Source organism: Bacillus sp. B.PNR1 (assembly GCF_030386235.1).
Classification (GTDB): Bacteria; Bacillota; Bacilli; order Bacillales; family Bacillaceae; genus Bacillus; species Bacillus stercoris.
Genome location: NZ_JANYMN010000001.1, coordinates 286,762 through 344,432 on the forward strand (window position 1 = coordinate 286,762; position 57,671 = coordinate 344,432).

The 57,671-nt window shown below is 44.0% G+C and carries 60 protein-coding genes, 1 pseudogene and 2 other annotated features (2 of these 63 only partly in view); of the genes and pseudogenes, 51 read left to right on the plus strand and 10 right to left on the minus strand.

The window, feature by feature from the left end:
• From ddcA to yihA, 6 genes are all read left to right on the plus strand, one after another.
• A protein-coding gene (gene ddcA / locus NZD81_RS01510; RefSeq protein ID WP_069150002.1) for a DNA damage checkpoint antagonist DdcA crosses the window boundary here: on the plus strand, positions 1–723 show its 3' portion. 282 nt of this gene lie to the left of the window's left edge; 723 of the gene's 1,005 nt are visible here — the last part of the coding sequence; its start codon lies beyond the left edge, outside the window; its stop codon occupies positions 721–723.
• A 227-nt stretch (positions 724–950) separates the two neighbouring features.
• Positions 951–2,225: a trigger factor gene (gene tig, locus NZD81_RS01515; RefSeq protein WP_014664866.1), complete on the plus strand. Its 1,275-nt coding sequence runs from the start codon at positions 951–953 to the stop codon at positions 2,223–2,225.
• Between the two features lie 272 nt (positions 2,226–2,497).
• Complete coding sequence (clpX, locus tag NZD81_RS01520; protein ID WP_003229613.1) at positions 2,498–3,760, plus strand: ATP-dependent protease ATP-binding subunit ClpX; 1,263 nt, start codon at positions 2,498–2,500, stop codon at positions 3,758–3,760.
• Positions 3,761–3,910: 150 nt separating this feature from the next.
• Entirely contained in the window at positions 3,911–5,569 is a 1,659-nt protein-coding gene (gene lonB / locus NZD81_RS01525) for an ATP-dependent protease LonB (RefSeq protein WP_040082257.1), read from the plus strand.
• Positions 5,570–5,749: 180 nt separating this feature from the next.
• Complete coding sequence (gene lon, locus NZD81_RS01530; protein ID WP_289859226.1) at positions 5,750–8,074, plus strand: endopeptidase La; 2,325 nt, start codon at positions 5,750–5,752, stop codon at positions 8,072–8,074.
• The gene (gene yihA, locus NZD81_RS01535; RefSeq protein WP_014114673.1) at positions 8,071–8,658 is read left to right on the plus strand and encodes a ribosome biogenesis GTP-binding protein YihA/YsxC; all 588 of its coding nucleotides are present in this window, start codon (positions 8,071–8,073) and stop codon (positions 8,656–8,658) included. The genes lon and yihA overlap by 4 nt, the downstream gene beginning before the upstream one ends.
• 21 nt (positions 8,659–8,679) lie before the next feature.
• On the opposite strand, the gene NZD81_RS01540 is transcribed toward yihA, so the two are convergent.
• Entirely contained in the window at positions 8,680–9,177 is a 498-nt protein-coding gene (locus tag NZD81_RS01540; protein WP_015714465.1) for a hypothetical protein, read from the minus strand.
• 229 nt (positions 9,178–9,406) lie between these two features.
• Here NZD81_RS01540 and hemA point away from each other — a divergent pair, with 229 nt between their 5' ends.
• The 8 genes from hemA to cotN all read left to right on the plus strand — a co-directional run bounded on the left by hemA (position 9,407) and on the right by cotN (position 18,555).
• The gene (gene hemA / locus NZD81_RS01545; RefSeq protein WP_014664862.1) at positions 9,407–10,774 is read left to right on the plus strand and encodes a glutamyl-tRNA reductase; all 1,368 of its coding nucleotides are present in this window, start codon (positions 9,407–9,409) and stop codon (positions 10,772–10,774) included.
• Between the two features lie 7 nt (positions 10,775–10,781).
• Positions 10,782–11,612 carry a cytochrome c biogenesis protein gene (locus tag NZD81_RS01550; protein ID WP_003222575.1) on the plus strand — a complete coding sequence of 277 codons (831 nt, stop codon included), beginning with the start codon at positions 10,782–10,784 and terminating at the stop codon, positions 11,610–11,612.
• Positions 11,613–11,644: 32 nt separating this feature from the next.
• Positions 11,645–12,589 (plus strand): hydroxymethylbilane synthase, encoded by a 945-nt coding sequence (gene hemC, locus NZD81_RS01555; RefSeq protein WP_014664861.1) that lies wholly within the window; start codon positions 11,645–11,647, stop codon positions 12,587–12,589.
• Positions 12,579–13,367, plus strand: coding sequence for a uroporphyrinogen-III synthase (gene hemD / locus NZD81_RS01560; RefSeq protein WP_014664860.1), 789 nt, complete (start codon positions 12,579–12,581; stop codon positions 13,365–13,367). Before hemC ends, hemD begins: the two co-directional genes overlap by 11 nt.
• Positions 13,364–14,338: a porphobilinogen synthase gene (gene hemB, locus NZD81_RS01565; protein ID WP_071581540.1), complete on the plus strand. Its 975-nt coding sequence runs from the start codon at positions 13,364–13,366 to the stop codon at positions 14,336–14,338. Before hemD ends, hemB begins: the two co-directional genes overlap by 4 nt.
• 29 nt (positions 14,339–14,367) lie before the next feature.
• Entirely contained in the window at positions 14,368–15,660 is a 1,293-nt protein-coding gene (gene hemL, locus NZD81_RS01570; protein WP_289859231.1) for a glutamate-1-semialdehyde 2,1-aminomutase, read from the plus strand.
• Positions 15,661–15,790: 130 nt separating this feature from the next.
• Positions 15,791–17,497, plus strand: a complete 1,707-nt coding sequence (locus NZD81_RS01575; protein ID WP_282372957.1) for a LysM peptidoglycan-binding domain-containing protein — start codon at positions 15,791–15,793, stop codon at positions 17,495–17,497.
• A gap of 32 nt (positions 17,498–17,529) precedes the next feature.
• Positions 17,530–18,555: a spore coat protein CotN gene (gene cotN, locus NZD81_RS01580; RefSeq protein ID WP_282372956.1), complete on the plus strand. Its 1,026-nt coding sequence runs from the start codon at positions 17,530–17,532 to the stop codon at positions 18,553–18,555.
• Between the two features lie 18 nt (positions 18,556–18,573).
• Here cotN and NZD81_RS01585 read toward each other — a convergent pair whose 3' ends face one another.
• Complete coding sequence (locus NZD81_RS01585; RefSeq protein ID WP_003222590.1) at positions 18,574–18,765, minus strand: hypothetical protein; 192 nt, start codon at positions 18,763–18,765, stop codon at positions 18,574–18,576.
• Positions 18,766–18,930: 165 nt separating this feature from the next.
• Positions 18,931–19,153, plus strand: a binding site (T-box leader).
• Between the two features lie 59 nt (positions 19,154–19,212).
• Here NZD81_RS01585 and valS point away from each other — a divergent pair.
• From valS to rpmA, 16 genes are all read left to right on the plus strand, one after another.
• A complete protein-coding gene (gene valS / locus NZD81_RS01590; protein ID WP_282372955.1) occupies positions 19,213–21,855 on the plus strand; it encodes a valine--tRNA ligase in 2,643 nt (880 codons plus the stop codon).
• Positions 21,856–21,914: 59 nt separating this feature from the next.
• Positions 21,915–23,207 carry a bifunctional folylpolyglutamate synthase/dihydrofolate synthase gene (locus NZD81_RS01595; RefSeq protein ID WP_136654297.1) on the plus strand — a complete coding sequence of 431 codons (1,293 nt, stop codon included), beginning with the start codon at positions 21,915–21,917 and terminating at the stop codon, positions 23,205–23,207.
• A gap of 139 nt (positions 23,208–23,346) precedes the next feature.
• Positions 23,347–24,093, plus strand: a complete 747-nt coding sequence (locus NZD81_RS01600; RefSeq protein ID WP_282372953.1) for a prepilin peptidase — start codon at positions 23,347–23,349, stop codon at positions 24,091–24,093.
• 133 nt (positions 24,094–24,226) lie between these two features.
• Positions 24,227–25,225 carry an SPOR domain-containing protein gene (locus tag NZD81_RS01605; protein ID WP_282372952.1) on the plus strand — a complete coding sequence of 333 codons (999 nt, stop codon included), beginning with the start codon at positions 24,227–24,229 and terminating at the stop codon, positions 25,223–25,225.
• Positions 25,226–25,376: 151 nt separating this feature from the next.
• Complete coding sequence (locus NZD81_RS01610) at positions 25,377–25,946, plus strand: Maf family nucleotide pyrophosphatase (protein ID WP_040082267.1); 570 nt, start codon at positions 25,377–25,379, stop codon at positions 25,944–25,946.
• A gap of 36 nt (positions 25,947–25,982) precedes the next feature.
• Positions 25,983–26,678, plus strand: a complete 696-nt coding sequence (gene radC, locus NZD81_RS01615) for a RadC family protein (protein WP_014664850.1) — start codon at positions 25,983–25,985, stop codon at positions 26,676–26,678.
• Positions 26,679–26,769: 91 nt separating this feature from the next.
• A complete protein-coding gene (gene mreB / locus NZD81_RS01620; protein ID WP_003229650.1) occupies positions 26,770–27,783 on the plus strand; it encodes a cell shape-determining protein MreB in 1,014 nt (337 codons plus the stop codon).
• Positions 27,784–27,813: 30 nt separating this feature from the next.
• Positions 27,814–28,686, plus strand: a complete 873-nt coding sequence (gene mreC, locus NZD81_RS01625; RefSeq protein WP_040082268.1) for a rod shape-determining protein MreC — start codon at positions 27,814–27,816, stop codon at positions 28,684–28,686.
• Positions 28,683–29,201: a rod shape-determining protein MreD gene (mreD, locus tag NZD81_RS01630; protein WP_014664848.1), complete on the plus strand. Its 519-nt coding sequence runs from the start codon at positions 28,683–28,685 to the stop codon at positions 29,199–29,201. Before mreC ends, mreD begins: the two co-directional genes overlap by 4 nt.
• Positions 29,202–29,253: 52 nt before the next feature.
• Entirely contained in the window at positions 29,254–29,934 is a 681-nt protein-coding gene (gene minC / locus NZD81_RS01635) for a septum site-determining protein MinC (RefSeq protein WP_014664847.1), read from the plus strand.
• 1 nt (position 29,935) lies between these two features.
• The gene (minD, locus tag NZD81_RS01640) at positions 29,936–30,742 is read left to right on the plus strand and encodes a septum site-determining protein MinD (RefSeq protein ID WP_014664846.1); all 807 of its coding nucleotides are present in this window, start codon (positions 29,936–29,938) and stop codon (positions 30,740–30,742) included.
• 148 nt (positions 30,743–30,890) lie between these two features.
• Positions 30,891–31,685: a stage IV sporulation protein SpoIVFA gene (spoIVFA, locus tag NZD81_RS01645; protein WP_282372943.1), complete on the plus strand. Its 795-nt coding sequence runs from the start codon at positions 30,891–30,893 to the stop codon at positions 31,683–31,685.
• Positions 31,678–32,544: a stage IV sporulation intramembrane metalloprotease SpoIVFB gene (spoIVFB, locus tag NZD81_RS01650; protein WP_014664844.1), complete on the plus strand. Its 867-nt coding sequence runs from the start codon at positions 31,678–31,680 to the stop codon at positions 32,542–32,544. Before spoIVFA ends, spoIVFB begins: the two co-directional genes overlap by 8 nt.
• Before the next feature lie 57 nt (positions 32,545–32,601).
• Positions 32,602–32,677 (plus strand) — a sequence feature (ribosomal protein L21 leader region).
• 13 nt (positions 32,678–32,690) lie between these two features.
• Positions 32,691–32,999, plus strand: a complete 309-nt coding sequence (gene rplU, locus NZD81_RS01655; RefSeq protein ID WP_010330275.1) for a 50S ribosomal protein L21 — start codon at positions 32,691–32,693, stop codon at positions 32,997–32,999.
• A 2-nt stretch (positions 33,000–33,001) separates the two neighbouring features.
• The gene (locus NZD81_RS01660) at positions 33,002–33,340 is read left to right on the plus strand and encodes a ribosomal-processing cysteine protease Prp (RefSeq protein WP_014477547.1); all 339 of its coding nucleotides are present in this window, start codon (positions 33,002–33,004) and stop codon (positions 33,338–33,340) included.
• A gap of 12 nt (positions 33,341–33,352) precedes the next feature.
• Positions 33,353–33,637 carry a 50S ribosomal protein L27 gene (gene rpmA, locus NZD81_RS01665; RefSeq protein ID WP_003222623.1) on the plus strand — a complete coding sequence of 95 codons (285 nt, stop codon included), beginning with the start codon at positions 33,353–33,355 and terminating at the stop codon, positions 33,635–33,637.
• Between the two features lie 120 nt (positions 33,638–33,757).
• Here rpmA and NZD81_RS01670 read toward each other — a convergent pair.
• Positions 33,758–33,882: pseudogene (locus tag NZD81_RS01670) on the minus strand (hypothetical protein).
• Between the two features lie 77 nt (positions 33,883–33,959).
• Here NZD81_RS01670 and spo0B point away from each other — a divergent pair.
• Genes spo0B through pheA form a run of 4 tightly spaced genes read left to right on the plus strand, consistent with a single transcriptional unit; the run spans position 33,960 to position 37,235 of the window.
• Entirely contained in the window at positions 33,960–34,538 is a 579-nt protein-coding gene (gene spo0B / locus NZD81_RS01675; RefSeq protein WP_136654295.1) for a sporulation initiation phosphotransferase Sop0B, read from the plus strand.
• 32 nt (positions 34,539–34,570) lie between these two features.
• Entirely contained in the window at positions 34,571–35,857 is a 1,287-nt protein-coding gene (obgE, locus tag NZD81_RS01680) for a GTPase ObgE (RefSeq protein WP_014664841.1), read from the plus strand.
• Between the two features lie 60 nt (positions 35,858–35,917).
• Positions 35,918–36,361 (plus strand): transcriptional regulator ThrR, encoded by a 444-nt coding sequence (gene thrR / locus NZD81_RS01685; RefSeq protein ID WP_003222630.1) that lies wholly within the window; start codon positions 35,918–35,920, stop codon positions 36,359–36,361.
• 16 nt (positions 36,362–36,377) lie between these two features.
• Positions 36,378–37,235 carry a prephenate dehydratase gene (pheA, locus tag NZD81_RS01690; protein WP_014664840.1) on the plus strand — a complete coding sequence of 286 codons (858 nt, stop codon included), beginning with the start codon at positions 36,378–36,380 and terminating at the stop codon, positions 37,233–37,235.
• A gap of 23 nt (positions 37,236–37,258) precedes the next feature.
• On the opposite strand, the gene NZD81_RS01695 is transcribed toward pheA, so the two are convergent.
• Both NZD81_RS01695 and NZD81_RS01700 read right to left on the minus strand, forming a co-directional pair.
• The gene (locus NZD81_RS01695) at positions 37,259–37,801 is read right to left on the minus strand and encodes a transcription repressor NadR (protein ID WP_069149991.1); all 543 of its coding nucleotides are present in this window, start codon (positions 37,799–37,801) and stop codon (positions 37,259–37,261) included.
• Positions 37,761–38,948, minus strand: a complete 1,188-nt coding sequence (locus NZD81_RS01700) for an IscS subfamily cysteine desulfurase (protein WP_148343585.1) — start codon at positions 38,946–38,948, stop codon at positions 37,761–37,763. Before NZD81_RS01700 ends, NZD81_RS01695 begins: the two co-directional genes overlap by 41 nt.
• Positions 38,949–39,050: 102 nt before the next feature.
• Here NZD81_RS01700 and nadB point away from each other — a divergent pair, with 102 nt between their 5' ends.
• The 6 genes from nadB (at position 39,051) to NZD81_RS01730 (ending at position 45,408) form a co-directional block, all read left to right on the plus strand.
• Positions 39,051–40,643: an L-aspartate oxidase gene (nadB, locus tag NZD81_RS01705; protein WP_040082275.1), complete on the plus strand. Its 1,593-nt coding sequence runs from the start codon at positions 39,051–39,053 to the stop codon at positions 40,641–40,643.
• Entirely contained in the window at positions 40,597–41,466 is an 870-nt protein-coding gene (gene nadC / locus NZD81_RS01710; RefSeq protein WP_282372929.1) for a carboxylating nicotinate-nucleotide diphosphorylase, read from the plus strand. The genes nadB and nadC overlap by 47 nt, the downstream gene beginning before the upstream one ends.
• A complete protein-coding gene (nadA, locus tag NZD81_RS01715) occupies positions 41,453–42,559 on the plus strand; it encodes a quinolinate synthase NadA (RefSeq protein ID WP_014664835.1) in 1,107 nt (368 codons plus the stop codon). The genes nadC and nadA overlap by 14 nt, the downstream gene beginning before the upstream one ends.
• A 115-nt stretch (positions 42,560–42,674) precedes the next feature.
• Entirely contained in the window at positions 42,675–43,832 is a 1,158-nt protein-coding gene (gene safA / locus NZD81_RS01720) for a spore coat assembly protein SafA (protein WP_289859244.1), read from the plus strand.
• A 147-nt stretch (positions 43,833–43,979) separates the two neighbouring features.
• Positions 43,980–44,579 (plus strand): spore germination protein SgpA, encoded by a 600-nt coding sequence (gene sgpA, locus NZD81_RS01725; protein ID WP_136654292.1) that lies wholly within the window; start codon positions 43,980–43,982, stop codon positions 44,577–44,579.
• Positions 44,580–44,685: 106 nt separating this feature from the next.
• Positions 44,686–45,408 carry a YebC/PmpR family DNA-binding transcriptional regulator gene (locus NZD81_RS01730; protein WP_289859246.1) on the plus strand — a complete coding sequence of 241 codons (723 nt, stop codon included), beginning with the start codon at positions 44,686–44,688 and terminating at the stop codon, positions 45,406–45,408.
• A 41-nt stretch (positions 45,409–45,449) separates the two neighbouring features.
• Here the strand turns inward: NZD81_RS01730 and NZD81_RS01735 are convergent, their stop codons facing one another.
• Both NZD81_RS01735 and NZD81_RS01740 read right to left on the minus strand, forming a co-directional pair.
• Positions 45,450–46,904 (minus strand): alanine/glycine:cation symporter family protein, encoded by a 1,455-nt coding sequence (locus NZD81_RS01735; protein WP_040082282.1) that lies wholly within the window; start codon positions 46,902–46,904, stop codon positions 45,450–45,452.
• Positions 46,905–47,186: 282 nt separating this feature from the next.
• Positions 47,187–47,609 carry a DUF5412 family protein gene (locus tag NZD81_RS01740; RefSeq protein WP_354669330.1) on the minus strand — a complete coding sequence of 141 codons (423 nt, stop codon included), beginning with the start codon at positions 47,607–47,609 and terminating at the stop codon, positions 47,187–47,189.
• Between the two features lie 104 nt (positions 47,610–47,713).
• Here NZD81_RS01740 and NZD81_RS01745 point away from each other — a divergent pair, with 104 nt between their 5' ends.
• Positions 47,714–47,833, plus strand: a complete 120-nt coding sequence (locus NZD81_RS01745; RefSeq protein ID WP_069149983.1) for a hypothetical protein — start codon at positions 47,714–47,716, stop codon at positions 47,831–47,833.
• A 47-nt stretch (positions 47,834–47,880) separates the two neighbouring features.
• Here the strand turns inward: NZD81_RS01745 and NZD81_RS01750 are convergent, their stop codons facing one another.
• Positions 47,881–48,528, minus strand: a complete 648-nt coding sequence (locus NZD81_RS01750; protein ID WP_282372922.1) for a phosphotransferase — start codon at positions 48,526–48,528, stop codon at positions 47,881–47,883.
• Positions 48,529–48,764: 236 nt separating this feature from the next.
• Between NZD81_RS01750 and iolG the strand changes: the two genes are divergently transcribed.
• From iolG to yajC, 9 genes are all read left to right on the plus strand, one after another.
• A complete protein-coding gene (gene iolG / locus NZD81_RS01755; protein WP_014664827.1) occupies positions 48,765–49,790 on the plus strand; it encodes an inositol 2-dehydrogenase in 1,026 nt (341 codons plus the stop codon).
• Between the two features lie 70 nt (positions 49,791–49,860).
• The gene (locus tag NZD81_RS01760) at positions 49,861–51,168 is read left to right on the plus strand and encodes an MFS transporter (protein ID WP_282372918.1); all 1,308 of its coding nucleotides are present in this window, start codon (positions 49,861–49,863) and stop codon (positions 51,166–51,168) included.
• A gap of 47 nt (positions 51,169–51,215) precedes the next feature.
• Complete coding sequence (gene bofC, locus NZD81_RS01765; RefSeq protein ID WP_040082284.1) at positions 51,216–51,728, plus strand: sporulation cell-cell signaling protein BofC; 513 nt, start codon at positions 51,216–51,218, stop codon at positions 51,726–51,728.
• A gap of 138 nt (positions 51,729–51,866) precedes the next feature.
• On the plus strand, positions 51,867–52,472 hold the full coding sequence (ruvA, locus tag NZD81_RS01770) for a Holliday junction branch migration protein RuvA (protein ID WP_014664824.1): 606 nt from the start codon (positions 51,867–51,869) through the stop codon (positions 52,470–52,472).
• Between the two features lie 10 nt (positions 52,473–52,482).
• Positions 52,483–53,487 carry a Holliday junction branch migration DNA helicase RuvB gene (gene ruvB / locus NZD81_RS01775; RefSeq protein WP_014664823.1) on the plus strand — a complete coding sequence of 335 codons (1,005 nt, stop codon included), beginning with the start codon at positions 52,483–52,485 and terminating at the stop codon, positions 53,485–53,487.
• A complete protein-coding gene (locus tag NZD81_RS01780; protein WP_014664822.1) occupies positions 53,480–53,680 on the plus strand; it encodes a DUF2905 domain-containing protein in 201 nt (66 codons plus the stop codon). The genes ruvB and NZD81_RS01780 overlap by 8 nt, the downstream gene beginning before the upstream one ends.
• 29 nt (positions 53,681–53,709) lie before the next feature.
• Entirely contained in the window at positions 53,710–54,738 is a 1,029-nt protein-coding gene (gene queA / locus NZD81_RS01785) for a tRNA preQ1(34) S-adenosylmethionine ribosyltransferase-isomerase QueA (protein WP_069149980.1), read from the plus strand.
• A 26-nt stretch (positions 54,739–54,764) separates the two neighbouring features.
• Positions 54,765–55,910 carry a tRNA guanosine(34) transglycosylase Tgt gene (gene tgt, locus NZD81_RS01790; RefSeq protein ID WP_014664820.1) on the plus strand — a complete coding sequence of 382 codons (1,146 nt, stop codon included), beginning with the start codon at positions 54,765–54,767 and terminating at the stop codon, positions 55,908–55,910.
• A gap of 36 nt (positions 55,911–55,946) precedes the next feature.
• A complete protein-coding gene (gene yajC, locus NZD81_RS01795; protein ID WP_003237527.1) occupies positions 55,947–56,213 on the plus strand; it encodes a preprotein translocase subunit YajC in 267 nt (88 codons plus the stop codon).
• 53 nt (positions 56,214–56,266) lie between these two features.
• Here yajC and NZD81_RS01800 read toward each other — a convergent pair whose 3' ends face one another.
• Positions 56,267–56,656 (minus strand): TIGR04086 family membrane protein, encoded by a 390-nt coding sequence (locus NZD81_RS01800; RefSeq protein WP_032728255.1) that lies wholly within the window; start codon positions 56,654–56,656, stop codon positions 56,267–56,269.
• A gap of 197 nt (positions 56,657–56,853) precedes the next feature.
• Here NZD81_RS01800 and NZD81_RS01805 point away from each other — a divergent pair, with 197 nt between their 5' ends.
• Positions 56,854–57,510, plus strand: a complete 657-nt coding sequence (locus tag NZD81_RS01805; protein WP_282372911.1) for a DUF421 domain-containing protein — start codon at positions 56,854–56,856, stop codon at positions 57,508–57,510.
• Positions 57,511–57,513: 3 nt separating this feature from the next.
• On the opposite strand, the gene spoVB is transcribed toward NZD81_RS01805, so the two are convergent.
• Positions 57,514–57,671 carry the end of a stage V sporulation protein B gene (spoVB, locus tag NZD81_RS01810; protein ID WP_040082292.1) on the minus strand. The gene runs 1,399 nt beyond the window's last position, so 158 of the gene's 1,557 nt are visible here — the last part of the coding sequence; the start codon falls outside the window, past its right edge; the stop codon is at positions 57,514–57,516.

Sequence of the window (57,671 nt, forward strand, 5' to 3'; positions counted from 1 at the left end):
ATCTTAATTCAGCTCAAAAAATACGAAGAAGTCAAAAGCACTATTGAAGCCGTTTTGGAAGAAAATCAGCTGCCGGCAGAAAGCGCCGAGCAATTTTACAAGCTGCTTGATTTCAGCCGGAAAATGACCGATCCGGATCGAGAGGACGAGGCTTGGGACGAAGAATACGAGGATACAATTGACACCGAGAAAGTGCTGGCAAGCCCTGAGGAGCAAATGAATCTCATTCATTCCTTAAAAGACCGTAACGTAGCAAAGTATACAGGGTTGCTCAAAACAATCCTTCAAGACCCCTCAGCCCACCCGATTATCAAAACGATGATTGTTATGCTGTTGGCCGAGCATGAGTACAGTAAACCTGTGCACATTAGTAAATTTGGCGAGTCGTTGACAATTGAACCGTCTGAGATTGTCCCGCCTGATGCCGCTCCGATTCTGCACCGTGTTCTCAGGGTGCTGGATGAGACACTTGGAAATGAAAATCCAACCTTGTATGCGGCCGTAGAAGAATTGTGGAGAAGACATTTATACGTTTTATATCCGTTCCAGCCGAAATTGCTGTCGGCTGATCTTTGGGCGGCTGCCCTGCATAAAGTCGGCTACGAGATGCACGGGATTGAAATTGAAAGAGAAGAACTTCATATGATGTATGAATTTACCGACAGAGAACTCGATGAAGCTTGCACTATGATAAAAGATATTGAAGAAATTTCTTATTTGTAAATCACGCCATATAGTTGAAAGCGCTATGTGTTATGTTATAATATAGTGGTTGTATTTGTGTATAACGGGTTATAAGAAATACGGTTGGACAGGCTTTGCAGTTCATTATTAACATCTATACATAATGATTCTGATCTTTGGCAGCTTTGTTTTTGTTGGACGAAGCCGAATGATTGCTTTAGAATGGAAGACCGACACAACCTGAATAGATTTTTGGAGGGAAACACATGTCTGTAAAATGGGAAAAACAAGAAGGCAACGAAGGCGTTTTAACGGTTGAAGTTGATGCTGAAACGTTTAAAACAGCACTTGATGATGCATTTAAAAAAGTAGTAAAACAAGTTTCAATTCCTGGATTCCGTAAAGGTAAAATTCCTCGCGGATTATTCGAACAGCGCTTTGGCGTAGAAGCTCTTTACCAAGATGCTTTGGATATTCTTCTTCCTGTAGAATACCCTAAAGCGGTTGAAGAAGCTGGAATCGAGCCTGTAGACCGTCCTGAAATCGATGTTGAAAAAATCGAAAAAGGCGAAAGCTTAATCTTCACTGCGAAAGTAACAGTAAAACCTGAAGTGAAGCTTGGCGACTACAAAGGCTTAGGCATTGAAAAAGACGATACAACTGTAACTGACGAAGATGTTCAAAACGAACTAAAAGCGCTTCAAGAGCGTCAAGCTGAGCTTGTTGTAAAAGAAGAAGGCGCTGTTGAAGAAGGAAACACAGTTGTTCTTGATTTCGAAGGATTCGTTGACGGCGAAGCATTCGAAGGCGGAAAAGCTGAAAACTACTCTCTAGAAGTAGGTTCTGGTTCATTCATCCCTGGCTTCGAAGATCAATTAGTCGGCCTTGAAGCAGGTGCTGAGAAGGATGTTGAAGTGACATTCCCTGAAGAGTACCACGCTGAAGATCTTGCAGGCAAACCAGCTGTGTTCAAAGTGAAAATTCACGAAATCAAAGCGAAAGAGCTTCCTGAGCTTGACGATGAATTCGCTAAAGATATCGATGAAGAAGTGGAAACACTCGCTGAATTAACTGAAAAAACTAAGAAACGTTTAGAAGAAGCGAAAGAAAACGAAGCTGACGCTAAATTGCGTGAAGAGCTTGTTCTGAAAGCTTCTGAAAATGCTGAAATCGATGTGCCGCAAGCAATGGTTGACACTGAGCTTGACCGCATGCTGAAAGAATTCGAACAGCGTCTGCAAATGCAAGGCATGAACCTTGAGCTTTACACTCAATTCTCAGGCCAAGATGAAGCTGCGTTAAAAGAGCAAATGAAAGAAGATGCTGAAAAACGCGTAAAATCTAACCTGACTCTTGAGGCGATTGCGAAAGCGGAAAACCTTGAAGTATCAGATGAGGAAGTTGATGCTGAGCTTACAAAAATGTCTGAAGCATACAACATGCCTGTTGAAAATATTAAACAAGCCATCGGTTCTACTGACGCGATGAAAGAAGATTTAAAAGTTCGCAAAGCAATTGATTTTCTTGTAGAAAACCGTTAATATGGTGCATAATAATAGTAATAATAAAACAGGGCGCGAATCATTCGTGCCTTGTTTTGTACAATTATGAGTTATCTCTTTTTCTTGGGGCAAGATAGTTAATGCAGGGCAGTTTTTTGTCATACATATAGAATGTGCAAGTCAGAAACACATTGTTACCGTCTTTTTGGAAAGTATGGTAAAATGCAATACATACTCGTTTCGTTTCAAGAATCATTTTCTTTTGCTCTGCCGGTAAAAGAAAAAGTGAGACAAGATTAAGGGGTGAAAGAATGTTTAAATTTAACGAGGAAAAAGGACAATTGAAATGCTCGTTCTGTGGAAAAACACAAGATCAGGTTCGTAAGCTTGTAGCTGGGCCTGGTGTATATATATGTGACGAATGTATCGAACTCTGCACTGAAATTGTAGAGGAAGAACTCGGAACAGAAGAAGAAGTAGAATTTAAAGACGTACCAAAGCCTCAGGAAATTCGTGAAATCTTGAATGAATATGTCATCGGCCAAGATCAAGCGAAGAAATCACTTGCTGTTGCTGTGTATAACCACTATAAGCGCATTAACTCCAACAGCAAAGTCGATGATGTTGAGCTTTCAAAAAGTAATATTTCATTAATCGGGCCTACAGGAAGCGGTAAAACCCTTCTGGCGCAAACGTTGGCTCGCATTTTAAATGTGCCGTTTGCGATTGCAGACGCTACATCTTTGACTGAAGCTGGATACGTGGGTGAAGATGTAGAGAATATTCTCTTGAAACTCATTCAAGCTGCTGATTATGATGTGGAAAAAGCCGAAAAAGGCATTATCTATATTGATGAAATCGATAAAGTGGCTAGAAAATCTGAAAACCCGTCTATCACACGTGACGTGTCAGGTGAGGGCGTACAGCAGGCATTGCTTAAAATTCTTGAGGGTACAGTGGCGAGCGTGCCGCCTCAAGGAGGACGTAAGCATCCTCATCAAGAATTCATTCAAATTGACACAACAAATATTTTGTTCATCTGCGGCGGAGCTTTCGATGGTATCGAACAAATCATCAAACGCCGTTTAGGCCAAAAAGTGATTGGATTCGGTGCTGACAACAAAGCTGCTGATCTTGAGAAAGAAGATCTTCTTTCAAAAGTGCTTCCTGAAGATTTGCTCCGCTTCGGGTTAATTCCTGAGTTTATCGGACGTCTTCCGGTTATTGCAAGCCTTGAAAAGCTTGACGAAGAAGCTTTGGTTGCGATCTTAACAAAACCGAAAAACGCTCTTGTTAAGCAATTCAAGAAAATGCTTGAGCTTGACAACGTTGAGCTTGAATTTGAAGAAGAAGCGCTTTCTGAAATCGCTAAAAAAGCGATTGAACGCAAGACTGGCGCACGCGGACTCCGTTCTATCATTGAAGGCATCATGCTTGATGTGATGTTTGAGCTGCCTTCTCGTGATGACATTGAAAAATGTGTGATTACCGGGGCAACTGTGACACACGGAGAGCCTCCTCGCCTTTTATTAAAAGACGGCACTGAGGTTAGCCAAGATAAAACATCTGCATAAAGATAAACACAAACCTCCTGAATGAATCATTCAGGAGGTTTTTTGCATGTAAACTCTTCCGGAAAAACGTTTATTCCCGCCTCCTATGGGAGATACTAGCAATCAGAGGAATGAATTGGATACATAAATTGTTTTTCAGGAGGGACCACCATGAGTTGGACAGGGATCGCGTTATTTATTCAGCTGTTTTTTGGGATCATCATTGGTTTGTATTTTTGGAATTTGCTTAAAAATCAAAGGACACAAAAGGTCACGATAGATAAAGAATCAAAGAAGGAAATGGAGCAGCTTCGGAAAATGCGCGCTATCAGCTTGTCCGAGCCATTATCTGAAAAGGTCCGCCCCAAAAGCTTTCAAGATATTGTCGGACAGGAAGACGGTATTAAAGCATTAAAGGCGGCTTTGTGCGGACCGAATCCTCAGCATGTCATTGTCTATGGACCGCCGGGAGTTGGAAAAACGGCTGCTGCGCGGCTTGTGTTGGAAGAAGCAAAAAAACATAAACAATCACCGTTTAAAGAGCAAGCTGTTTTTGTGGAACTCGATGCGACAACAGCCCGTTTTGATGAAAGAGGAATTGCCGATCCGCTCATCGGCTCTGTCCATGACCCGATATACCAAGGGGCCGGAGCAATGGGGCAGGCTGGGATACCGCAGCCGAAGCAGGGAGCTGTCACTCATGCCCATGGCGGTGTGCTGTTTATTGATGAAATAGGGGAGCTGCATCCGATTCAAATGAATAAAATGCTGAAGGTGCTTGAGGACAGAAAAGTCTTTTTAGACAGTGCGTATTACAGTGAGGAAAATACACAAATTCCAAATCACATTCATGATATTTTTCAAAATGGGCTGCCGGCTGATTTTCGCCTGATTGGCGCAACCACAAGAATGCCAAACGAAATTCCGCCAGCTATCAGGTCCCGCTGTTTGGAGGTTTTTTTCCGCGAGCTTGAAAAGGACGAACTGAAAACTGTTGCCAAAACAGCAGCGGATAAAATTGAAAAAAATATCTCTGAAGAAGGCCTCGATCTGCTGACCAGCTATACGAGGAATGGACGGGAAGCTGTCAATATGATTCAAATCGCAGCGGGGATGGCTGTTACGGAGAATCGGAAAGACATTACCATTGAGGATATTGAATGGGTCATCCACTCTAGTCAGCTTACACCGAAGCATGAGCAAAAAATCGGTGTTGAACCGCAGGTCGGCATTGTAAATGGGCTTGCAGTCTATGGTCCTAACAGCGGGTCGCTTCTGGAAATCGAAGTAAGTGTAACCGCGGCTCAAGATAAAGGATCAATTAATATCACAGGAATAGCTGAAGAAGAAAGCATCGGCAGCCAATCAAAATCAATCAGGAGAAAAAGCATGGCGAAGGGTTCGGTTGAAAATGTGTTAACCGTGCTCCGGACAATGGGAATGAAGCCGTCTGATTATGATATTCATATCAATTTCCCTGGAGGGGTTCCGATTGATGGTCCGTCAGCAGGCATCGCGATGGCGGCGGGGATTTTCTCGGCGATACATAAAATTCCTATTGACAATACCGTTGCGATGACAGGCGAAATCAGCTTGAACGGCCTTGTGAAACCTATCGGAGGCGTTATACCGAAAATAAAAGCGGCCAAGCAGTCCGGTGCGAAAAAGGTGATTATCCCACATGAAAATCAGCAGGCGATCTTAAAGCAGATTGACGAAATCGAGATTATTGCAGTGAAGACGTTCCAAGAAGTGCTTGATGAAATTTTAGTGAATCCGCCAACGGAACAAAAACCGTTCCATATTGAAATTAATAAAGAATCCGTTTAAACCCTATTTTTATAATAGGGTTTTTTTCATGAAGGACATCTTTTCCTTTTTCATATCAGAAAGAAAGGGTATACTACGAGGAGACTGCTTTATAGAAAATGGAACCATGCCGTTTATTGTACAAGGATGAAAAAGTTGTATTATAATGGTTCATACTAAAGTCACGGAGGTGTCAGTCACATGGCAGAAGAATTAAAACGCAGCATCCCGCTCCTCCCTTTAAGAGGTTTATTAGTGTACCCGACGATGGTTTTGCATTTAGATGTAGGACGTGACAAGTCGGTTCAGGCTCTTGAACAGGCAATGATGCATGATCATATGATATTTTTAGCCACTCAGCAGGATATTTCGATAGACGAACCTGGTGAAGACGAGATTTTCACTGTCGGCACCTATACAAAAATTAAGCAAATGCTGAAGCTTCCGAACGGTACGATTCGTGTGTTGGTGGAGGGCCTCAAGCGCGCCCAAATCGTTAAATATAATGAACACGAGGAATACACGTCGGTTGACATTCAACTCATTCATGAAGATGATTCAAAAGATACAGAAGACGAAGCGTTGATGCGGACTTTGCTAGACCACTTTGATCAGTACATAAAAATTTCTAAAAAAATCTCGGCCGAAACGTACGCCACGGTTACTGATATCGAAGAGCCGGGGAGAATGGCAGACATCGTTGCTTCTCATCTGCCCCTTAAACTAAAGGATAAGCAGGATATTTTAGAAACGGCAGATGTCAAAGACAGGCTGAACAAGGTCATTGATTTTATTAATAATGAAAAAGAAGTGCTGGAGATTGAGAAAAAAATCGGCCAGCGTGTCAAACGTTCAATGGAACGTACGCAGAAGGAATACTATTTGCGTGAACAGATGAAGGCGATCCAAAAAGAGCTTGGCGATAAAGAAGGCAAAACTGGCGAAGTTCAGACGCTGACTGAAAAAATTGAAGAAGCAGGCATGCCTGATCATGTGAAGGAAACAGCCCTTAAGGAATTGAACCGATATGAAAAAATTCCGTCAAGTTCTGCGGAAAGCTCCGTCATCCGCAGCTATATCGACTGGCTGATTGCTCTCCCGTGGACGGATGAAACAGATGATAAGCTTGATTTGAAAGAAGCAGGACGTCTCTTGGACGAAGAGCATCACGGACTTGAAAAAGTAAAAGAACGTATTTTAGAATATTTGGCTGTCCAGAAGCTGACAAAATCCCTGAAAGGCCCGATCCTCTGTTTGGCAGGACCTCCAGGTGTCGGAAAGACGTCTTTAGCCAAATCAATTGCAAAAAGCTTGGGACGGAAATTCGTCAGAATCTCACTCGGAGGAGTACGGGATGAATCAGAGATCCGCGGACACAGACGAACCTATGTCGGAGCAATGCCGGGACGGATTATTCAGGGGATGAAAAAAGCCGGCAAGCTGAATCCGGTTTTCTTATTAGATGAAATTGACAAAATGTCATCTGATTTTAGAGGAGACCCGTCATCTGCTATGCTTGAAGTGCTTGATCCAGAGCAAAACAGCAGCTTCAGTGATCACTATATTGAAGAAACCTTTGATTTATCAAAAGTGCTGTTTATCGCAACGGCGAACAATTTGGCTACAATTCCAGGGCCGCTCAGAGATAGAATGGAAATTATTAATATCGCAGGCTACACAGAAATAGAAAAACTCGAAATCGTAAAGGATCACTTGCTTCCAAAGCAGATCAAAGAACACGGGCTGAAGAAAAGCAACTTGCAGCTGCGTGATCAGGCGATTCTTGATATTATTCGTTACTATACGAGAGAAGCGGGTGTAAGAAGCCTTGAACGCCAGCTTGCCGCAATTTGCCGAAAAGCTGCAAAAGCCATTGTTGCTGAAGAGCGAAAACGGATTACGGTTACTGAGAAGAACCTCCAAGATTTTATCGGAAAACGCATTTTCAGATATGGGCAAGCTGAAACAGAGGATCAAGTTGGTGTAGTGACAGGGCTTGCCTATACAACCGTTGGCGGAGATACGCTTTCGATTGAAGTATCGCTTTCACCGGGAAAAGGGAAATTAATCCTGACTGGAAAGCTCGGAGATGTAATGAGAGAGTCAGCTCAGGCAGCATTCAGCTATGTGCGATCCAAAACAGAAGAACTTGGCATTGAACCTGACTTTCATGAGAAGTATGATATTCATATACATGTACCAGAGGGTGCGGTGCCTAAAGATGGTCCGTCAGCCGGCATTACGATGGCAACAGCACTTGTTTCTGCTTTAACGGGGCGTGCAGTTTCTCGTGAAGTCGGCATGACTGGGGAAATTACGCTTCGCGGGCGCGTGCTGCCAATCGGCGGACTGAAGGAAAAAGCGCTTGGCGCACATAGAGCGGGATTGAAGACCGTTATTGCGCCTAAAGAGAATGAAAAAGATATAGAGGATATTCCTGAAAGCGTCAGAGAGGGGCTGACATTTATATTGGCATCCCACCTAGACGAAGTTTTGGAACATGCCTTAGTAGGAGAGAAGAAATGAAAGTCACAAAGTCAGAAATCGTGATCAGTGCAGTAAAACCGGAACAGTACCCTGAAGGAGGGCTACCGGAAATTGCATTGGCCGGAAGATCAAACGTAGGAAAATCGTCTTTTATCAATTCATTAATCAATCGCAAAAATCTTGCGAGAACATCGTCAAAGCCTGGAAAAACACAAACGCTTAATTTCTACATTATCAATGATGAACTGCATTTTGTGGATGTGCCGGGGTACGGTTTTGCCAAAGTGTCAAAGTCTGAGCGTGAAGCTTGGGGCAGAATGATTGAAACCTATATCACGACACGCGAGGAATTAAAAGCAGTGGTACAGATCGTTGATTTGCGGCATGCGCCATCCAATGATGATGTACAGATGTATGAATTTTTAAAGTATTACGGCATTCCTGTTATTATTATCGCTACAAAGGCGGATAAGATCCCGAAAGGAAAATGGGACAAACACGCGAAGGTTGTCCGACAAACATTAAATATTGATCCGGAAGACGAGCTGATTCTCTTTTCCTCAGAAACGAAAAAGGGGAAAGACGAAGCTTGGGGAGCGATCAAAAAAATGATAAACCGGTAGAGAATCCTCTACCGGTTTTATTTATCGTATAGATTTTTTCCGTTTTATCAATAATAACAATAAACTGATTCCAATAAAGACAAACGGCCAATACTCCTTCAGAAGTGCTGTTGGAATATGCGCAGACTCAAGCCACGCCATAATTTGTTTGAAAAAGTACAAAAACAGGGAAAAACAAATCATCGACACAGCCTCATATACATATTCTTTTTTTTGAACGGTTGAAACGAGTAGTGAGAAGCCGATCATAAAGAGAAGCATTTCAAAATCATCCGGCCACCATACCCATTTCGGCTTGGCAAAAAAGTGTAAACCGATCCCGAAGAGAAGCAAACCGATAAAGAAATGGGGTGCAACGGCTTCTTTTTTTCCTTGATATACAAAGGCTGCGCCTAACAGCATGAGGAGAACAGGCCATTGATCCTGTCCTGAAAACAGTTCCGCTTGGCCGCTTTCAAGCCAAGCATATACAGAAGCGGCAAGCAGCAGACAAGGGAATAAAATTGATTTTTGTTTCATGCATATCACCTTCTTGTTTTTTAGAGCTGATGTGTAGTAAATTTCTGCTGTTTTTGGTATTGTCAATAGGAATGCTTCTTTTCCTTGAAGCTTTTTCTAATATAGCATAAGAATTTTAAAATCTGTTCACATTTTGTGAAAGAATCTATGTTATAATTATTATAAATAATGAGTTCTATGTTAGAATAATTATAAATTAAGATTGGGCGTTGGGGGTGTAATTAAAGCGATGCATATACTTGTTGTGGGAGTAGATTATAAATCCGCCCCTATTGAGATACGTGAAAAAGTAAGTTTTCAGCCGAATGAGCTGGCAGACGCGATGGTGCAGCTGAAAGAAGAGAAAAGCATTCTGGAAAACATCATTGTCTCCACCTGCAACCGCACTGAAATTTATGCGGTAGTCGACCAGCTCCATACCGGCCGTTATTATATAAAAAAGTTCTTAGCTGATTGGTTTCAATTAAGCAAAGAAGAGCTGTCACCGTTCTTAACGTTTTATGAGAGCGATGCAGCTGTTGAGCATTTATTCCGTGTAGCCTGCGGACTTGACTCTATGGTGATTGGCGAAACGCAGATTCTCGGACAGGTACGCGACAGCTTTAAAACAGCTCAGCAAGAAAAAACGATCGGGACTATTTTTAATGAGCTGTTTAAGCAGGCCGTTACAGTCGGCAAACGGACTCACGCCGAAACAGACATTGGCTCAAATGCGGTGTCTGTAAGCTATGCTGCAGTTGAACTTGCTAAAAAAATCTTCGGAAATCTCTCAAGCAAGCACATATTGATTCTCGGTGCGGGAAAAATGGGCGAGCTTGCTGCGGAAAACCTGCACGGACAAGGAATCGGCAAGGTCACTGTCATTAACCGAACATACTTGAAAGCCAAGGAGCTTGCTGACCGTTTCTCCGGTGAAGCGAGAAGCTTGAATCAGCTTGAAAGCGCGCTTGCGGAGGCTGATATTCTAATCAGTTCAACCGGTGCAAGTGAATTTGTCGTGTCCAAAGAGATGATGGAAAACGCGAATAAGCTTCGCAAGGGACGTCCGCTGTTTATGGTGGACATTGCCGTGCCTAGAGATCTTGATCCGGCGCTGAATGATCTTGAAGGTGTTTTTCTTTATGATATCGACGATCTGGAAGGCATTGTAGAAGCGAACATGAAAGAGCGGAGAGAAACCGCTGAAAAAGTTGAACTGTTAATTGAAGAAACCATTGTCGAATTTAAACAATGGATGAATACACTTGGTGTTGTGCCGGTTATTTCTGCATTGCGCGAAAAGGCGCTTGCCATCCAGTCAGAAACGATGGACAGCATCGAGCGTAAGCTGCCTCATTTAAGCACAAGAGAGAAAAAACTGTTGAACAAACACACCAAAAGTATCATTAACCAAATGCTGCGTGATCCGATTTTAAAGGTGAAAGAGCTTGCAGCAGATGTTGATTCTGAAGAAAAGCTCGCGTTGTTTATGCAGATTTTTGATATTGAAGAAGCTGCGGGACGTCAAATGATGAAAACCCTTGAAAGCAGCCAGAAGGTCCACTCTTTTAAAAAGGCTGAATCAAAAGCGGGCTTTAGCCCACTTGTAAGTGAGTGAAAGCTGAATGATTGATACTGCAATGGCAAGACTTAATGAGGGGACAATCGTCATTTACGCGTTAAGTGTACTCTTTTATTTTATAGATTTTCTTCAACACAACCGGAAGGCTGGAAAAATGGCCTTCTGGTTGCTTTCTATTGTCTGGACTCTGCAAACCGTGTATTTGGCCTATTTTATGTGGGTGACGGGGCGGTTTCCGGTATTAAATGTCACGGAGGCGCTTTATTTTTATGCCTGGGTGCTTGTCACGCTGTCACTTGTACTGACAAAGCTTTTACGTGTTGACTTTATTGTGTTTTTTACAAATGTTATAGGATTTTCTATGATCGCCATTCACACATTTTCACCGACAGAGCAGCAGTCAGCGGCTTTTTCCGGGCAGCTTGTGTCAGAACTTTTGGTGATTCATATTACAATGGCGATTCTTTCATACGGCGCTTTTTCCCTTTCTTTCGTTTTTTCTGTGTTGTACATGTTTCAATATCATCTGCTGAAAAAGAAAAAGTGGGGAAAATGGCTGTTGAGAATAGAAGATTTATCAAAGCTTGATTATATGGCGTATGTTTTAAATGTGATCGGCGTTCCGATGCTGCTGCTGAGTTTGATTCTCGGCGTTATTTGGGCATATGTCTCTCTAGAAACGCTGTATTGGTTTGACGCCAAAGTGCTTGGTTCATTTGTCGTCCTGCTGCTGTACAGCTATTATCTTTATATCAGGCTGATTAAAGAGCTGCAAGGAAAGGTCGCTGCACTGTGGAATACGGCTTGTTTTCTCGTGCTGATGATCAATTATTTCCTGCTTGGAAGCCTGTCGCAATTCCATTGGTTCAGTTAAATGATGTCCCAAGCAGATTCGGGAGGAAAGAAATGATGAGAACGATTAAAGTAGGTTCCAGACGAAGCAAACTCGCTATGACTCAAACAAAATGGGTTATCCAAAAACTGAAAGAAATCAACCCTTCGTTTACTTTTGAAATTAAAGAGATCGTGACAAAGGGTGACCGGATTGTCGATGTCACACTCTCAAAAGTGGGTGGAAAAGGGCTGTTTGTCAAAGAAATTGAACAAGCGCTTTTAAACGAAGAAATTGATATGGCAGTGCACAGCATGAAGGACATGCCTGCTGTTTTGCCTGAAGGCCTTGTGATCGGCTGTATTCCTGAACGGGAAGATCCTCGTGATGCCCTTATTTCAAAGAATCGCGTAAAGCTTTCAGAAATGAAGGAAGGCGCTGTCATTGGCACAAGCAGTTTAAGAAGAAGCGCACAGCTTTTGATTGAGCGGCCTGACCTTACAATTAAATGGATTAGAGGGAATATAGATACGAGACTTCAAAAGCTTGAAACAGAGGATTATGACGCGATTATTTTAGCCGCTGCCGGCCTTTCCAGAATGGGGTGGAAGCAGGATGTCGTAACCGAATTCCTTGAGCCTGAGCGCTGTTTGCCTGCTGTGGGGCAAGGAGCACTGGCGATTGAGTGCCGAGAATCGGATGAAGAGCTGTTGGCGTTGTTTTCTCAGTTTACAGATGAATATACAAAACGGACTGTTTTGGCAGAACGTGCTTTTTTAAATGCGATGGAGGGCGGCTGCCAGGTTCCGATCGCAGGCTACTCTGTGTTAAACGGACAGGATGAAATTGAAATGACAGGGCTTGTCGCTTCTCCTGACGGCAAAATCATTTTTAAAGAAACCGTCACCGGGAACGATCCGGAGGAAGTAGGAAAGCGTTGTGCCGCTCTTATGGCTGACAAAGGAGCAAAAGATTTAATTGATCGTGTAAAACGGGAGCTTGATGAGGATGGAAAATGATTTTCCCCTGAAAGGAAAAACAGTGCTTGTCACCCGGAATAAGGCACAGGCTACATCATTCCGGCACAAAGTGGAGGCGCTCGGCGGAAAAGCGGTTTTGACCTCTTTGATTACGTTTCGCCCCGCTTTGCCGAATGATGTTGCGGAACAGGTGAGAGAGGATCTTGCCGCGCCAGGCTGGCTTGTTTTTACAAGCGTGAATGGGGCAGACTTCTTTTTTTCTTATCTGAAGGAAAATCAGCTTATTCTCCCTGCACATAAAAAAATTGCGGCCGTCGGTGAAAAAACCGCCTGCCGTTTAAAAACGCATAACGTATCGGTTGATGTGATGCCACAGGACTATATTGCTGAACAATTGGCTGCAGCTCTTAAGCAGCATGCTGAACCGGGAGAGCGGATTACCGTGATGAAGGGGAATTTGTCACGTGATGTGATAAAACAAGAGCTTGTTCCGCTCGGTTTTGAAGTGAAGGAATGGGTTCTCTACGAAACGATTCCGGACGAAGAAGGCATCAAGGCACTGAAGAAGGCTGCGGGTCAATATTCCTTTGACTATGTAACATTTACGAGTTCATCAACCGTACATACGTTTATGCATGTCTTGGGAGAAGAATTAAAAAAGTGGAAGGCGAATGAGACTGCCTGTATCACCATCGGACCTTTAACAAGGGACGCCCTTCTGACGTATGGCATTACATCGTATACACCAGATACATTTACAATAGATGGCATGCTTGAGTTAATGTGCAGCATGTCTAGAGAGGAAGAGAGAATATGAGTCAATCATTTAATAGACACCGCCGCCTGCGGACATCAAATGCAATGAGAGAGATGGTAAAGGAAACACGTTTGCATCCATCCGATTTTATCTATCCGATTTTTGTCGTAGAAGGGCTTGAAGGCAAAAAAGCTGTTCCGTCAATGCCTGATGTTTATCATGTATCATTAGATCTATTGAAGGATGAAGTAGCTGAGCTGGTCAAACTGGGAATTCAATCTGTTATCGTGTTCGGCATCCCGGAAGAAAAGGATGATTGCGGAACTCAAGCGTACCATGATCATGGTATCGTTCAAAAAGCCATCACGGAAATTAAAAAACACTTCCCTGAAATGGTGGTTGTCGCTGACACGTGCTTATGCGAATATACAGACCACGGCCATTGCGGACTTGTCAAAGATGGGGTCATCCTCAATGATGAATCGCTTGAGCTTTTAGCACAGACAGCTGTCAGCCAAGCGAAGGCAGGTGCGGATATCATTGCGCCATCAAACATGATGGACGGATTTGTTACAGTGATCAGAGAAGCGCTCGATAAAGAAGGATTCGTCAATATTCCAATCATGTCTTACGCTGTAAAATATTCAAGTGAGTTTTACGGTCCGTTCCGTGACGCAGCAAACAGCACACCGCAATTTGGTGACCGCAAAACATATCAGATGGATCCTGCCAACCGTATGGAGGCACTCCGCGAAGCACAATCAGATGTCGAGGAAGGCGCGGACTTTTTGATTGTCAAACCTTCGCTTTCATATATGGATATCATGCGTGACGTGAAAAATGAGTTTACTTTGCCGCTCGTCGCTTATAATGTAAGCGGAGAGTATTCAATGGTGAAGGCTGCAGCGCAGAACGGCTGGATCAAGGAAAAAGAAATTGTGTTGGAAATTTTGACAAGCATGAAGCGCGCGGGTGCGGACCTGATTATTACGTATCATGCGAAAGACGCAGCGAAATGGCTTGCGGAGTAATTTTATTCAGTTGACAGGAGTTGAGGCAGATGAGAAGCTATGAAAAATCAAAAACGGCTTTTAAAGAAGCGCAAAAACTCATGCCGGGTGGTGTGAACAGTCCCGTTCGCGCATTTAAATCGGTAGACATGGACCCGATTTTTATGGAGCGCGGAAAAGGCTCGAAAATCTTTGATATTGACGGGAATGAATATATTGACTACGTCTTGTCATGGGGGCCTTTAATTTTAGGACATACGAATGACCGCGTTGTTGAAAGCCTTAAAAAAGTGGCTGAATACGGGACAAGCTTCGGTGCTCCGACAGAAGTGGAAAATGAACTGGCAAAGCTCGTTATTGATCGTGTGCCATCTGTAGAAATTGTACGTATGGTCAGCTCCGGAACGGAGGCTACAATGAGCGCCCTCCGTTTGGCAAGGGGCTATACGGGCCGCAACAAGATTCTAAAATTTGAGGGCTGCTACCACGGACACGGCGATTCCCTCTTGATTAAAGCAGGTTCAGGTGTAGCCACTCTCGGTCTGCCTGACAGCCCTGGTGTGCCTGAAGGCATTGCAAAAAATACCATCACCGTTCCGTACAATGATTTAGAAAGTGTAAAGCTTGCTTTCCAGCAATTCGGTGAAGACATTGCGGGAGTCATTGTAGAGCCGGTTGCCGGAAATATGGGCGTTGTTCCGCCGCAAGAAGGCTTCCTGCAGGGTCTGCGTGATATCACTGAGCAATATGGCTCCCTGCTGATTTTTGATGAAGTGATGACAGGCTTCCGGGTCGACTATAACTGCGCTCAAGGCTACTTCGGCGTAACGCCTGACCTGACTTGTTTAGGAAAAGTAATCGGGGGCGGACTTCCTGTTGGCGCTTATGGCGGAAAGGCAGAAATCATGGAGCAGATCGCTCCGAGCGGTCCGATCTATCAAGCGGGTACATTGTCAGGCAACCCGCTTGCGATGACGGCTGGATTAGAGACATTGAAGCAGCTGACACCTGAATCCTACAAGGATTTCATCAAAAAAGGCGACAGGCTGGAAGAAGGAATTTCAAAAGCCGCCGAGGCACATGGCATTCCGCATACCTTTAACCGTGCAGGTTCCATGATTGGTTTCTTCTTTACAAACGAACCTGTCATCAATTATGAAACAGCGAAATCATCAGATTTGAAGCTGTTTGCAAGCTATTATAAAGGGATGGCAAATGAAGGGGTTTTCCTTCCGCCATCACAATTCGAAGGACTGTTTCTCTCAACGGCCCATACTGATGAAGATATTGAAAACACAATTCAGGCAGCTGAGAACGTATTTGCTGAGATCAGCCGCAGATAAGAGTGAAAACCGGCATAAAGGACTCCTTGTGCCGGTTTTTTCGTGCGCTCCCACTCATATTTTCTCCAGTTTATACATACACCTTTAGTGACATCTAATTTTAAGGATTAGATGAAAGGAGGATATGAACTTGCCGCAAAATCAACGATTGCAATTTTCTGTAGAAGAATCGATCTGTTTCCAAAAAGGACAGGAAGTTTCTGAACTGCTTTCAATTTCATTAGATCCTGATATCAGGGTTCAGGAAGTAAATGATTATGTATCAATCAGAGGATCGCTTGAACTTACAGGTGAGTACAACATAGATCAAAACAAACATACCGAAGAGATGTATACAGATAAGCGGTTTGTTGAGCAAGTCAGAAAGAGAGAGGATGGAAGTGCGGAACTGGCTCACTGTTTTCCTGTGGATATTACCATTCCAAAAAATAAAGTGAGCCATTTACAGGATGTCTTTGTTTTTATTGACGCATTTGACTATCAATTAACGGATTCGCGCATTTTAACAATTCAAGCTGATTTAGCGATCGAAGGTCTTTTGGATGATACGCAAGACAAAGAACCGGAGATACCTTTATATGAAGCTTCTGAGGCGTTCAGGGAGGAAGAGCTTTCAGAGCCGCCGGCACATAATGTAGAAGAACCAGGTGCATCATCGGCAGAGAAAGCAGTTCTTCAGGATGAACCGCCAGAACTTTTTGTCTCAAAAGCAGGGCTCCGTGAAGAACTGGAGACAGAAAAAGCAGAATCTGAGCCGCCTGAATCGGTTGCTTCAGAACCAGAGGCCAGAGAAGATGGAAAAGAGGAAGACGAGGCTGAAGAGCCTGCAGTGATGGAAGCAGAGGTTCGTACAGAATCGGAAACAGCAGAATCGGAGCCAGAACCTGCTGCTTCAGAAATAGAGATTCAAGAGATCGGTAAAGCAAAAAAAGAAACGGCAGAGCCGGCAGCTGCAGCAGATGTTCGTGAAAAAGCAGACTCTCCAGCGGAGGATGAGCTTCATGAACACGCTGGCGCAGAAGAATCGCCTGCATTGGAAGCTGAACTTCATTCAGAGACTGTGGTCAAAGAGGAAAAAGCAGAAACATCTATTCATGAATACGCATTGCGTCAAGAGGCTCAAAATGAAGAAGAGCCTCAATCGGATCAGGCTGGTACGGCGCTTTGTCAAGAAGAGCCGGAACCGGATGGAGCTTTGGAGAATGTACCAGAGGCCGCTCTCTCCATAGAAGAAAACAGAGAGAAAAAAACAGCTTCGGCAGTATATGCGGAGAGTGACAAAGCCGATTTACATTTCCATTTCAATCAAAAAACAAGCTCGGAGGAGGCATCCCAAGAAGAATCGCCTGAACCAGCCTATCGTACCTTCCTGCCCGAACAAGAAGAGGAGGATTCTTTTTATTCAGCGCCTAAGCTGCTGGAGGAGGAAGAACAAGAGGAAGAAAGCTTCGAAATTGAAGTGAGAAAAACACCACCGGCTGAAGAGCCTATGGAAGAAACACCTTTTCAATCCTTCCAGCTGCCTGAATCCTCTGAGACTGAAAGGAAGGAAACGAATGCTGTTCCTAGGGTTTCTCCTGCTGCTGAAACGAAGGAACCTCAAACAAAGGAAAGTGATAATTCTCTTTATCTAACGAAACTTTTTACAAGAGAAGAGGATGAGTTTTCGAGAATGAAAATCTGCATTGTGCAGCAGGAAGATACGATCGAACGTTTATGCGAACGGTATGAAATTACATCCCAGCAGCTGATCAGGATGAATTCTTTAGCCTTGGATGATGAATTAAAAGCAGGACAGATTCTCTATATTCCTCAATATAAAAATAGCCATGCATAAACCGTAAGCGATCGGAAAATGTGGTGAATGAAATGGAAGATACCCAATCGGTTCTTCAGGAATACGGACTGACTGCTCAATTTATTGAGCCTGTCAGTCCTCTTGTTTGGAAAGTGTATACAGACTACGGCGTATTCGCCCTGAAAAAGTTGAAAGAGGGTCGCGGCAGGCAATTTACAGATCATATGGTGGCGATTGAGGAAAAAGGTTTTCGTTCTTTTGTTCCTGTATACAGAACAAATAGCGGTGAGTTTTTCTCAGCAGGCAGGCAATACGGAGATACCTACTATTTAATGCCTTGGCTCCAATTTGACCAAGAAGAAGAACGTGATCAGAAACATGCTTATTTATTTAGAGAGACAGCCCGCCTTCACGAAAGAACCATGCAGGAACTAAAGGTTAGGCGTGATGAGATTGAACGGTATTACGGTCAAACGAAAAAAAAGTGGGAACATGATAAGATCTTCTATGAACAGTTTGTGGATAGAGCAGAGAAGGAGTGGTACCTTTCTCCTTTTGAACTTCAGGCCATCACCTATTTTTCAGAAACCATTTCCGCGGTGAACTTTGCGCTAGAGCGGCTGGAGGACTGGTATGAGTCGGCAAAGGAAAAGGACGTTTCAAGGGTTGTAATGAACCACGGCAGCCTGTCTATACACCATTTTCTATATAATGATACCGGGACCGGATATTTTACAAACTTCGAAAGAGCTTCTGTCGGTCCGCCGCAAAACGACCTGCTCGGCTTTTTTACAAAAATGTTCAGAGGCTTTCCGAAAGCTTGTCCGGAATGCGTCGAATGGTTTTATGGATATACGAAATCATTTCCTTTACGTGAAGCGGAAGTCAGTCTATTTCTCAGCTATATGGCTTATCCGCAAGCCATGTACAAGGTGCTGAACGGTTATCAAACCGGGAAAAGACAGCATGAAAAAGAGGAATGTACACAATTATTAAAGGCGTATTGGCAAATGAAAAATATAGAGCCGTTTGTGATGAAAATTCATCAGATTGAACAAGAGAAAAAATTTCAGGCTGAAAACGAGTCCACGTCTTAATGGCGCGGACTTGTTTGTTTATATCCATTCTAAATGAAGGGCGCAAGCTAAAAAGATTAGGATTGCGAGCAGCAAAACATCAAAGGTTGTCGGAAAGAAAATGGTTCTGATTCCTTGAAAAATCGTAATGGGAATAATCACTTGTGCGGATACAAGCCGAATTTGCCTGACCCATGGCGGCAGCGAATAAGAGCTGAAACGTTTCTTCACAGTGCATCCTCCTCTACGCATTTACAAGCATCATATGTAAACTTGGGCAATAGGTGCCTGCCTATCTGTATAGAAAGCGGTGTTTTTGGAAAAGATGATTGACGAATCAAAAACACTTTTACTATAATAAAGAACATAAATAATGTATACAATGAGCTGATAAATACACCTGCTTAGAACGGGAAGAGTACAAAAAAGGCGCATGCAGAGAGAGAAGCCGTTTGCTGAAAGGCTTCTTATGCTGTCTGATTGGAAGGTCGCCCGGGAGCATAATTTCTTGAAGGAAGAGTAGAGAAATTCGGGAAACACCCGTTATCCGTTATAAGTGCATGAACTGATAGAGTTCATGAAAAAAGGTGGTACCGCGAAAGAGTTTTTCGTCCTTTTACAGGGATGAAGAGCTCTTTTTTCGTTCTCAGCCATTTTTAAACATGCTGGAGGGTTATGATGGAAACGAATGAACAAACAATGCCGACGAAATATGATCCGGCAGCGGTCGAAAAAGACCGATATGATTTTTGGCTAAAAGGCAAATTTTTTGAAGCGGGCAGTGACCAGGCAAAAGAGCCATACTCTGTTGTCATCCCGCCGCCAAACGTAACTGGAAGACTACACCTTGGCCACGCATGGGATACAACGCTGCAAGACATTGTAACAAGAATGAAACGCATGCAGGGCTATGATGTGCTGTGGCTGCCTGGCATGGACCACGCCGGCATCGCGACACAGGCTAAAGTGGAGGCGAAACTTCGTGAAGAAGGCAAATCCCGCTACGATTTGGGCCGTGAAAAATTCCTCGAAGAAACGTGGAAGTGGAAGGAAGAGTATGCTGACTTTATTCGCAGCCAGTGGGCGAAATTAGGTCTTGGCCTTGATTATTCCCGGGAACGTTTTACGCTGGATGAGGGCTTAAGCAAAGCGGTACGGGAAGTATTCGTTAAGCTTTATGAAAAAGGCCTGATCTACAGAGGCGAATATATTATTAACTGGGACCCAGCGACAAAGACAGCCCTATCCGACATTGAGGTGATTTACAAGGATGTTCAAGGCGCGTTCTATCATATGAGCTATCCGCTTGCTGATGGGACAGGTTCAATTGAAATTGCGACGACACGTCCTGAAACGATGCTCGGTGATACAGCAGTTGCCGTGCACCCTGAAGACGAACGCTATAAACACCTTATTGGAAAAACGGTGATCCTGCCGATTGTAAATCGTGAAATTCCGATTGTCGGTGATGACTATGTTGATATGGAATTTGGTTCAGGTGCGGTGAAAATTACGCCTGCTCATGATCCGAACGACTTCGAGCTTGGCAACCGCCACAATTTAGAACGCATTCTTGTCATGAATGAAGACGGCACGATGAATGAAAATGCATTGCACTATCAAGGTATGGATCGTTTTGAATGCCGCAAAAAGCTCGTGAAAGATTTACAGGAAGCGGGAGTCCTCTTTAAAATCGAGGATCATATGCATTCTGTCGGCCATAGTGAACGAAGCGGGGCTGTTGTGGAGCCTTATCTTTCTACACAATGGTTCGTGCGCATGCAGCCGCTTGCTGATGCAGCGATTGAACTGCAAAAGAAAGAAGAAAAAGTCAATTTTGTGCCTGACCGTTTTGAAAAAACGTATTTACACTGGATGGAAAACATTCGCGATTGGTGTATCTCCCGTCAGTTGTGGTGGGGCCATCGTATTCCTGCCTGGTATCATAAAGAAACAGGAGAGCTATATGTCGGGCTTGAAGCGCCGGAGGAGAGCGAAAATTGGGAACAGGATACAGACGTGCTGGATACATGGTTCAGTTCTGCGCTATGGCCTTTCTCCACAATGGGCTGGCCTGATGTAACAGCTGAAGACTTTAAACGTTACTATCCGACAGACGTTCTCGTGACAGGGTATGACATCATTTTCTTCTGGGTGTCACGCATGATTTTCCAAGGCATTGAATTTACAAACGAGCGCCCGTTCAAGGATGTTTTAATTCATGGTTTAATCCGTGACGAGCAAGGCCGGAAAATGAGTAAATCTCTTGGCAACGGTGTCGATCCGATGGATGTCATTGACAAGTACGGAGCTGATTCTCTGCGTTATTTCCTTGCGACTGGAAGCTCTCCTGGCCAGGATCTGCGCTTCAGCTATGAAAAAGTGGAATCGACATGGAATTTTGCCAATAAAATTTGGAACGCCTCTCGTTTTGCATTAATGAACATGGATGGCATGACGTACGATGAGCTTGATCTGTCAGGCGAAAAATCAGTCGCTGACAAGTGGATTTTAACGCGATTAAATGAAACGATCGAGCACGTGACCCAGCTTGCTGACCGATATGAATTTGGTGAAGTCGGACGCCATTTATATAACTTTATTTGGGATGATTTCTGTGACTGGTATATTGAAATGGCGAAGCTTCCGCTTTATGGAGAAGACGAAGCGGCTAAGAAAACTACCCGCTCCATCCTTGCTTACGTGCTTGATCAAACGATGCGTCTGCTCCATCCGTTTATGCCATTCTTAACAGAGGAAATTTGGCAGCACCTTCCTCACCAAGGGGAATCGATTACAGTAAGTCAATGGCCTGTTGTCGTGCCGGAGCATACCGATACTGAAGCGGCAGCTGACATGAAGCTTCTTGTTGAGCTGATCCGTTCTGTGCGTAATATCCGCAGTGAAGTCAATACGCCAATGAGCAAGCTGGTTGAACTGTATATTAAAACAAGCACAGACGAAATAGCAGCCCGCCTCGAAGCGAACCGTTCATATGTTGAACGCTTTACGAATCCGAGTGTGCTTAAAATCGGCACGGATATCGAGGCTGTTGATAAAGCGATGACGGCCGTTGTTTCAGGAGCAGAGGTTATTCTTCCGCTTGAAGGCTTAATTAATATTGATGAAGAAATTGCCCGTCTGCAAAAAGAATTCGATAAGCTGACGAAAGAAGTCGAGCGCGTCCAAAAGAAACTTGGAAATGAAGGATTTATGAAAAAAGCGCCTGCACACGTAATTGATGAAGAACGTGAAAAAGAAAAAGATTATGTGGCAAAGCGTGACGCTGTTCAAAAACGAATGGCTGAGCTGAAGGGCTAATGAAAAGCCGAGGCGGTTTCTAGAGAAACCGCCTTGTCTTATAAAAGAGGGGATTATCATTGTTTACTGCATATCAAGAAGCGCGCAGCTGGATTCACGGGCGGCTGAAATTCGGGGTGAAACCCGGGCTTGGCCGAATGGAGCAGCTGATGGCGCGTTTAGGACATCCTGAAAAAAAAATCCGCGCGCTCCACGTCGCAGGAACAAACGGTAAAGGATCAACTGTCGCTTTTATCCGTTCTATGCTGCAGGAAGCCGGATATACGGTAGGAACGTTTACATCGCCTTATATCATTACGTTTAATGAACGGATCAGCGTAAACGGGACACCGATTACAGATGAGGAATGGACAGCACTCGTTAATCAAATGAAACCGCACGTTGAAGCCCTTGATCAAACGGAACACGGGCAGCCGACAGAATTTGAAATTATGACGGCCTGTGCATTTTTATATTTTGCAGAATTTCATAAGGTAGATTTTGTTATTTTTGAAACAGGTTTGGGCGGCAGATTCGATTCTACGAATGTAGTAGAGCCGCTTTTAACTGTGATCACAAGCATCGGACACGATCATATGAATATTTTGGGAAACACCATTGAAGAAATTGCAGGAGAAAAGGCCGGTATTATTAAAGAAGGTATTCCAATCGTTACAGCAGTTACCCAGCCCGAAGCTTTACAGGTCATCCGCCATGAAGCTGAACGGCATGCTGCGCCGTTCCAGTCATTACATGATACCTGTGTTATTTTCAATGAAGAGGCTCTGCCTGCAGGAGAACAGTTTTCATTCAAAACGGGCGAAAAATGTTATGAAGATATTCGGACATCCTTGATTGGCACCCACCAAAGACAAAATGCTGCTTTATCCATTTTGGCTGCGGAGTGGCTCAATAAGGAGAATATTGCCCATATCAGTGATGAAGCGTTAAGAAGCGGGCTTGTGAAGGCTGCTTGGCCTGGACGGTTAGAGCTTGTTCAAGAAAATCCTCCAGTTTACTTAGACGGTGCGCATAACGAAGAAGGTGTTGAAAAGCTGGCGGAAACGATGAAGCAGCGTTTCGCCAATTCACGCATTTCTGTGGTATTTAGCGCGTTAAAGGACAAACCGTATCAGAACATGATTAAAAGACTGGAAACCATAGCTGATGAGATTCATTTTGCTTCTTTTGATTTTCCCCGTGCTTCTCTTGCAAAAGATCTCTATGATGCAAGTGAAATCAGAAATAAAAGCTGGAGTGAAGATCCAGACGATGTGATCAATTTCGTAGAAAGCAAAAAGGATTCACATGAAATTGTGCTGATTACCGGATCTCTTTATTTTATTTCTGACATTCGCAAACGGTTGAAATAAACGCATCAGGCTCCGGCAGAATCGAAAAAAGATTCTGCCGGCTTTTTTATGTGTAAAATTGCATAATCCCGATTGGAGTTCAAGTTTCTCATTTTGCTACAATCTATACCAGAACTCAGTGAGTAAAGGTGTGTTGTCTATGCTATTCATTCTTTTTATCTTCGGGCTTATCCTTGGTTCTTTTTACTATACGGCCGGGCGCCGTATCCCCTTACATCTATCTATTATCGCGCCCCGTTCATCATGCTCGTTTTGCCGGCGGGCTTTGACCCCTGCAGAATTAATTCCCATCCTGTCATTCCTATTTCAAAAAGGTAAATGTAAAAGCTGCGGGCATAGGATTTCTTTTATGTATCCCGCGGCTGAGCTTTTGACAGCGTGTTTATTTGCCGCCGCAGGAATACGCTTTGGCATGTCGCTGGAATTGTTAACCGCTGTCGTGTTTCTCTCTCTTCTCATTATTGTTGCAGTGACAGATCTTCATTATATGCTGATTCCAAATCGAATATTGATTTTTTTCCTTCCCTTTTTGGTCGCTGCGAGATTGATTTCTCCGCTTGATTCCTGGTATGCAGGCCTGTTAGGTGCTGCAGCCGGATTTCTATTTCTGGCTTTAATTGCCGCAATCACTCATGGGGGAGTAGGGGGAGGAGATATTAAATTATTTGCGGTGATTGGCTTTGTGCTTGGTGTGAAAATGCTGGCGGCTGCCTTTTTCTTTTCTGTTTTAATAGGCGCATTGTACGGGTCGGCAGCTGTTCTGACTGGTAGACTCGCCAAAAAGCAGCCGCTTCCCTTTGCCCCCGCAATAGCGGCAGGGAGTATTTTAACCTATTTATACGGGGACTCTATCATTTCGTTTTATATCAAAATGGCATCGGGATGACTGCTGAAAAATTTGACGAACGTTTTTTGGACAAGACGACAAAAGTCTTGTTCTTTTTTTTTTCGCCTGTGCTAAAGTGTGTAGCATGAAAAGCCGACAAGAACGGTCAAGCAAATGAAGGGAGGAAGCGGAATTGAAAAAAAGAAAGAATAAAAAAAACAGTAAAGCCGCAGAAAAAGCCCTCAAGGTGACGATTAATGGAAAAGAAGAGACAGTTTACGAACAAGAGACGCAAGATACAGAGGCGGATAAAAGCATGACATTTTCAAATTGGGAGGAAAAAAGAAAGGCAGAACAAGAGGTTGCGGCATCCCAGGAACATCCTGATGAAGATGAATTTAATTGGGATTCCGAGGAGGACAAGGTGTTTAAAGAGGACCCTAAAGTTGTACCTCCTTATCAAAAGAAAAAATCAAAGTCTTATGCAAAAGGAAAGACCGGGACTGCCAAACCAGTAAAAAGAGTGGCTGCGACGATTGCCTTCGCGGCTGTCATTGGCACTGGGTTAGGGCTATTCGCGTTAAGCATGTCGGGGAATAAAGAAGCGTCAGCACCGGCCTCTTTAGAGGATTCTCTAGGCAGCCAAACGGCAAAAGCCGGAGATGCTTCTGCTGATAAACAAACCTCAGGCACAGAAAAACAAGCGGCACAAACTGAAGGTACATACAAAACATACGCTGTGCAAGCCGGAAAATTTTCAAATGAAAAGGGTGCCGAAACGTTAACAAAACAATTGACCGAAAAAGGTTATTCCGCCGTGTCACTGTCAAAGGATGATGGGTATACGTATGTTATTGCAGGCTTAGCAAGTGAAAAGGATGTCTCACAGCAGTTAGGACAGCTTTTAATCGACAGTGATTTTGAAGCTTGGGGAGGAAAGGAGCTTTCTTTATCAATAGAGTCGGATATGACAGATTCTTTTAAGGAAACAGCGGAGCTTGCGACAAAGGCGATTCTCGGCGAAGACATTGCAAAAGCGAGTGTAGAAAAAATAGAAAAGTCGCTTGGTGAAACAAAAGCGTCAGAAACAGGAGAGAAAAAAGCGATTCTGCAGGCATTAAAGGAGTTAGAGGAGCCAAGTGCTGCAGCCGGATGGAAGGCTCAGCAGCAGCTGTTAGCCGTCGTTAAATAAGAGAAAATGCGTGAGCCTTCGTCCTTTAGTGACAGGCTTTTTTTATTTTGTCATGAAAAAGTTATTTTTCTGAAATTGTGACAAGCCCCGTGATTTGGTAGGATAAACGAGTATCTTTTTTTCTTAAGCAAACCCTGAAAGGATGACGAACATGACAAAACCGCTAATACTTGCATCACAATCTCCGCGCAGGAAAGAACTCCTCGATCTTCTCCAGCTGCCCTACTCCATTATTGTCAGTGAAGTAGAAGAAAAATTAAATCGAAACCTTTCACCAGAAGAAAACGTCCAATGGTTGGCAAAACAAAAAGCTAAGGCTGTTGCTGATCTCCACCCGCATGCAATTGTTATCGGTGCTGATACAATGGTATGCCTTGACAGCGAATGCCTCGGAAAACCGCAGGATCAAGAAGAAGCTGCATCCATGCTGCGGAGGCTTTCAGGCCGAAGTCACTCAGTAATAACCGCGGTCAGCATTCAAGCTGAAAATCACAGCGAGACTTTTTATGATAAGACAGAAGTTGCGTTTTGGCCCCTCAGTGAAGAAGAGATTTGGACGTATATTGAAACAAAAGAGCCGATGGATAAAGCAGGTGCATACGGCATCCAAGGAAGAGGCGCGCTTTTTGTAAAGAAAATAGACGGAGATTATTATTCAGTCATGGGCCTTCCTATATCAAAAACAATGAGAGCTCTACGTCATTTTGATATAAAGGCATGATGATTTTATAAACGGGAAGGGAAAGAAAAGGAGTGCTTGGTCATACACGATCTGCCATTAAAACTCAGAGATTTCCCAACGAAAGAAAAGCCAAGAGAACGGCTCCTGAAAGTCGGAGCCGAGAACTTAGCGAATCATGAACTTTTGGCTATATTATTGCGGACAGGGACTAAACACGAATCTGTTTTGGAGCTGTCAAACCGGCTGCTGCGCTCTTTTGACGGGCTGCGTCTGCTGAAGGAAGCATCGGTTGAAGAGCTGTCAAGCATCCCTGGAATCGGTATGGTAAAAGCGATTCAAATACTGGCAGCAGTTGAACTCGGAAGCCGGATTCATAAATTAGCCAACGAAGAACATTTCGTCATTCGCTCCCCGGAAGACGGCGCTAATCTTGTCATGGAGGATATGCGCTTTTTAACCCAGGAGCATTTTGTCTGTTTATACTTAAATACAAAAAATCAAGTCATCCATAAACGCACCGTATTTATCGGAAGCCTGAATTCATCTATTGTCCACCCGCGAGAGGTGTTTAAAGAAGCGTTTAAACGATCTGCCGCTTCCTTTATCTGTGTTCATAATCATCCATCTGGAGATCCAACGCCGAGCAGGGAAGATATTGAAGTGACAAGACGGCTGTTTGAATGCGGAAACCTGATTGGCATCGAGCTGCTCGACCATTTGGTGATCGGGGACAAAAAATTTGTGAGTTTAAAGGAAAAAGGATATTTGTAACACTTTTTTTTTCGTCGAATTAAGCTATAATAGAGTTTATGAGTTTTTCCCTTTAGGGTATTTTTGCTTTAAGAAAGGAAGATACATACATATGTTTGGAATTGGTGCAAGAGACCTTGGTATAGATCTTGGAACTGCGAATACGCTTGTTTTTGTAAAAGGAAAAGGAATTGTTGTGAGAGAGCCGTCAGTTGTCGCTTTGCAGACGGATACGAAATCGATTGTTGCTGTCGGAAATGATGCGAAAAATATGATTGGACGGACACCGGGCAACGTGGTGGCTCTGCGCCCGATGAAAGACGGCGTTATCGCTGATTATGAAACAACGGCGACGATGATGAAATATTACATCAATCAGGCCATTAAAAATAAAGGCATGTTTGCCAGAAAACCATATGTAATGGTATGTGTTCCATCAGGTATTACAGCTGTTGAAGAACGCGCTGTTATCGATGCGACAAGACAGGCGGGAGCACGTGACGCGTATCCGATTGAAGAGCCATTTGCGGCAGCAATCGGAGCCAATCTGCCAGTTTGGGAACCGACTGGTAGCATGGTTGTTGATATCGGGGGCGGTACGACAGAAGTTGCGATTATTTCCCTCGGAGGCATCGTAACGTCTCAATCAATCCGCGTAGCCGGTGATGAGATGGATGACGCGATTATCAACTACATCAGAAAAACATACAACCTGATGATCGGTGACCGTACGGCTGAAGCGATTAAAATGGAAATCGGATCTGCAGAAGCTCCTGAAGAGTCCGATAACATGGAAATCCGCGGACGCGATCTGCTGACAGGTCTGCCGAAAACAATCGAAATTACAGGAAAAGAGATTTCTAACGCTCTACGCGACACTGTATCTACAATTGTTGAAGCCGTGAAGAGCACACTCGAAAAAACACCGCCTGAGCTTGCAGCAGATATCATGGACAGAGGTATAGTGTTAACTGGCGGCGGAGCGCTTCTTCGCAATTTGGACAAAGTCATTAGCGAAGAAACGAAAATGCCGGTCCTTATCGCCGAAGATCCGCTTGATTGTGTAGCGATCGGAACAGGGAAAGCACTGGAGCACATCCATCTTTTCAAAGGGAAAACTAGATAATCGGGAGTTCAATAGAAGAGGTGTAACACGATGCCGAATAAGCGGTTAATGCTATTACTTCTGTGTATTATCATATTGGTGGCTATGATTGGATTTTCGCTGAAGGGCGGCCGCAATACCACCTGGCCTGAGAAAGTGATCGGCGATACGACGGGAGTATTTCAAAATATTTTTCATACGCCTGCCGAATTTTTTGCAGGAATATTTGAGAACATCAATGATTTAAAAAACACATACAAAGAAAACGAGCGTCTGAGAGAAAAGCTTGACGGACAGACACAATATGAAGCCAAGCTTCAAGAGCTTGAAGAAGAAAACAAATCCTTGCGTGCCGAGCTTGGCCATGTCAAATCGATTAAGGATTACAAGCCGATTTTGGCAACGGTCATCGCCAGAAGCCCTGATAATTGGGCGAAACAGGTCACCATTAACAAGGGGACTCAGCAAAACGTAGCGAAAGATATGGCCGTTACGAACGAAAAAGGCGCATTAATCGGCAAGATCAAAAGTTCCGGACTGAACAATTTCACTTCAACTGTTCAGCTTTTAAGCGATACTGACCGCAATAACAGAGTCGCGACGAAAATTTCCGGAAAAAAAGGCAGCAAAGGCTACGGCTTGATCGAAGGGTATGACAAAGAGAAAAAACGTCTTAAGATGACAATTATTGAGCGTAAGGATAAACAAGACGTGAAAAAAGGCGATCTTATTGAAACATCAGGAACAGGCGGTGTTTTCCCAGAAGGGCTGACAATCGGTGAAGTGACTGATATCGAGTCAGATTCCTATGGATTAACGAAGGTTGCTTATGTAAAACCTGCGGCTGACCTTACCGATTTAAATAATGTGATCGTTGTTAACCGTGACGTGCCGACTGTCGATACAGAGGAGGAAGGATCGTGAAACGTTTCCTTCTCCCTTTCGTTATGATGCTTGTTTTTTCTGCGGAAAGCATTTTTACAGATTTGGTGCATTTTCCTTTCGTTACAGACGACCAAGTGCTCGCTCCGCGTTTTTTGATGCTTGTATTGATATTCATGTCGGCTTTTATCAACCAAAAACACGCGATGATTTACGGATTTATATTTGGTTTTCTATATGACATGAACTATACAAGTCTATTAGGTGTTTACATGTTTGGTTTTGCCGGGCTATGCTATTTGGCTTCAAAAGCGTTTAAAGTGCTGCATACAAACGCATTTGTAGTGATATTGATAGCAGTTCTGGCTGTCTGTCTGCTCGAATTTTACGTATTCGGCATTCAGTCTTTGATTCATAAAGATATTATGACGTTTAACGGATTTGTGCTTGACCGGTTTATACCGACAATTTTATTGAATATTGTAGCAGCTCTTATTCTTGTTCTGCCGTTTAGATTATTTTTTATGAGTCTAAAGAAAGAATTGCGAGATGAGTAAAAAGGATTTTATCTTTTTTTGACGAAATGAGTATGTTGTTGAGGTGAATATTGTGAAGACCAAAAAGCAGCAATATGTAACGATAAAAGGAACAAAGAATGGGTTAACATTGCATCTGGATGATGCGTGTTCTTTTGATGAGCTTCTCGATGGTCTTCAGAATATGCTGTCAATTGAACAATATACCGATGGAAAAGGCCAGAAAATCAGCGTCCATGTTAAGCTGGGAAATCGCTTTTTATATAAGGAGCAAGAGGAACAGCTGACTGAATTGATTGCGTCAAAGAAAGATTTGTTTGTTCATTCTATTGACAGTGAAGTCATTACTAAAAAAGAAGCACAGCGGATAAAAGAGGAAGCCGAAATTATTTCTGTTTCAAAAATTGTCCGTTCAGGCCAGGTGCTGCAGGTAAAAGGCGACTTGCTCCTGATCGGTGATGTGAATCCCGGCGGAACAGTCAGGGCCGGAGGGAACATTTTTGTTCTGGGCTCCCTGAAAGGAATCGCGCACGCCGGTTTTAACGGAAATAATCAAGCGGTCATCGCCGCCTCTGAAATGCTGCCGACACAATTAAGAATCAATCATGTGTTAAATCGCTCCCCAGACCACATTCAAAAAGGGAACGAAATGGAATGTGCTTATTTAGATACAGACGGAAATATGGTCATTGAACGCCTTCAACATTTGGCTCATTTAAGACCTGATCTAACAAGGCTTGAGGGAGGAATGTGAATTGGGTGAGGCTATCGTAATAACTTCGGGAAAAGGCGGAGTAGGTAAAACAACAACATCTGCGAACCTCGGTACCGCCTTAGCCATTTTAGGGAAGCGCGTATGCTTAGTGGATACTGATATAGGACTGCGCAACCTTGATGTTGTAATGGGTCTTGAAAATAGAATTATTTACGATCTTGTAGACGTTGTAGAGGGCAGATGCAAAATGCATCAGGCGCTCGTAAAAGACAAACGTTTTGATGATCTGCTCTATTTAATGCCTGCTGCTCAAACGAGCGATAAGACAGCTGTTGCTCCTGAACAAATTAAAAACATGGTCCAAGAGCTCAAACAGGAATTTGACTATGTCATCATAGACTGTCCTGCGGGAATCGAGCAAGGGTACAAAAATGCCGTTTCCGGAGCTGATAAAGCGATTGTGGTCACTACGCCTGAAATCTCAGCCGTTCGTGATGCTGACCGTATTATAGGGCTGCTGGAGCAAGAAGAAAATGTTGAATCGCCGCGGCTTGTTGTAAACAGAATCAGAAATCACCTGATGAAAAACGGTGACACGATGGATATCGACGAAATCGTACAGCATCTGTCGATCGATTTGCTCGGAATCGTGGCTGATGATGATGAAGTCATTAAAGCTTCCAATCATGGCGAACCGATTGCGATGGACCCGAAAAACCGCGCTTCCATTGCATATCGAAATATTGCCCGCCGTATTTTAGGTGAATCTGTTCCTTTACAAGTGCTTGAAGAGCAAAACAAAGGAATGATGGCTAAGATTAAGTCATTTTTCGGCGTAAGATCTTAATGTGATAGAATCAAAGAGAAGAATCTGACAAAGCAAATGCTGTGTCAGGTTTTTTTGTTTTTGTCTGCTTTGTTCCTGACTAAACCGAATATTTGCCATGGACAAGACATATGATGTACAAACCCAACGAATGCAAAGGATGATGGCAATGAGTCACAGAGCAGATGAAATCAGAAAACGATTAGAGAAAAGAAGAAAACAGCTTTCCGGCTCAAAACGTTTCTCTACTCAGACAGTTTCTGAAAAGCAGAAACCCCCGTCCTGGGTGATGGTAACGGATCAGGAAAAGCATGGAACACTTCCGGTCTACGAAGATAACATGCCAACATTCAACGGAAAACACCCATTGGTGAAAACAGATTCAATTATCCTGAAATGTCTTCTTTCGGCCTGCCTTGTTCTCGTTTCCGCTATAGCCTATAAAACAAACATTGGACCTGCCAGACAGATTAAACCCGCCGTAGCCAAAACCTTTGAAACTGAATTTCAATTTGCCTCGGCAAGCCATTGGTTTGAAACGAAATTTGGAAATCCGCTTGCTTTTCTGGCTCCTGAACACAAAGATAAGGAACAGCAGGTTGAAGTAAGCAAAGATCTGGTCGCGCCTGCATCCGGGAAAGTACAGCAGGATTTTCAGAACAATGGGGAAGGAATTAAAGTTGAAACAAGCAGCGATACGATTGATAGCGTAAAGGAAGGCTATGTGGTTGAAGTCAGCAAAGACAGCCAGACGGGATTGACGGTTAAGGTGCAGCATGCTGACAACACCTACAGTATTTATGGCGAGCTCAAAGATGTGGATGTTGCTTTATATGATTTTGTGGATAAAGGCAAAAAGCTTGGTTCAATTAAGCTTGATGATCATAATAAAGGGGTCTATTATTTTGCCATGAAAGACGGCGATAAATTTATTGATCCGATTCAGGTGATTTCATTTGAATAAATGGCTCGACCTTATCTTAAAGATCCATGTGCATCCTTTTCTTTGGATTATTGCGGCGCTGGGGCTGCTCACAGGCCATATGAAAGCATTATTATGTCTGCTCCTGATTGTATTGATTCATGAGCTGGGGCATGCTGCTCTGGCTGTGTTTTTTTCTTGGAGAATCAAGCGTGTATTTTTGCTGCCGTTTGGCGGAACGGTTGAAGTGGAAGAGCACGGGAATCGGCCGTTAAAGGAAGAATTTGCGGTCATTATTGCCGGCCCTCTTCAGCACATCTGGCTTCAGGTTGCTGCCTGGATGCTTGCAGAAGCCTCAGTGATTCATCAGCATACCTTTGAACTCTTCACCTTTTATAATCTTTCTATTTTATTTGTCAATCTACTGCCGATTTGGCCGCTGGATGGCGGAAAACTGTTATTTTTGTTGTTTTCCAAACAGCTGCCTTTTCAAAAGGCTCACCGGCTCAATCTAAAAACGTCGCTCTGCTTCTGCCTGTTGCTTGGGTGCTGGGTTTTATTTGTGATTCCTCTGCAAATCAGCGCATGGGTTTTGTTTGTCTTTCTGGCTGTTTCTTTGTTTGAGGAATATAGGCAAAGGCACTATATCCATGTGAGATTTCTTCTTGAAAGGTATTACGGAAAAAACCGTGATCTTGAGAAACTTCTGCCGCTGACAGTAAAGGCGGAGGATAAAGTCTATCACGTGATGGCCGAGTTCAAACGCGGCTGCAAACATCCAATTATTATTGAGAAATCAGGCGAGAAGCTCAGCCAGCTTGATGAGAATGAAGTGCTGCACGCTTACTTTGCCGATAAGCGGACGAATTCCTCCATGGAGGAACTGCTGCTGCCTTACTAAAACTGATTGACAAACGCCTTGTATTTTGGTATATTTTTTAATGTTATGGATGTAGCACCATTGCTACAACCGCTCAGTACAGGTGTTAAGAGCTTTTACAGCCCCCTGGTATCTGGCGAGTCTTAGTCTAATAGGAGGTGCAGAGAATGTACGCAATCATTAAAACAGGCGGTAAACAAATCAAAGTTGAAGAAGGCCAAACTGTTTACATCGAAAAACTTGCTGCTGAAGCAGGTGAAACAGTTACTTTTGAAGACGTTTTGTTTGTTGGCGGAGACAACGTGAAAGTCGGCAACCCTACAGTTGAAGGCGCGACAGTAACGGCTAAAGTTGAAAAACAAGGCCGCGCGAAAAAAATCACTGTTTTCAGATACAAAGCAAAGAAAAACGTTCATAAAAAACAAGGTCATCGTCAGCCTTACACTAAATTGACGATCGAAAAAATCAACGCGTAAGCATGATTCAGGCAACAATCAGAAGGTCTCATGATAAAGGCATATTGTCTTTTGAAATGACGGGCCATGCGAATTTTGCTGAACATGGACAAGATCTTGTTTGTGCCGGAGTGACAGCCGTTGTGTTTGGAGCCGTTAACGCGGTCATTGTGCTCGCAGGCTTCGAGCCGCTTCTTGATATAGGGGAGGACGGGGGTTATTTTTATTTTGAATTTCCTGAATCTCTTGATCCGGATGCGCGACAAAAAGCTCAGCTGCTGATTGAAGGCATGATTGTTTCGCTTGAGACAATCGAACGGGATTACAAAGACAACTTGCGTGTGACCACAAACATAATATAGGAGGTGAGCTACATGCTTAGATTAGATCTTCAGTTTTTCGCTTCTAAAAAAGGAGTAGGTTCTACAAAGAACGGACGTGACTCTGAGGCTAAACGTTTAGGTGCTAAACGTGCTGACGGTCAATTCGTAACAGGCGGTTCTATCCTTTACCGTCAACGCGGAACAAAAATTTACCCAGGTGAAAACGTGGGCCGCGGCGGAGATGACACTCTATTTGCGAAAATCGACGGAACTGTTAAATTCGAACGTTTCGGCCGTGACCGCAAAAAAGTGAGCGTATATCCTGTAGCTCAATAATGATTCAAAAAACTCCGGTCGTTGATGACTGGAGTTTTTTTTGCAATACGCGGAGTAAACACCTAGAATGAAATGCAGAGTATGTGCGAGCAGACCCCGCCAAGAATGAGAATAAACATCTCAAACCCACTGGATATGTTCCCCAAGCAGTAATACATAAAATGTTCTGCCTGGCTGCAAATCAACCAAAGCGCCAGAAAAAAGGAACATGATATTTCTGGGAAAAACAATTGTTTTTCTAACAAAGCCTTCTCTGTTATAATTCATAATACACACTTATACAGACTCCTAAATAAGAAATTAAATGATTGGGAGTGCGAAAATGAAGGATGTTTCAAAAAATCAAGAAGAAAATATAAGCGACACGGCATTAACAAACGAACTGATTCATCTGCTTAGCCATTCCCGGCATGATTGGATGAATAAGCTGCAGCTGATTAAAGGAAACTTAAGCTTACAGAAGTATGACCGCGTCTTTGAAATGATTGAAGAAATGGTTATAGACGCAAAGCACGAATCAAAGCTCTCAAACCTGAAAACACCGCATTTGGCGTTTGATTTTCTTACATTTAATTGGAAAACCCATTATATGACGCTTGAATATGAAGTTCTTGGAGAAATTAAGGATTTGTCGGCTTATGACCAAAAGCTGGCGAAACTGATGAGAAAGCTGTTTCATCTGTTTGATCAAGCAGTCAGCAGAGAGAGTGAAAATCATTTAACGGTTTCGCTTCAAACGGATCATCCTGATAGACAGCTGATTCTGTACCTTGATTTCCACGGCGCCTTTGCCGATCCATCTGCTTTTGATGATATTCGGCAGAATGGATATGAGGAAGTTGATATCATGCGTTTTAAAATCACAAGTCACGAATGTCTGATTGAAATTGGATTGGACTAGCGGAGTTTTTAACGGTTAGAACGGAGGACATTATGTTTGTAGATCAGGTCAAAGTATATGTAAAAGGCGGCGACGGCGGCAACGGGATGGTTGCGTTTCGCCGTGAAAAATATGTGCCGAAAGGCGGCCCTGCCGGCGGCGACGGAGGAAAGGGAGGAGACGTCGTTTTTGAAGTGGATGAAGGTCTCCGCACCCTGATGGATTTTAGATACAAAAAACACTTTAAAGCGATTCGCGGCGAGCATGGCATGTCCAAAAACCAGCACGGACGAAATGCTGATGATATGGTCATTAAAGTTCCGCCGGGCACCGTTGTGACAGACGATGATACAAAACAGGTCATCGCTGATTTAACAGAGCACGGACAGCGGGCTGTCATTGCAAGAGGCGGAAGAGGCGGAAGAGGGAATAGCCGCTTTGCTACACCGGCTAATCCCGCGCCTCAGCTTTCAGAAAACGGCGAGCCGGGAAAAGAACGCTACATTGTTCTTGAATTAAAAGTGCTTGCAGATGTCGGACTCGTCGGGTTCCCGAGCGTAGGAAAATCGACATTGCTGTCTGTTGTCTCATCTGCAAAACCGAAAATTGCAGACTATCACTTTACAACGCTTGTGCCGAATCTAGGCATGGTTGAAACGGATGACGGACGCAGCTTTGTAATGGCAGATTTACCAGGACTGATTGAAGGCGCACACCAAGGCGTCGGACTTGGCCATCAGTTTTTGCGCCATATTGAACGGACACGAGTTATTGTTCATGTCATTGACATGTCCGGCTTAGAAGGCCGCGATCCGTATGATGATTATGTCACGATTAATCAGGAACTGAGCGAGTACAATCTGCGACTCACTGAGCGTCCGCAAATTATCGTTGCAAATAAAATGGACATGCCGGAAGCTGCAGAAAATCTTGAAGCCTTTAAAGAAAAACTGACGGATGATTACCCGGTATTCCCGATCAGCGCAGTGACAAGAGAAGGCCTTCGCGAGCTTCTGTTTGAGGTTGCCAATCAGCTTGAGAACACACCGGAGTTCCCGCTGTATGATGAGGAAGAGCTTACACAAAACCGTGTCATGTACACGATGGAAAATGAAGAAGTGCCATTTAACATTACACGCGATCCAGACGGTGTATTTGTGCTTTCAGGAGACAGCCTTGAGCGATTATTCAAGATGACTGATTTCTCACGTGATGAATCGGTTAAACGGTTTGCGAGACAGATGCGCGGAATGGGTGTTGATGAAGCACTCAGAGAACGCGGAGCCAAGGATGGAGATATTATCAGGCTTCTGGAATTTGAATTCGAATTTATTGATTAATGAAAGTTGGCTGAGAAGAGAGCCTGGTGTCAGGCTCTCTATTTTAAAGGGGAGATGCAAATGAAAGAGGAGACATTTTATCTTGTCCGTGAAGATGTATTGCCCGATGCAATGAGAAAAACGTTGGAAGTCAAAAAGCTGCTTGATCGAAAAAAAGCAGACTCAGTAGCAGATGCCGTTCAAAAGGTTGATTTAAGCCGAAGTGCATTTTATAAATACAGAGATGCTGTTTTTCCATTCTATACTATGGTTAAAGAACAAATTATCACACTTTTCTTTCATTTAGAGGACAGGTCAGGTGCGTTATCTCAGCTCCTTCAGGCGGTAGCTGATTCTGGTAGCAACGTTCTTTCCATTCACCAGACCATTCCGCTTCAAGGGAGAGCAAATGTGACACTGTCTATCAGTACGTCTGCAATGGAAGAAGACATTCATACATTAATGAATAAGCTCAGGAAGTTTGATTTTGTAGAAAAGGTTGAAATATTAGGTTCAGGTGCATAAGGGAGAGAAAATCGTCATGAAAGTCGGTTATTTAGGTCCAGCAGCTACATTTACACATCTAGCAGTCAGTTCTTGTTTTCAAAACGGCGCCGAACATGTGGCTTACCGCACCATTCCGGAGTGTATAGATGCGGCAGTTGCAGGCGAAGTTGATTTCGCTTTTGTTCCTTTGGAAAATGCATTAGAAGGATCAGTAAATCTGACAATAGACTATTTAATACATGAACAGCCCTTGCCAATCGTGGGTGAAATGACGTTGCCGATCCATCAGCATTTGCTCGTCCATCCCTCTAGAGAGAATGCGTGGAAAGAGCTCGACAAAATTTACTCACATTCACACGCGATTGCGCAATGCCATAAATTTCTCCATCGTCAATTTCCTTCCGTTCCATATGAATACGCCAATTCTACCGGGGCGGCAGCAAAGTTTGTCAGTGACCATCCCGAGCTGAATATCGGGGTCATTGCCAATGAGATGGCAGCTTCTACATACGAATTAAAAATCGTGAAACGGGATATACAGGATTATAGGGACAATCATACAAGATTTGTTATCCTGTCCCCGGATGAAAACATATCTTTTGAAGTGAATTCAAAATTGAGTTCCAGGCCGAAAACGACCTTAATGGTCATGCTTCCGCAGGATGATCAGTCGGGGGCGCTGCATAGAGTGCTGTCTGCATTTTCTTGGAGAAATTTAAACTTGTCAAAAATTGAGTCACGTCCGACTAAAACGGGATTAGGCCATTATTTCTTTATTATTGATATTGAGAAAGCATTTGATGATGTATTGATTCCAGGAGCCATGCAGGAGCTTGAAGCGCTTGGCTGCAAAGTGAAGCTTTTGGGTGCATACCAGTCCTACCAATTATAAAAAAGCCCTCTAGAGGGCTTTTTTTAGTCTTTAATTAAAATGCCGGCTTCTTCGAGTGCTTGGCATGCTTGATCGATGCGGTGTTCATCAGATGCTGTCAATGTATGCAGATGCACGCCGTCGGTCAGCTGTGACAAGTAGGCAGCATTCGTAGAATTGATTTTTTTAATGAAATGGCTAACTTCCTTCCGGGTGCCTACTTGGATGGCTGCAGTTAAATCTCCGTAAACGGGATGCTCAATTTTTACGTCTTTCACTGTAACGCCTTCGTCCACGATGAGCTGCAGTTCCTCTTCTGTCCGTTCAGGACTGTGCAGACATGCTATGATCCTTTCCGCCTGCTGGTGCTGCTGAGCGGCCGCATCCATGTATACATATCCTTGGCTTGTGGCGATAATCGGTTCATTTTTCGCTTTCAAGAGCGATATATCCTGTACAATAACCTGTCTTGAAACGTTTGCTTTTTTTGCGAGTTCTCCTCCTGTCAGCGGTGATGTAGATTCCTTCAGCCACAGAAGAAGCTGGTCACGCCTGTTGGCGCCCATAAGCTTTAATTCCTCGGTCAATATCAAATTCTCCTTTCTTTTGTTCCCAAAGCATTGTAAACGTATGTAATAACTGATCCAGCTGGTCAGCTGTTGTATGCCTGCCAAAAGAGATGCGGATAAATTGCAGAGCCTCTTGTTCCGTTTTTCTTAATGCTTTCATCGTTGCTGACGGACCGTGGTAACCGGCAGAACAAGCGCTGCCCGTTGAAATGCAAATATTGCTCCGATTACATTCTAACATAACATATTGTCCTTCAAATGAGTGAAAAAAACACCCTACAATATGCGGAAGACATTCTGTTTGTGAAGTATCTGCCGCAAGGGTTACAGGGAGAGACCGCATACGGATTTGGTCTAGAAAGTATGTTCTTAATGCCTTATTGCGGGATATCTGTTTTTCCATTTCGCTTACGATCCATTCCGCCGCGGCAGTGAAGGCTCCGATCCCGGGAACATTTACGGTGCCGGCTCTGAATCCTCGTTCGTGAGTAGTGAGAGGATAAACGGGTTTCCAAGGGACATCCGGCCGGATATAGACCGCACCCACTCCTTTAGGTCCATGGATTTTATGGCTCGATATTGAGAGTGCATCTACTCCCAAATCTTCTGTATTGATAGGAATTTTCCCAAACGTTTGAACAGCGTCGCAATGAAGAAGAATACCCCTGTTATGCAGGTATGAAGACAGACGTTGAATGGGCTGAATGATCCCGGTTTCAGAATTGGCATGCTGAATCGATATCAAGCCTGTCTCCGGACGGATATGAGCTGCTAATATTTCCTCGGTAATAAGCCCGTATTCATTCGGTTGAATGATGGTGACATCAAATCCATGCTGTTCCAGATATGCAGCACAGTTTTGAATAGACTGATGCTCCATGGCGGTCGTAATAAAATGTCTTTTCGTTTTTGGCAGGCCGTTTAGCAATGATTGAATGGCCAGAAAATTAGATTCAGTGCCGCCGCTTGTAAAATAGATGCCGCTTGCTTCACCGCCAATGATGTTGGCGATTTTTTCACGGCAGTACTCCAGTATGTGATTTGCTTTTCCTCCTGCATCGTGCAGGCTGCTTGCATTTCCGTACATATCCATGCTGAGCTTCTGATATACGTTAAGAGCCTCCTCACAAATCGGCGTTGTCGCTGCATAATCTAAATAAATCATCCGGTCTTCCTCCATCCGTTCTCCATAAAAAACTCTTGAGTTTATTTTATCCTTGTGTAAATATAGGTGTCAAGACAGGTGTAAACAACAGGAGGGTGACATATGTCTAAAAAGACGATTACAGTCATCGGTTCAGGGGCGGCGGCACTTTCTTTAGCGGCAGCTTTCCCGCCGTCATACGAAGTGACTGTTATCACAAAAAAAAGCGCCAAAAACAGCAATTCTGTCTATGCACAAGGCGGGATTGCTGCGGCCTATACAAAAGATGACTCGATTGAAGCCCATCTGGAGGATACGTTATACGCAGGGTGCGGCCATAATAATCCAGCTATTGCAGCAGATGTGTTACATGATGGAAAAATGATGATTCAAAGCCTATTGGAGCGTGAATTTCCATTTGACCGCAATGAACGAGGCGATGTTTGTCTCGGAAGAGAAGGAGCCCACTCATACAACCGTATATTTCATGCGGGCGGAGACGCAACAGGCAGGTTGCTTGTCGATTATTTGCTCAAACGGATCGACAGCAAAATTAAGTTAATCGAGCATGAAACGGCAGCAGAGTTGCTTATAGAGGATGGCCGCTGTATCGGCGTTATGACAAAAGACTGCAAGGGGCGGCTCAAGGTAAGGCATGCAGACGAAGTTGTGCTGGCTGCCGGCGGCTGCGGAAACCTGTTTCTTCATCATACGAATGATCCCTCTGTCACAGGTGACGGTCTTTCTCTTGCTTACAGGGCCGGAGCGGAAGTAACGGATTTAGAGTTTACACAGTTTCACCCGACACTGCTTGTGAAAAATGGTGTTTCCTATGGGCTTGTTTCAGAAGCTGTCAGAGGGGAAGGCGGATGTTTAGTAGACGAAAACGGCCGCCGGGTTATGGCTGAACGGCATCCTTTAGGTGACCTGGCTCCAAGGGATGTTGTCTCACGGGTTATTCATGAGGAAATGGCAAAAGGAAATCACGTTTATATTGACTTCAGTGCGATTTCTGATTTTGAAGCGCGTTTCCCTACCATCACCGCCATTTGTGAAAAAGCAGGGGTTGATATCCATAGTGGAAAAATCCCTGTTGCTCCGGGAATGCACTTCTTAATGGGAGGTGTTTCAGTTAATCGCTGGGGAGAAACGACAGTACCGGGGCTTTATGCGATTGGCGAGACTGCATGCTCTGGTTTACATGGAGCAAACCGGCTTGCGAGCAATTCCTTATTGGAGGCGCTGGTGTTTGGAAAAAGAGCAGCAGAGCATATTATGCAAAAACCGGTTTATAACAGGCAATATCAAGCGACTCCCAAAAACGTATTCTACGAGGTGCCGGATATAGAGGTGCATGAACTGCAAAGCAAAATGACAAGCCACATGTCTATTCTGCGGGAACAAAGCAGTTTGATTGAGCTTAGCATCTGGCTTCATACGCTGCCATTTCAAAAAATGAATGTGAAGGATATCACAATTCGGCAGCTGGAGCTTTCTCATTTATGGCAAACTGCAAAGCTGATGACGTTTTCTGCGCTTTTACGGGAGGAAAGCAGGGGGGCTCACTTCCGCACCGATTTTCCTCATGCTGAGGTGAGCTGGCAGGGAAGACAAATTGTCCATACAAAAAAAGGAACGAAGATCAGAATAAACGAGGGGATTTGGAACAATGAATCATTTACAGCTGAAAAAATTACTGAATCACTTTTTTCTTGAGGATATTGGGACAGGGGATCTTACATCGCAGTCTATTTTTGGAGAACAGAGCTGTGAAGCGGAGATTGTTGCAAAGTCAGAGGGGATCTTTGCAGGGGCTGTGGTGATAAAAGAAGGTTTTGCTTTATTAGATAAAAATGTTCAAATCATTTTACACAAAAAAGATGGGGACATTTTGCGAAAAGGTGAAGTGATTGCAGTATTACGAGGTCCGGCGGCAGCGCTTCTTTCAGGAGAGCGGGTCGTATTAAATCTTATTCAGAGGCTGTCAGGAATTGCGACGATGACAAGAGAGGCTGTCCGCAGGCTGGATGATGAACAGATTAAAATTTGTGACACGAGAAAAACAACACCGGGGCTGAGAATGCTGGAAAAATACGCTGTCAGAGCGGGTGGCGGGTATAATCATCGATTCGGCTTGTATGACGGTGTCATGATTAAAGACAATCATATTGCTGCATGCGGCTCTATTTTAGAGGCATGCCAGAAAGCTCGTCAGGCCGTGGGGCACATGGTAAATATCGAAGTGGAAATTGAAACGGAGGACCAGCTGCGGGAAGCAATTGAAGCAGGGGCAGATGTTATTATGTTTGACAACTGTCCGCCAGATACGGTCCGTCATTTTTCAAATCTCACACCGAATCATATAAAAACTGAAGCCTCTGGCGGGATTACGTTGGAATCTTTGCCTGCTTTTAAAGGGACGGGTGTGAATTATATTTCCTTAGGATTTCTGACTCATTCCGTCAAAAGTTTAGATATCAGCATGGATGTTACGTTATCAAATGAATCTGTGGAGGAATGCCGTTATGTCAATTCTTGATGTAATCAAACAATCGAATGATATGATGCCGGAAAGTTACAAAGGACTGTCAAGAAAGGATATGGAAATGCGTGTTGCCGCCATTAAGGAAAAGTTCGGCAGCAGGCTCTTTATACCAGGCCATCATTATCAAAAGGATGAAGTGATACAATTTGCTGACCAAACCGGCGACTCCCTGCAATTGGCCCAAGTAGCGGAAAAAAACAAAGAAGCGGATTACATTGTATTTTGCGGCGTTCACTTTATGGCAGAGACCGCTGATATGCTGACAGGCGAGCAGCAAACGGTTGTCCTGCCAGATATGAGAGCTGGATGTTCTATGGCTGACATGGCTGACATGCAGCAAACCAATAGGGCATGGGAGAAGCTTCAGCATATATTTGGAGATACGATCATACCTTTAACTTATGTGAACTCCACTGCGGAGATCAAGGCATTCGTCGGAAAGCATGGCGGAGCAACTGTGACTTCTTCGAATGCGAAAAAAGTGCTTGAATGGGCGTTTACACAGAAAAAAAGAATTTTATTTTTGCCTGATCAGCATTTAGGGAGAAATACGGCTTATGATCTGGGCATTGCGCTTGAAGATATGGCGGTGTGGGACCCGATTACAGATGAATTAGTGACTGAATCCGAGCATACGAATGTGAAAGTGATTTTGTGGAAAGGGCATTGTTCTGTTCATGAGAAATTCACCACTAAAAATATCCATGATATGAGAGAGCGTGACCCCGACATTCAGATCATTGTGCACCCGGAATGCTCCCACGAAGTCGTGACACTAAGCGATGATAGCGGATCAACTAAATATATTATCGACACAATCAACCAGGCTCCGGCGGGAAGCAAGTGGGCAATCGGGACTGAAATGAATCTTGTCCAGCGGATCATTCACGAGCACCCTGATAAACAAATCGAATCACTCAACCCTGACATGTGCCCTTGCCTAACAATGAACCGAATCGATTTGCCGCATTTGTTGTGGTCGTTGGAACAAATTGAAAAAGGAGAGCCTTCAGGCGTCATTAAGGTGCCAAAAGCCATTCAGGAGGATGCACTCCTTGCCCTGAATCGAATGCTTTCGATCACGTAGATCAGAAATATTTCCCTTCCTGTACTCATAACTTCTTTTGTTCAGGCATATGTTGTGAAGAAACATATTGTAAGCACAGCTGAACTGTTCACGTTTTGCATAGGAGGGGAAAACGTTGAAAATCCATATCGTTCAAAAAGGCGATTCGCTCTGGAAAATAGCTGAAAAGTACGGAGTCGATGTTGAGGAAGTGAAAAAACTCAATACACAGCTTAGTAATCCAGACTTAATCATGCCTGGAATGAAAATAAAAGTTCCGTCAGAAGGCGTCCCGGTCAGAAAAGAGCCAAAAGCGGGCAAAAGTCCTGCGGCCGGGAGTGTGAAGCAAGAACATCCATATGCGAAAGAGAAGCCTAAATCCGTTGTCGACGTAGAAGACACAAAGCCGAAAGAAAAGAAGTCCGTGCCGTATGTCCCGCCGATGCCTAATTTGCAGGAAAATGTGTATCCTGAAGCTGATGTGAAAGAGTATTATGATATGAAACAGCTTTTCCAGCCTTGGTCGCCTCCTAAACCGGAGGAGCCGAAAAAACATCATGACGGAAATATAGATCATATGTATCATATGCAAGATCAATTTCCACAACAGGAGGCTATGAGTAATATGGAAAATGCAAATTATCCGAATATGCCTAATATGCCAAAGGCGCCAGAAGTAGGCGGTGTAGAAGAAGAAAACGTTCATCACACAGTTCCGAATATGCCGGCTGTTCAGCCTTATTTTCATTATCCGGCTCATTTTGTACCGTGTCCGGTGCCTATTTCGCCAATTCTTCCAGGATCCGGATTATGCTATCCGTACTATCCTGCACAAGCTTATCCAATGTATCCGATGCATGGATACCAGCCAGGCTTTGTATCGCCTCAGTATGACCCGGGTTTTGAAAACCAGCATCATGAAAACAGCCACCACGGACATTACGGTTCATACGGTGATCCGCATTACGCATCTCCGGCTTATGGATCTCCGTATGGACATATGCCTTATGGCCCTTATTATGGCACTCCCCAAGTAATGGGAGCGTACCAGCCTGCTGCGGCTCCTGGTTACATGCCGTACAAAGATCATGACGACTGCGGCTGTGACGGTGATCATCAGCCATATTTCTCTGCGCCTGGCCACTCGGGACTGGGATCTTATGGAAGTCCTAATATGCCATATGGCACAGCTAACCCAAATCCAAACCCATATTCGGCAGGAGTTTCTATGCCAATGACGAATCAGCCTTCTGTAAACCAAATGTTTGGCCGGCCGGAAGAAGAAAATGAGTGATCGTTCGGAACGATGTAAATCGTTCCTTTTTTTGTTTTCAAGCAGATCACTGCCAAATGGACAGAACTGACACGCTTAACATGCCCCCCGGACGCACATGATAAAAACGAGCAAACATGCTCAATTCGTCCACGGGGGGTTTTTCCATTGGGTAAAAAAATGACGATCGCTAGCTTGATTCTTATGACAGCCGGCTTAACAGCATGCGGAGCAAACGATAATAATGCCATGAATGATACGCGCAATAACGGCAATACCCGTCCAATCGGATATTATACAAATGAAAACGATGCTGACAGACAGGGAGACGGAATCGACCACGATGGTCCTGTTTCTGAATTAATGGAGGATCAGAACGACGGTAACCGAAACACCACGAATGTAAATAACCGTGACCGTGTTACTGCCGACGATCGCGTTCCTCTGGCTACTGATGGAACATATAACAACACGAATAACCGAAACATGAATCGGAATGTGGCGTACAACGGGTATGACAACCAAGAAAACAGAAGACTGGCGGCCAAAATTGCCAACCGTGTGAAACAAGTGAAAAACGTCAATGACACACAAGTGATGGTATCGGATGACCGAGTAGTTGTCGCAGTCAGAAGCCACAGGGATTTCACAAAGTCTGACAGAGATAATGTCGCAAAAGCTGCTCGCAACTATGCGAATGGCCGTGACGTCCAAATATCGACAGATAAAGGGCTGTTCAGAAGACTTCATAAAATGAACACCCGCTAAAGATGAAAGGCTGCCGGAAGATAGTGATATTCGGCAGCCTTTTTCTTTGCATCAGCGAATAATACCCATTAAAGTGTACATAGAAAAAGGAAAAGCAGGTGAAAACATGGCAGGCCATTCTAAGTGGAAAAACATACAAAAGAGAAAAAATGCACAGGATGCAAAGCGCGGGAAAATATTTATGAAGCTTGCGAAAGAAATCTATGAGGCAGCGAAAGAAGGCGGAGCGGATCCGGAAGCAAATTCAGCATTGCGTCTTGTTATCGAAAAAGCAAAGGGCGCCAATATGCCAAATGAAAATATAGACCGGGCCATTAAAAAAGCTGCGGGAGGCCAAGATGGAAGCAGCTATGAAGAAATCACCTACGAAGGCTACGGTCCTTCAGGGATTGCCGTCATGGTTGAATGCGTAACAGATAATAAAAACCGAACGGCGTCAAATGTGCGAACTGCCTTTAATAAAAATGGCGGAAGCCTGGGAGAAAGCGGATGTGTAGCCTTTTTATTTGAACGGAAGGGATTCATTACGATAGACCGGACTAAACAGCAAATAGAAGAAGATGAACTCATGCTTGATGTGCTGGAAGCAGGAGGAGAAGAGCTGCGGGCTGAAGAAGACCTATATGAGGTTTTAACAGAGCCTGAGCATTTTGAAGAGGTAAAAACAGCGCTCAAATCGAAATATCCAATTTCTTCAGCGGAGGTGACCATGCTCCCCAAAACCTATGCAGATGCCGATGACCAGGCTGTTGAGAAACTGGAAACATTAATAGACATCCTTGAAGATGATGATGATGTTCAAGAAGTGTATACCAATTATCGCTCATAAAAAACCGGCACGATGTCATATCGGGCCGGTTTTTAGTTTGTTTAAGAGACACGTTCATTTTCGTTAGTGTATTCTTTCTCCCAGAAATCAGCGTTTTTGATACCCAGCGCTTTCGGATCAAAGACCGGGTCTAAGCCCTGCTTCTTTTGGCGTTCATAATCCTTTAAAGCGAGAAGCGCCGGTTTGGCAAGCAGCACAATGGCAATGACATTCAGCCATACCATAATGCCAAGCCCTGCATCGCCCAATGCCCAAGCAAGTGAAGCTGTTTTCACAGTCCCATAGAACGTGGCGGCTAAAATAATCAGTTTTAAGCCGAGCATTGCCCATTTGCTTTCTCTGCCCCGTGCTAAATAAGCAATATTTGTTTCTGCGATGTAGTAATACGCCATAATTGTTGTAAATGCGAAGAAGAATAAAGCGATGGCAACAAAGCCTGCACCAAATCCGGGGAGAACACTGTCAATTGCCGCTTGTGTGAAACCAGGTCCTGCTTCTACGCCTTTAAGGTGATGGACGATAAAGGAACCATCTGCAGCCTGGGTATTGTACATACCGGTAAACAAGATCATGAAAGCTGTAGCGGAACATACAAACAAGGTGTCGATATAAACAGAAAATGCCTGAACCAGCCCCTGCTTGACCGGATGAGAAACTTCTGCAGCGGCTGCGGGATGCGGCCCTGTTCCCTGGCCGGCTTCGTTTGAGTAAATGCCGCGTTTAACACCCCAGGATATCGCCATGCCAATTAAGCCGCCAAAAGCGGAATCCAATGCAAAAGCGCTTTTGAATATCAGCGAGATCACAGCAGGCAATTCAGACACGTTCATGACAATAATAATCAAAGACAGCAGGATATATCCAAGGGCCATAAAAGGAACAATCATTTGCGCCGCATTAGCAATTCGTTTGACGCCGCCAAAAATAATAAATCCTAATAATAAAACGAGAGCACACCCTGTAATGAAAGGAGAGATGCCGAATGCATTTTTGACCCCGGCCGCAATGGAGTTGGACTGTACGCCCGGCATCAGAAGGGCCATCGCAATCAGGGCAGCAGCGGCAAATAAGACGGCAAACCACTTAATGCCTAAGCCTTTTTCTATATAATAAGCAGGGCCGCCCCGATATTGACCGTCTTGTTTCACTTTATAAATTTGGGCAAGCGTTGATTCAACAAAGGCACTCGCCGCCCCGATAAAGGCAATCGCCCACATCCAGAACACAGCGCCGGGTCCGCCAAATGCAATTGCTGTCGCCACTCCTGCGATGTTTCCTGTACCCACTCGGCCGGACAGCGCAATTGATAATGCTTGAAAAGAAGAAACGCCAGCTTCAGAGCTCTTTCCTTTAAACATCTGAACAATCATTTCTTTCAAATGTCTGACTTGTAAAAAACGGGTCATAATTGAAAAGATCAATCCAATTCCCAATAAAATATAAATGACGGGGGTACTCCATAAGATCGCGTTTAAACTAGCAACAATATCTGCCATCAAGCTTCCTCCTCACTTCCATTCGAATACATGTATAAAAAGGATTTTGGGCTAATCGAACTATTTCTACAATCGATTTGTCACATTATATGACTGATAATTATCAATAAGAAGAGGAAGGAAAAAAGAAAAAACGCGGCGTATCGATTACGCTGCGTTTTTCTGCAGAGGCCGACTTAGGGCATTTGTTATAAAATTCTTGCAACAATTAGCCTAGTTCAGTCAATCCGTATATAAAAGAACAAGCGATCACAATTGCTTGTTCTTCTTATTCATGTATCGTCACCTCACTTGTGCTTGAGGCGGTTCTTCACGGATCCAATGATCATCTTTTCGCCAATCATACGTTTCATCAGTATCGAGGTGTAATGTCTGATTGCCGATTTTCACTGTGTTGTGATTGATCCACGTCACTGCTGGACGGCTGTCCGGATAATTCCAATAGATTGTTCTCTTGACAAGTGTTTTTTCATTTACAAGTTCACCTCTGGCCGCATCTAAGCTTAAGGTGTTTTGGGATACGTAAGTGTTTAACGTATAGCTGCCGTCAGGCGATTCAACCGATTGGACGAGGTTTCCTTTCGGAACGTTTTTTAGTGAAAATAACATCCAATAAACAGCGCTGCCGAAGAATACAAGCAGCATAAACATCAACGGGACTTTACTGCGTGTCTTGATGTGACTCTCTCCCTTTTTTTCTCTCATTTTACCCTATATCGGATTCATATGATCTTTACATTTCTTTAAAATTAACTTAATAAAGGAATGATATGATGAAATAAAACCAATCAGGGTGAGGGGAGACAGAAATGAAGAAAACGTATTGTCATTCCAGCGAGAAGGACTCAGAAGCGGTCTACTTAACTGTGAGAGGCTATCGAATTAAGCTGTCGCCTGAACAAATGAAACTGATTTCTACCGTAAGATAGTAAATATACAGAACAAAGGCAGCCACACAAGCGGCTGCCTTTTTGATTTAAGAATACTTTCTTTTCCGCTGTGCGAAATGCCTTTGAAACCAATCTTTCTTATATAAAAATGCGATGATCTCCAGCCAAAAACCCGGAATCTTTTTGGGGAATATCGGTTTTTTGTAGAGTGCATGATACGCTGATTTTAAATCATTCCACTGCGTGCACGTTTTTGTCTGTTCAAATCTCGCAACATCAATCACCCGCACTGCTCCGGTTTCTGTCAGAATCAGATTCCGCAAATGGATATCTGACGGGTTCAGGCCGGCAGCCCGGGCGTCAGAAAGTGCTTCTTCAACCTGCTGAATCATGTCATCACTGATCGCAATGCCTTTCTTCAGACAGTTATAAAAGGTTTCACCTTTAATATATTCCATGAGAATAAATGAATCGCCAGTTTCGTAAATTTCAGGATAGAATGCGGACCCGGCTAATTTTTCATAGATCGCGGCTTCTTTGACTGCTGTCGCTTGATACTCCGGAAAAAATACTTTCAGCGCCATTTTCCGGCCGCCTTCTGTTAAGGCAAATACATAGGCGCTTCTACCCTTGCCGATTAGTGTTAATTCCTCGGATTTCTCTTTGACTTTATCAAATCTGCTGTTTTTGCGGTATATGACTGAATGGGCCAGTTCCTCTGCTTTTGTCAGCATTTCATTCACCTTCTTTGCTCTATTTTATGCAGTCGTTTATAGGAAAATCATAAACTGTTCAGGAAAAAGAGCCTAATTCTAGTGTATCTGGTCTTGGAGAAGAAGGCTACTTATAAGCATAAATTGTGATAAAAGAGACATAGAGCGTTTATTTCCATTCTTGAAAAGCGCTTACAAATGGGATAGTATTAATTTTAAATAAAGCGCTTTCGTGAATATTCAAGGGGGAACATGCGATGACAAAACAGATTGTGACAGGGATTATCGGTGCAGGCCGCATCGGCAAACTTCATGTTCAAAATATAAGCCGGATTCCTCACATGAAATTAAAAGCAATCTCTGATATTCAGGCGAGCCGTATAAAAAGCTGGGCCGACAGTCATCAGATTGAATACATAACTTCTGATTATCGTGATTTATTACATGATCCTGAAATTGATGCTGTTTTTATTTGCTCACCTACAGCCGTACATGCTCAGATGATCAGAGAAGCAGCCGAAGCGAAAAAGCATATTTTTTGTGAGAAGCCCGTTAGTTTCTCTCTAGATGAAACAAGAGAAGCGCTTGCGGCCGTCCGGAAACATGGAGTAACACTTCAAGTCGGTTTTAACCGCCGCTTTGATCCTCATTTTAAGAAAATCAAAACAGTTGTTGAAAATGGTGAAATCGGTACACCTCACTTATTAAAAATCACGTCTCGGGATCCAGAACCCCCGAATATAGATTATGTCCGCATGTCAGGCGGCTTGTTTATGGATATGTCAATCCATGATTTTGATATGGCCAGATATATTATGGGAAGCGAAGTGACAGAAGTGTATGCAAAAGGGGCGGCTCTGGTGAATCCTTCTTTTGCGGAGCTGGGCGATATTGATACAGCTGTTATTACACTGACTTTTGAAAACGGTGCCATGGCCGTGATTGATAACAGCCGCCAAGCAGTGTACGGATATGACCAGCGGGTAGAGGTTTTCGGGACGAAAGGCTCTGCAGCGGCGGACAATAGCAGGCCGACGACGGTTGAAGTGTCAACCGCTGATTTTGTGATGAAGGATAAACCGCATTTCTTTTTCCTTGAACGCTATAAGGATGCGTATGAGGAGGAGATTCTCCGTTTTGCAGAAGCGATCGGCACAAATCAGGAGACTGCCTGCACCGGCAATGACGGTTTACAGGCCGAACGAATTGCCAGAGCAGCACAGCAATCGCTTGCTTTTGGCATGCCTGTCAGTATTGAGCACACTGAAAAAATCGCTTTTTAATCAAAAAGGATTACAATTCCGCAAGCTTGGGTATATACTCCATTGATACTTTAAGTAGGCGGTGGAGAAAATGAATACAGTACATGCTAAAGGAAATGTTTTGAACAAAATCGGAATTCCTTCTCACATGGTTTGGGGTTATATTGGCGTTGTCATCTTTATGGTTGGAGACGGCCTCGAACAAGGCTGGCTGTCTCCTTTTCTCGTGGATCATGGTCTCAGTATGCAGCAATCCGCATCGTTATTTACCATGTACGGCATTGCTGTCACCATCTCGGCTTGGCTTTCAGGAACGTTTGTGCAAACGTGGGGGCCGAGAAAAACGATGACGATCGGATTGCTTGCGTTTATCCTCGGTTCGGCCGCTTTTATCGGCTGGGCGATTCCTCATATGTATTATCCGGCTCTCTTAGGCAGCTATGCCCTTAGAGGCTTGGGATATCCGCTGTTTGCATACTCTTTTCTCGTGTGGGTATCATACAGCACCTCTCAAAAAATTCTCGGAAAAGCTGTCGGCTGGTTTTGGTTTATGTTTACGTGCGGCCTTAACGTACTCGGCCCGTTCTATTCCAGCTATGCAGTTCCTGCCTTTGGAGAAATCAATACGCTTTGGAGTGCATTGCTGTTTGTGGCGGCAGGCGGATTTCTGGCCTTATTTTTTAACAAAGATAAATTTACCCCAGCAAAAAAACAAGATCAGCCGAAATGGAAAGAACTGTCGAAGGCATTTACAATTATGTTTGAAAACCCTAAGGTCGGCATCGGCGGAGTGGTCAAAACGATTAATGCAATAGGACAATTTGGATTTGCCATCTTTCTTCCGACTTATTTAGCACATTACGGGTATTCGGTTTCGGAATGGCTGCAAATTTGGGGGACGCTCTTTTTTGTGAATATTGTGTTTAATATCATTTTTGGCGCAGTTGGAGATAAACTTGGCTGGCGCAATACCGTCATGTGGTTTGGCGGTGTCGGATGCGGCATTTTTACGCTGGCGCTTTATTACACGCCTCAGATGATCGGGCATCAGTATTGGGTGATGATGATGATCGCCTGCTGCTACGGCGCGGCATTAGCCGGCTACGTTCCATTAAGCGCTCTTTTGCCAACGCTTGCGCCTGATAATAAAGGCGCTGCCATGTCAGTGTTGAATTTGGGATCTGGTTTGTGTGCGTTTATCGCGCCGGGTATCGTGAGCCTTTTCATTGGACCGCTCGGTGCAGGCGGCGTAATTTGGATCTTTGCGGCATTGTATTTTTTCAGTGCTTTTCTGACGCAATTCTTGACAATTCCTGAGCAAGGAACAGAGGTGTATACGGAGGAACGGTTTATCAGGGAAAATGTGCAGACAAATTTTGATAAAACGGTTAAGCAGTAGCCTCTTTGGTCAAACTAATCATAAACGTGTGCAAAGAGGTGTAGAGGGTGAAACGATTCAGCACGGCGTATCTTTTGCTGGGCATTCTTTGCTCAGCCGCAGTATTTCAAATAGGCGCTCCTTCCCGCGCGCTTGGCGCGGAAGTGGAGCACTATGAACCGCTGCAAGTACATGTGCAGCTTGAAAAGGTGTATTTGGACGGCGATGTCAGCATTGAGCATAAGCGTGAAAAAGTGCTTTCCATGGATGATTTTTGGGCGGCTTATGCCGGATGGACGCTTGTGGAACAAAAAAAGGGATATGTGCTCTTCCGGAAGCAAATGGACGATATTTCTCCGCTCAGCAAAGTGAACGGGTATATCGGTGTATCGGATAATGGAGTGATTTCCACTTTTCATGGGCGGCCTGAGCCAGCTTCCGAACCCATTCAGTCTTTTTTTCAAATTGATTTAGAAAGGCTGGAAAGCCACATGCAAAAAAATCTGTTGAAAGGCATTCCTTTTCGGACAAAAGCGGAGTTCGAGGATGTCATCGAACATATTAAGACATACAGCGGGTAACGTCATCTGATTGAAGACATGTATTCATGTCTTTTTTTTCGTGAAAGAATGAGAGAGAAGCGAACGTATGTTAACTTTTCTATAAGACTTTGGCTGTTTTTATGGTACAATGAAGAACAGTCAAAGAGGTGAATGTGCGTGATTGAATTTGTTAAAGGGACGATTGATTATGTATCTCCCCAATATATCGTCATAGAGAACGGAGGCATCGGCTATCAGATTTTTACGCCGAATCCGTTTATATATAAGGAGAGAAACCAAGAAACGATTTTTACATATCATCATATCAGAGAGGATGCTTTTTCGCTTTACGGTTTTTCAACGAGAGAGGAGAAGGCGCTCTTTACAAAACTGTTAAACGTGACCGGAATTGGGCCGAAAGGAGCACTTGCCATCTTGGGCTCGGGTGATCCGGGAGCGGTCATCCAAGCAATTGAAAATGAGGATGAAGCTTTTTTGGTCAAGTTTCCTGGAGTAGGAAAGAAAACCGCACGCCAGATTATTCTAGATTTAAAAGGAAAGCTGGCAGATGTTGTGCCTGAAATGATTGAAAATCTGTTTAATCATGAAGAAAGGCTTGAAAAGCAAACAGCGGAAACGGCTCTCGAAGAAGCACTTGAAGCCCTCAGGGTTCTCGGATATGCTGAAAAAGAAATCAAAAAGGTGCTTCCTCACCTTAAAGAAGAAATTGGGCTGACAACAGACCAATATGTGAAAAAAGCATTACAAAAACTATTAAAGTAAGGTGATGTTCATGGATGAACGGCTCGTCTCAAGTGAAGCAGACAACCATGAATCAGTGATAGAGCAAAGCCTGAGGCCGCAAAATCTGGCACAGTATATCGGACAGCATAAGGTGAAAGAAAATTTACGCGTGTTTATAGATGCGGCGAAAATGAGACAGGAGACGCTGGATCATGTTCTTCTGTACGGACCGCCCGGACTTGGGAAAACAACGCTGGCTTCCATTGTTGCAAATGAAATGGGAGTGGAATTGCGGACGACATCAGGGCCTGCGATTGAAAGGCCTGGTGATTTGGCTGCTATATTAACGGCGCTTGAACCGGGAGATGTATTATTTATTGATGAAATACATAGGCTGCACAGATCGATTGAAGAGGTGCTTTATCCTGCAATGGAAGACTTTTGCCTGGATATTGTGATCGGCAAAGGCCCTTCTGCCCGCTCAGTGCGGCTTGACCTGCCGCCGTTTACGCTGGTGGGAGCTACGACGAGGGTAGGGCTATTGACGGCTCCTTTAAGAGACAGATTCGGCGTCATGTCACGCCTTGAATACTATACACAAGAAGAACTGGCCGATATTGTCACGAGAACTGCGGATGTATTTGAGGTTGAGATTGATAAACCGTCTGCTCTTGAAATTGCAAGGAGATCTAGAGGTACGCCGCGCGTGGCGAACCGCCTGCTGAGAAGGGTGCGCGATTTCGCCCAAGTCCTGGGTGACAGCCGGATTACGGAAGACATTTCTCAGGATGCGCTGGAGCGGCTTCAGGTTGACCGTCTCGGTTTGGATCATATTGATCATAAGCTGTTGATGGGCATGATCGAAAAATTTAACGGCGGGCCAGTGGGCCTTGATACGATTTCCGCTACGATCGGCGAGGAATCGCATACGATTGAAGACGTATATGAACCATATCTGCTGCAAATTGGATTTATCCAAAGAACGCCGCGTGGAAGGATCGTGACACCGGCCGTTTATCATCATTTCCAAATGGAGGCTCCCCGATATGACTGAGTTTCCTAAGATCATGATGATTCTTGGTGCTGTTTTGCTTATCATCGGAGCAGTTTTACATTTTGTCGGCAAGCTGCCGGGAGATATTTTTGTGAAAAAAGGAAATGTCACGTTTTTCTTCCCGGTTGTCACTTGTATTATCATAAGTGTGGTATTATCAATTTTGCTTAATCTTTTCGGCAGAATGAAATAACAAAAGACTAGAATAAAGGTGAAGTTATCATGAAAGTCGATTTATTTGATTTTGAACTACCGGAACGTTTAATTGCACAAGTACCGTTGGAGCAGCGCGATGCTTCAAGGCTGATGGTGCTTGATAAACATACAGGAGAGCTGACTGACAGCTCGTTTAAACACATTATCAGCTTTTTTAACGAAGGAGATTGTCTTGTGCTGAACAATACCCGTGTGCTGCCTGCGCGGTTATTCGGCACAAAAGAGGATACCGGTGCGAAAGTGGAGCTTCTTTTGTTGAAACAAGAAACCGGCGATAAATGGGAAACACTTGCGAAACCGGCGAAACGGGTGAAAATAGGAACCGTTGTCACATTTGGAGACGGAAGATTGAAGGCAGTTTGCACGGAAGAGCTGGAGCATGGCGGCAGAAAAATGGAATTTCAATATGACGGTATTTTCTACGAGGTGCTGGAATCCCTTGGAGAGATGCCGCTTCCGCCATATATCAAAGAACAGCTTGATGACAAAGAGCGCTACCAGACCGTGTATTCAAAAGAAATCGGCTCTGCCGCTGCGCCTACAGCAGGCCTTCACTTCACGGAAGAAATTTTACAGCAGCTGAAAGATAAAGGTGTGCAAATTGAGTTCATCACACTCCACGTTGGCCTTGGAACATTTCGCCCTGTGAGTGCCGATGAAGTGGAAGAGCATAATATGCATGCAGAGTTTTATCAAATGTCGGAAGAAACGGCTGCGGCTTTAAACAAAGTAAGAGAAAATGGCGGCAGGATCATTTCTGTCGGCACGACCTCGACACGCACGCTTGAAACGATTGCTGGGGAACATGACGGGCAATTTAAAGCATCGAGCGGCTGGACATCTATTTTTATTTATCCAGGCTATGAATTTAAAGCCATTGACGGAATGATTACAAACTTCCATTTGCCGAAATCGTCATTGATTATGCTGGTCAGCGCGCTTGCTGGAAGAGAAAACATTCTGCGTGCCTATAACCATGCGGTGGAAGAGGAATACCGTTTCTTCAGCTTCGGAGACGCGATGCTGATTATCTAATTTGAGAACAGGAGGCCTCATTAAAAGTGGCTGAACAACCAATACGCTATGAATTTATAAAAGAATGCAAACAAACAGGAGCGCGGCTGGGCAAAGTGCATACGCCTCACGGCTCCTTTGAAACGCCGGTTTTTATGCCGGTTGGCACACTGGCGACAGTCAAAACAATGGCGCCTGAAGAGCTGAAAGCAATGGATGCGGGCATCATTTTAAGCAATACCTATCATCTATGGCTGCGTCCGGGTCACGATATTGTCAAAGAAGCGGGCGGGCTTCATAAGTTTATGAACTGGGACCGCGCCATTTTAACAGATTCAGGCGGTTTTCAGGTCTTTTCTTTAAGCAAGTTTCGTAATATAGAGGAAGAGGGCGTCCATTTTCGCAACCACCTAAATGGGGACAAGCTGTTTTTATCTCCGGAAAAAGCGATGGAGATCCAAAACGCACTCGGCTCCGATATTATGATGGCGTTTGACGAATGTCCGCCATACCCGGCGGAGTACGACTACATGAAGAGGTCAGTTGAACGGACAAGCCGTTGGGCGGAACGTTGCCTGAATGCCCACAATCGTCAGGATGAACAAGGGCTGTTTGGTATTGTACAAGGCGGAGAATATGAAGATCTGCGCACACAAAGTGCGAAGGACTTGATTTCCCTTGATTTTCCGGGATATGCTATAGGCGGATTGTCTGTAGGTGAACCGAAGGATGTCATGAACCGTGTACTCGAATTTACAACACCGCTCTTGCCGAAGGATAAACCGAGATATTTGATGGGAGTAGGTTCTCCGGATGCACTGATCGACGGAGCGATCCGCGGGGTCGATATGTTTGACTGTGTGCTGCCTACACGGATTGCAAGAAACGGCACAGTGTTTACTGCTGAAGGACGACTCAATATGAAAAATGCGAAATTTGAAAGAGACTTCCGTCCGATTGATGAAGAGTGTGATTGCTATACATGTAAAAACTACACTCGCGCATACATTAGGCACTTGATTCGCTGCAATGAAACATTCGGCCTTCGATTAACAACTTACCATAACCTTCATTTTCTGTTACACTTAATGGAGCAGGTAAGACAGGCTATTCGCGAGGATCGTCTGGGTGATTTCAGAGAAGAGTTCTTTGAGCGTTACGGCTATAACAAGCCAAATGCGAAAAGCTTCTAAATAAACATAACAGGCTTACAGAAAGGGGTGAAAATGATGACTGGCACTTTAGGTACATTGGTTCCTATTATTTTAATGTTTGCGGTCCTTTACTTCTTGCTGATTCGTCCTCAGCAAAAGCAGCAAAAGGCTGTACGCCAAATGCAGGAAGAACTGAAAAAAGGCGATTCAGTAGTGACAATCGGGGGATTGCACGGTACTGTTGACTCGATCGATGAGAGCAAAGTCGTAATTAAGACTGGTGAAAACACACGTCTTACGTTCGACCGCCGCGCGATCAGAGAAGTTTCTGCTGCTGAATAACAGCAGGAGCTATACATAGCAAACAAAAAAAGAGCGGGTGAGCCCGCTCTTTTTTATGTGGAAGACCTGTTTCCCCTTATGTTTACGCCGAAAATCCCGCCCAGCATGCACACCCCTAAAAACCCCAGATGGAAGAGCAGCTGTTCTGCCGTAAATGTCTTTCCAAATCCTAAATACTGAAACAATAAAATAATCAGAGAAAAACTTAAAGCAGTCAATGCGCCAATCATCCAGCCTCTTTCCTTGCCTTTCCCGCCTGAAATGAATCCGCCAATAAATAAAGAGAGAAATGAGATAGCGGTGATCAGCCAGTTAAATGATGACTCTTCCAGCGAGGTTGCGGTCAATAAAAGTGAAACCGCTAAACTTGTCAGGAGCATGGCTGAAAATATGGCGATTAAGCCGTAAAGAATGCCTTTTCCAACTTGTTTCGTTTCCTCCATGATTGTCTCCTCTCTGCCTGTATTAAAAGGCTTCTGTTCTTTTTGTACAAAACCGTCAGACATGCTGATGGCTCGTCTTTGTAAAAATGTATTCCCTTAACCCTTGAATTAGACGTAAAAGCTTTATGAAATACAATCGGTTTTTCTTACATAAATTGTTCGTTTTGTTGCATCCTATGACGAGTCGGAGGTGCATGATGGAAGAGCTTCTCACTATTGCGTTTCGCACAATCGTATTGTATTTTGTGATACTGATCATTTTTCGTTTCATGGGCAAACGGGAGATCGGGGAGCTTAGCATTTTAGACCTCGTTGTCTTTATCATGATGGCTGAAATTGCCGTTTTGGCCATAGAAAACGTAGAAGATCATTTGTTTCACACCATTTTGCCAATGCTTGTATTAATGGTTATTCAAGTGACATTCGCATACCTATCTTTAAAAAATCGAAAAGTCCGCCAGCTTCTTGACGGTAAGCCGACCATAATTATTAAATATGGGAAAATTGACGAAGACGCCATGAGATCACAGCGGTATAATTTTGATGATTTAATGGTTCAGCTCAGAGAAAATAGTATCGACAGAGTAGCTGATGTATCATTTGCCATTTTAGAACCGTCGGGCAAACTGACTATTGTAAAGAAAGAAAATAGCGGAGAGCATCGGCAGCTCGATTTGCCGCTCATCCTTGACGGCTCCATTCAAACCGAAAACCTGTACAGAATCGGTAAAGATAAACAATGGCTGCTTGAAAATTTGCAAAAACACGGGTACACAGACCCTTCAGATATTTCATTTTGCTCGTTTACAGACGGAGAATTATTTATTGATGAAAAAGATGGGCACCGTACGTGACCATTATCGGATGATCAAACGTCCGATAATGGGAATGCGGCGAAGCTCATCTTTTTTAATTAAACGGAAAACGAGCAGGAGGGCAATGTAAATAGCGGCGCTCACCGCAATCCATCCAGCGAGATTCACAGCCTCAGATGCTCCAAAACGAATATATTGTT

Bases quoted from the DNA above. Each gene is read 5' to 3' on its own strand.
- queA (WP_069149980.1), top strand. From the start codon at position 53,710: ATGAAAGTCGATTTATTTGATTTTGAACTACCGGAACGTTTAATTGCA.
- yajC (WP_003237527.1), top strand. From the start codon at position 55,947: ATGACTGGCACTTTAGGTACATTGGTTCCTATTATTTTAATGTTTGCG.
- NZD81_RS01540 (WP_015714465.1), bottom strand. From the start codon at position 9,177: ATGAAACAAAAATCAATTTTATTCCCTTGTCTGCTGCTTGCCGCTTCT.
- hemB (WP_071581540.1), top strand. From the start codon at position 13,364: ATGAGTCAATCATTTAATAGACACCGCCGCCTGCGGACATCAAATGCA.
- hemA (WP_014664862.1), top strand. From the start codon at position 9,407: ATGCATATACTTGTTGTGGGAGTAGATTATAAATCCGCCCCTATTGAG.
- tig (WP_014664866.1), top strand. From the start codon at position 951: ATGTCTGTAAAATGGGAAAAACAAGAAGGCAACGAAGGCGTTTTAACG.
- cotN (WP_282372956.1), top strand. From the start codon at position 17,530: ATGGAAGATACCCAATCGGTTCTTCAGGAATACGGACTGACTGCTCAA.
- NZD81_RS01600 (WP_282372953.1), top strand. From the start codon at position 23,347: ATGCTATTCATTCTTTTTATCTTCGGGCTTATCCTTGGTTCTTTTTAC.
- lon (WP_289859226.1), top strand. From the start codon at position 5,750: ATGGCAGAAGAATTAAAACGCAGCATCCCGCTCCTCCCTTTAAGAGGT.
- NZD81_RS01780 (WP_014664822.1), top strand. From the start codon at position 53,480: ATGACTGAGTTTCCTAAGATCATGATGATTCTTGGTGCTGTTTTGCTT.
- hemC (WP_014664861.1), top strand. From the start codon at position 11,645: ATGATGAGAACGATTAAAGTAGGTTCCAGACGAAGCAAACTCGCTATG.
- iolG (WP_014664827.1), top strand. From the start codon at position 48,765: ATGACAAAACAGATTGTGACAGGGATTATCGGTGCAGGCCGCATCGGC.
- pheA (WP_014664840.1), top strand. From the start codon at position 36,378: ATGAAAGTCGGTTATTTAGGTCCAGCAGCTACATTTACACATCTAGCA.
- thrR (WP_003222630.1), top strand. From the start codon at position 35,918: ATGAAAGAGGAGACATTTTATCTTGTCCGTGAAGATGTATTGCCCGAT.
- NZD81_RS01750 (WP_282372922.1), bottom strand. From the start codon at position 48,528: ATGCTGACAAAAGCAGAGGAACTGGCCCATTCAGTCATATACCGCAAA.
- mreB (WP_003229650.1), top strand. From the start codon at position 26,770: ATGTTTGGAATTGGTGCAAGAGACCTTGGTATAGATCTTGGAACTGCG.
- hemL (WP_289859231.1), top strand. From the start codon at position 14,368: ATGAGAAGCTATGAAAAATCAAAAACGGCTTTTAAAGAAGCGCAAAAA.
- spoIVFA (WP_282372943.1), top strand. From the start codon at position 30,891: ATGAGTCACAGAGCAGATGAAATCAGAAAACGATTAGAGAAAAGAAGA.
- obgE (WP_014664841.1), top strand. From the start codon at position 34,571: ATGTTTGTAGATCAGGTCAAAGTATATGTAAAAGGCGGCGACGGCGGC.
- nadB (WP_040082275.1), top strand. From the start codon at position 39,051: ATGTCTAAAAAGACGATTACAGTCATCGGTTCAGGGGCGGCGGCACTT.
- NZD81_RS01610 (WP_040082267.1), top strand. From the start codon at position 25,377: ATGACAAAACCGCTAATACTTGCATCACAATCTCCGCGCAGGAAAGAA.
- valS (WP_282372955.1), top strand. From the start codon at position 19,213: ATGGAAACGAATGAACAAACAATGCCGACGAAATATGATCCGGCAGCG.
- mreC (WP_040082268.1), top strand. From the start codon at position 27,814: ATGCCGAATAAGCGGTTAATGCTATTACTTCTGTGTATTATCATATTG.
- hemD (WP_014664860.1), top strand. From the start codon at position 12,579: ATGGAAAATGATTTTCCCCTGAAAGGAAAAACAGTGCTTGTCACCCGG.
- rplU (WP_010330275.1), top strand. From the start codon at position 32,691: ATGTACGCAATCATTAAAACAGGCGGTAAACAAATCAAAGTTGAAGAA.
- yihA (WP_014114673.1), top strand. From the start codon at position 8,071: ATGAAAGTCACAAAGTCAGAAATCGTGATCAGTGCAGTAAAACCGGAA.
- NZD81_RS01740 (WP_354669330.1), bottom strand. From the start codon at position 47,609: ATGAGAGAAAAAAAGGGAGAGAGTCACATCAAGACACGCAGTAAAGTC.
- NZD81_RS01730 (WP_289859246.1), top strand. From the start codon at position 44,686: ATGGCAGGCCATTCTAAGTGGAAAAACATACAAAAGAGAAAAAATGCA.
- NZD81_RS01800 (WP_032728255.1), bottom strand. From the start codon at position 56,656: ATGGAGGAAACGAAACAAGTTGGAAAAGGCATTCTTTACGGCTTAATC.
- NZD81_RS01760 (WP_282372918.1), top strand. From the start codon at position 49,861: ATGAATACAGTACATGCTAAAGGAAATGTTTTGAACAAAATCGGAATT.
- nadA (WP_014664835.1), top strand. From the start codon at position 41,453: ATGTCAATTCTTGATGTAATCAAACAATCGAATGATATGATGCCGGAA.
- NZD81_RS01660 (WP_014477547.1), top strand. From the start codon at position 33,002: ATGATTCAGGCAACAATCAGAAGGTCTCATGATAAAGGCATATTGTCT.
- NZD81_RS01550 (WP_003222575.1), top strand. From the start codon at position 10,782: ATGATTGATACTGCAATGGCAAGACTTAATGAGGGGACAATCGTCATT.
- spo0B (WP_136654295.1), top strand. From the start codon at position 33,960: ATGAAGGATGTTTCAAAAAATCAAGAAGAAAATATAAGCGACACGGCA.
- NZD81_RS01745 (WP_069149983.1), top strand. From the start codon at position 47,714: ATGAAGAAAACGTATTGTCATTCCAGCGAGAAGGACTCAGAAGCGGTC.
- ruvB (WP_014664823.1), top strand. From the start codon at position 52,483: ATGGATGAACGGCTCGTCTCAAGTGAAGCAGACAACCATGAATCAGTG.
- NZD81_RS01700 (WP_148343585.1), bottom strand. From the start codon at position 38,948: ATGATTTATTTAGATTATGCAGCGACAACGCCGATTTGTGAGGAGGCT.
- nadC (WP_282372929.1), top strand. From the start codon at position 40,597: ATGAATCATTTACAGCTGAAAAAATTACTGAATCACTTTTTTCTTGAG.
- NZD81_RS01805 (WP_282372911.1), top strand. From the start codon at position 56,854: ATGGAAGAGCTTCTCACTATTGCGTTTCGCACAATCGTATTGTATTTT.
- rpmA (WP_003222623.1), top strand. From the start codon at position 33,353: ATGCTTAGATTAGATCTTCAGTTTTTCGCTTCTAAAAAAGGAGTAGGT.
- clpX (WP_003229613.1), top strand. From the start codon at position 2,498: ATGTTTAAATTTAACGAGGAAAAAGGACAATTGAAATGCTCGTTCTGT.
- lonB (WP_040082257.1), top strand. From the start codon at position 3,911: ATGAGTTGGACAGGGATCGCGTTATTTATTCAGCTGTTTTTTGGGATC.
- NZD81_RS01735 (WP_040082282.1), bottom strand. From the start codon at position 46,904: ATGGCAGATATTGTTGCTAGTTTAAACGCGATCTTATGGAGTACCCCC.